Raw genomic sequence first — 57,671 nt, forward strand, 5'->3', positions numbered from 1 at the left:
ACAGTATGTGGAATTTATGAGCGGACGGAATGAAGGATAAAAGCAGAGAAAAGCGGTTATATGGAAGAAATCAAAGGATATGTAGAACACATCGTATATCGGAATGAGGATAATGGATATACGGTATTTAATCTGAATAACGAAGATGGAGATCTGACCTGCGTGGGTACATTTCTCTATATTGAAGAAGGTGAGCTGCTGAAGCTGACAGGCGAATATGTGAATCACAGCCTGTACGGACTGCAGCTTTCCGTGTCTGAATCAGAGGTCTGCGAACCGGAAGATCTGATGTCGATCGAGCGATATCTGGGCTCAGGGGCAATCCGTGGAGTCGGCGCTGCACTGGCAGGGCGGATTGTACGAAAGTTTAAAGAAGATACATTCCGAATTATAGAGGAAGAACCGGAGCGGCTGGCAGAGGTCAAAGGCATCAGTGAGCGCAAAGCAAGAGAGATCGCAGAGCAGGTAGAAGAGAAGAAGGATATGCGTCAGGCAATGATCTATCTGCAGAAATATGGCATTTCTACGACGCTGGCAGCAAAGATTTATCAGTATTATGGCAATGGGATTTATCGTGTGCTGGAAGAGAACCCTTACCAGATGGCGGATCATATCAGTGGTGTGGGATTCCGAACTGCGGATGAGATAGCGAAGAGAATCGGTATTCATACGGATTCCGATTACCGGATCCGCAGTGGAATATTTTATACATTGCTTCAGGGAGTGAATGCAGGGCATATTTTCCTGGATGAGGAACTTTTGGCACGCAGGGCAGGACAGCTGCTGGAAGTGGATCTGGAGCATATTGAAAAATATCTGATGGATCTGTCTATGGAACGCAAGGTGATTCTGAAAGAAGCAGACGGCGTGAAGCGAGTATATCCATCGAATTATTATTACATGGAAATGAATACAGCGAAGATGCTCCATGATCTAAATGTTACCTATGATGTGAGTGAAACAGGAGTATTGCACCGACTGGCACAGATTGAGGAAAATATGGATCTGCCGCTGGATGAGAAACAGCGGGAAGCGGTTGTTGAGGCGGTACGTCATGGAGTATTTGTGCTGACCGGAGGACCGGGAACAGGTAAGACAACGACAATCAATGCCATGATCCATTATTTTGAAAGTGACGGAGCGGATATTCTGCTGGCAGCACCGACCGGAAGAGCAGCAAAGCGTATGACGGAGACAACCGGATATGAAGCACAGACGGTACACCGTCTGCTGGAAGTCAGCGGTAACCCGGAGGATGAAGAACAGAAAAACGGCTTCAGCCGGAATAGGGATAACCCACTGGAAACAGATGTGATCATAGTAGATGAGATGTCGATGGTGGATCTTCCGCTGATGCATGCACTCTTATCGGCTGTGTGCGTGGAGACGAGACTCATCCTGGTGGGAGACCGGAATCAGCTTCCATCTGTGGGACCGGGAAGCGTGCTGAAGGATATTATTGCGTCCAAATGTTTCCCAGTAGTGAAACTGACGCGTATTTTCCGTCAGGCAGGCGAGAGTGATATCGTGGTAAATGCTCACAAGATCAACCGCGGAGAACCTGTGATTCTGGACAATAAGAGTCGTGACTTTTTCTTTCTGAAGAGGCAGGATGCCAACACGATCATCAGTGTGGTGCTGACATTGATCCAGAAGAAATTGCCAAAATATGTAAATGCAGAGCCATATGATATCCAGGTGTTGACACCCATGCGGAAAGGTTTGCTCGGGGTAGAAAGGTTAAATGGTATTCTGCAGGAATATCTGAATCCTCCATCACCGTCCAAAGCGGAAAAGGAATATGGTGATAAGAAGTTCCGTGAGGGCGATAAGGTCATGCAAATCCGCAATAATTACCAGATTGAGTGGGAAGTATGCACCAAATACGGTATGACGGTGGATAAAGGCCTGGGTGTGTTTAATGGTGATATGGGCATTATCCGGGAGATTAATACATATGCAGAGACTATGACGGTAGAGTTTGATGAACACAGACAGGTAAGCTATTCCTTCCAGTCGCTGGATGAACTGGAACTGGCTTATGCGATCACCATTCACAAGTCTCAGGGAAGTGAGTATCCGGCGGTAGTAATTCCGCTGCTTCAGGGACCGAGACAGTTATACAACCGCAATCTGATTTATACAGCAGTAACCAGAGCAAGAAAATGTGTGACACTGGTAGGCAGTGAACAGGTCTTTGCAGACATGATCCAGAATAATAACGAGCTGAATCGTAATTCGAGCCTGGCAGAGCAGATCAGGGAGTTCTGCCTATGAGAATACGAGCACTTATTTCTAAAACTATTTCTAATATTACAGTCTTTACAGATAAAATCATGGTATTCCTGTTTCCTAATACCTGTCCGTTTTGCGGTAAGGTATCGGAGGCGGGAATCTGTGGTGCGTGTAGAGCAAAGCTTCCTTATGTGAGGAATCCATATTGTATGCGCTGTGGTAAGCCAATTCGGCGTGAAGAAGAGGAATACTGTTACGACTGCAGCAGGCACTCGCATTATTATGAGAGCGGCAGGGCGGTCTGGCAGCATGTGTCAGTGGTGCGCCCGGCAATCTATCAATTCAAATATCATAATCGACGGATATATGGCTGTGCATTTGCCCGTGAGATGGTACGTGCATATGGCAGAACAATACGTAAATGGCAGATCGCCATCATCATCCCAATACCACTCAGCAAAAGCAGAAGACGGAAAAGAGGATATAATCAGGCAGAAATCCTGGCAAAAGAGATTGGCAGACTTATGGACATTCCGGTAGATACAGAAAGCCTTATCCGTAATAAAAATACAATTCCACAGAAAGTTATGGACGCGCGGGGACGGCGGAAAAATCTGCAGCACGCATTTGCCTGGAAGGGAATGAAACTGCAGGGAGTCAACGTGTTGCTGATCGATGACATTTACACGACAGGAAGTACAATCGACGTGGCGGCGAAGACGGTAAGACTTGCTGGCGCTGAGAAAGTGCATTTTCTGACGGTAAGCATTGGACAAGGTACATGATATTTGGTATACTGAATAATGATGTTTAGAAATAATAATAACTAAGTGTAGAGATAATGAGGTGCAGAATGTTAGATGAGAAAAAAGTCAAGCTGATGACAAGAATGGCTCTCTATGAGGAACAGCAGGGGAGAGAGGATCTGAAGGTCAGTGCTTACTATAGAAAAGACTATACCAGTCTGCATACGCTGGCGACTATTTTGTGGGTAACGATAGGATATGTATGCCTGGTCGTACTTCTGGGAATCAGTGTGTTTGATAAGTTGATGGAAAAGATGTCTGTCGGCATGATCATTGTTACAGCAATTGCGATCGTAGCAGCGTATCTGGCAATTATAATTGCATATGCAGTATATACGCATGTTACCTGCAATAACCGACACAAAGAGGCAAGGGCGAGAGTGAAGTTATATAATCATGATCTTGCCAGACTTCTCAATTTATATAAGAAGAAAGATATGAAGAAGGAGAACAGATAGTTATGGAAAGCGTATTAGAACTGAAAGGGAAATTACAGAATGTCTATGCACAGTATTCGACATACATAGATAAGGTGGTACGCTTTGTACTGGCGTTTGTGGCGTTCTTTATGATTAATCGGGAGATAGGTTATATGCATATGCTGGCGAATCCAGTAGTTGCATTGGGGCTGGCTGTGATATGCGCTTTTCTTCCGCCAATCTTCACACTGGTAGCAGGAGCGGTACTGACGATGGCACATGTCTATAGCGTATCCCTGGGCATGCTGATCGTGACAGCACTTCTGTTTGTGATCATGTATGTATTCTATCTTCGATTCGCACCAAAGACAGCGATCGTGATATTAGTAGTAGTGACAGCATATATTGCTAAGGTTCCGGCAGCTGCATTGGTGGCATTAGGTCTGCTTGGCACACCGGCATATGCAGTTCCGGCAGCACTTGGAACGATTGCGTATTATATGATTCACCAGGTGAAAAAGTCGGCAGCGGCAATTCAGGCTGCAAAGAGCAGCAGCTTTGTAAATGATATGATCAAATTTGCCAAACAGGCAGTTTCCAGCAAAGAAATGTGGCTGATGGTGATCGCCGGCATAATCTGTATTATACTGGTATATACCATTCGTCGTGCAGCGATGGCACATGCATGGAAAGCCGCAAGCGTGGCTGGGGCATTGGCGTATCTGATCGTGGCAACAGCAGGCGGTTCTGTACTGAGTGTAAAGACTTCTACAACAACACTGTTCGTAGGGGCAGTTGTAGCGGTAGTGATCGGACTGGTTCTGGAAATTATATTCTTTGCAGTAGATTACAGCAAATGCGAATCCCTGCAGTTTGAAGATGATGAGTATTATTACTATGTAAAAGCAGTTCCGAAAGTGGGAGTAACTGTTCCAGAGAAGACAGTACAGCAGATCAACAAGCGTGAAGAATATCCTTCTGAGACAGAAGTGATTGATGCAAAGGAACTGCGTAAGAAGACACAGCAGCATGCACAGAAAGATGCTGCGAAGAAGCATGTGAGAAAAGAAACTCCAAGTCATGCGGCACAGGAACCAGTCAGACATGCCAAGAAACAGCAGGCAGGACAGGAACGTAAGCAGGCAAGACCAAGAAAGACAGTGGACAGACAGCAGCCGAATCCAAAGAAGGCAGCAGTTAAGAGAAAACCGTCTCCACAGAAGAGACAGTTATCCGATGCGGATACCGAGCATCTGCTTCTGACACAGAGTCTCGAGAAAGAATTGAATCTGAATAAAGATAATAAATAAAAGATATAAAAGAAGCAGCACAGGCAGACAACAAGTTAAGAAGAATGGGGAGGTGACAGAATGGCGCAGAGAATATCGCAGTTTTTTGAACAATATGTAAAAGGCATTTATTTTCCGGAATTGCGTTTCACGGACATTCTGGAAATCCTGATCATTACATTTCTGATCTATCAGATTATGGTATGGATCAAGAATACCAAGGCGTGGATGCTGATGCGTGGCATTCTGGCACTTGCGGGATTCATACTGGTGGCAGCCATTTTACAGATGCATACGATCCTGTGGCTGGCAAAAGAAGCAGCAGCAGTTATGGCTGTGGCGGCAGTGGTCGTCTTTCAGCCCGAACTCCGACGAGGTCTGGAGAAGCTGGGCGAAAAACAGATGCTGACATCCATGCTTCCGTTTGATTCCAAAGAACGAGTGCGGTTCAGTGATGAGACAGTTGACGGTATCGTGCGTGCTGTATTTTCCATGAGCAAAGTAAAAACAGGAGCACTGATCGTAGTAGAACAGCTGATCCAGCTGACAGAATATGAGAGTACCGGTATTCAGATGGATTGTCTGATCTCCAGCCAGGTACTGGTCAATATATTTGAGCATAATACTCCGCTTCATGACGGAGCTATTATCGTGCGGAACGACAGGATCGTGGCGGCAACCTGTTACCTGCCATTGTCTGATAACATGGAACTGAGCAAGGATCTGGGAACCAGACACCGTGCGGCAGTCGGTATGAGTGAAGTCAGTGATGCCATGATTGTAGTGGTATCTGAGGAGACCGGAGGAGTATCTGTAGCACAGGGCGGCAGACTTTCCAGAAACCTGACGGAAGCAGAACTGAGAGAGCGCTTCCATGCAATCCAGCAACGGAAGCATTCTAAGAATCCGGCGAACATTCTGGTAGAAAAACTGAAGAAAGGAAGGCATGATGATGATAAAAAAGCTGAAAAATAATTTTAGCCTGAAGCTGTTAGCCTTCCTGTTTGCATTTATGCTGTGGCTGATAGTGGTCAATATTGACGATCCGGTAATGACTAAGACATTTACGAACATACCGGTTACAGTAGAACACTCCGAGATATTGACGGAACAGAATAAGACTTATCAGATTGTAGACGACACGCAGAATGTAAGCGTAGTAGTTTCAGCAAAACGTCGGACACTGAGTAAGATTAAGGCGAGTGACATTGTTGTTACAGCGGATATTAAGGAAATGTATCTGAATACACAGATTCCATTGGAAGTAACGGTAAATGGATATGAGGGCAGCTGTGAAGCAACGGCAAGTCCGCGTAATCTGCAGATACAGATCGAGGATAATGTAAGCAAGACCACATATATTACACCAGTGGCAAGCGGTCAGGTACGAAGTGGTTATGTGCTCGGCAAGCTGACAGCTGATCCGGAGACGGTAACGATCAACGGACCAAAGTCTCTGGTGGAAAAGATCAGTAAGGTAGAGGCTGAAGTTAATGTGTCCGGACTCTCAGAGAATACCGTGCTGGATTCTGCGCTGGTATTGTACGATGAGAACAATAACGTGATCGACCAGTCAAGGCTGGCAAACAACTTGGGTAATGTAGGTGTGAGTGTATCGGTAACATTGTATCGGACAACGACGGTACCTGTGAAGGCGGATACATCGGAAATTGAAGTAAAAGAAGGATATTCCATTTCCAATGTGAAGCTGGCTCCGGAAGAGATAGAGATTGCGGGACCGGAAGATGCTTTGGCAAAGGTTAAGAGTATAGATATTCCTGCGGAAGAATTCAGTGGTGAAGCCATTGATTCCCGCACAGATTATACGATAGATATTAGCAAATATCTGCCGGAAGATATCGAACTGGCAGACAGTAACGCAAGTTCGGTGATTATTACAGTAACACTGGAAAAAGACGGAACCAAGAATTTTGAGCTTCCGGTTGGATCTATTACAGTGAAAAATCTGGATGAGAACCTGCGCATGAGTTATAACAAAACGGATAATCTGGAAGTACATGTAAAAGGATCAAAGGAACAGTTGGATACTCTGAACATTGAGCAGATTGCAATCATTGATCTGGCTGAATATACAAAAGCAGGAACCTATAAAGTGCCAGTACAGTTTAAGCTGCCGGATGGATGTACGCTGACAGAAGATGTTGAAGTAGAACTCGTGCTGGAAGAGAAAGATAGCGGAGGAAATTAAAAGTATGATTACAAAAAAAGTAAAGATCACCAATCCTACGGGACTTCATATGCGTCCTGCCGGAATCTTCTGCAACAAAGCATCTGAGTTTGAATGCAGTGTCAGATTTCGTTATGACAATACGATGGCTAACGCAAAAAGTGTACTCAGTGTACTTGGTGCATGCATTAAAAGCGGAGATGAAATCGTGCTCGAGTGTGAGGGACCGGATGAAAAAGAAGCAATGGAAGCAATGGTAAAAGCAATTGAAGATGGTCTGGGAGAATAAACCAGACAGAGAGAGGTACAAATGAGTAAAGTAACACTAGTCGTCATGGCAGCAGGAATCGGAAGTCGGTTTGGCGGCGGTATCAAACAGCTGGAGGCAGTAGGACCAAACGGTGAGATCATTATGGATTATTCCATTTATGATGCACTGGAGGCGGGATTTAATAAGGTTGTATTCGTAATCCGTAAAGATCTGGAAAAGGATTTTAAAGAGATCATCGGCAGACGTATGGAGAAGCTGGTAGAAGTAGAATACGCTTATCAGGAGCTGGATGATATCCCGGAGCGTTTCCAGAAGAAGACAGAAGGAAGAAAGAAGCCGTGGGGAACCGGTCAGGCAATCCTGTGCTGTAAAGATGTGGTAGATGAGCCATTTCTGGTAATCAATGCAGACGATTATTATGGAAAGGAAGCTTACACAGAAGCATATGCATATCTGACAGGAAGAAAAGATGATAATGCGTATGAAGCGTGTATGGTAGGTTTCGTACTGAAGAATACTTTGAGCGATAATGGCGGTGTAACCCGTGGTGTATGCAAGGTAGATGAACACCGCATGCTGTCTGAGATCATAGAGACATCCAATATTGTCAAGACAGCTGAAGGTGCGGCAGTGCAGACAGAGGACGGAGCAGTGCCAATCGATGTGGAATCAGAAGTCTCTATGAACATGTGGGGATTATCACCGAAGTTCTTTGAGGTGTTGGATAAGGGGTTTGATGAATTTCTGGAGAAGTTGGATCCGGAGAATCTGAAAGGTGAATACCTTCTGCCGACGATCATCGGAGATCTGCTGAAAGAAGGCAAGATGAAAGTCGAGGTACGGAAATCTCATGATGAATGGTTCGGTGTGACCTATAAAGAAGATAAGCCGGATGTTGTGGCGGCTATTCAGAAGCTGATTAAAGACGGAGTATATCCGGAGAAGTTGTTTTAAGTGAAGAAGGAATAAGGGCTTTGACGCGGGCGTCAAAGCCTTTGTGGTACAAAAGATTATAAATTATATTATATGTCAGAGAATTTTATGTGTCACAAAATGTGAAGTAAAATATTGATGAAAATGTTGTGAATTTGATTTGATGGTAAAGAAAAATAGAATTGTGTTGCAGAAAAATTTCGAATCTGAAAGTTATAATAGTTATTTTATAAATATTATTGTGTACGGTAAGTATATGATATGCATATGCTATGCTATTATCGTGTTGTAAATGAATTAAAAGCATATAGCAATTCTATATATAATACATTGAGAGAAACACTAGCATTTAATTATAACAATAAAAATAATTATAGAGATTTTGGAGCAGTTTAGAGATATGGAAAAATCTAGAAAAATATATATCGATATAATAAAAATAGTAGCAATTTTGTTAGTTATTTTTAATCATACAGGGGAAAGTGGATTCTTAGCATATCAAAAACAAGGAAATATATATATCCAAATAATAGAAATGTGCATTACTTCATTTTGTAAAATAGCTGTACCATTATATTTTATGTGTTCAGGGGCATTGTTACTTGGAAAAAATGAGGATATAAAAGAGTTACTCAGGAAAAGGGTATTAAAATATATAATAATAATTATTATATTTACAGTTTTATATTATATCATACTATCGTTTCGTGATGGCGGTGAAATTGATATCAACTGGATTCTTAGAACAATATATACGAGTACGACCTTTAGCTTTTCGGGTGCATATTGGTTTTTATATGCGTATATTTCGTTTTTGATAATGCTTCCATTGCTAAAAATTATAGCGCAAAATATTACAGGGGAAGTACTAAAATACATACTTGGTATTTATGCTGTTTTTGGTGGGATTTTACCAATTTTTGAAAAATTTATGGGATTAGGAGGGATTGCCATATCAATCCCTATTGTATCGTATCAGACAATTTTTTATCCACTATTAGGTTATTGTATTGATCAAAATCTGATTATAGAAAATGAGACAAAGGAACAAAAAATAATAGGTCTTATGGCATTAATATCTATTATAAGTAGTGTAAGTCTAACGCTAATAAGCTTTAAACATGGAGAGGTATCAGAAACTTATTATACATTATTAGGCGGATTTGTAACAATTTTTACGTTTTTCATGATGAAAAAAATATGTGAAAAAAGGCAATACAAATTTGGAAAAAGAAAAAAAGAAACTATTAGATGGATTAGTAATTGTACATTTGGAATCTTTTTGTTACATGGATATGCATTTATGACAATAAATGAAGTTTTGAATCAGAATAGGTATTATGAGGCGTGGATTAAAGTAATATGTGTTTTTGTGATGAGTTTATTGGCTACAAGTGTATTAAAGAAAATTCCTGTTATAAATAGATTTATATGAGAAATGTCCCATGCTTTATAAAGCTATAAACAAATACAAGATAAAAGGAAATAAAAAATGCAGCAAGATAAAATGAACATAAAGAAGAATGCTATAATAATTGTGAAGAGCGTTGGTTTGTTAGTATCAACGATAGTCATACTGTTATGTTTTAGTATTAAATGGATGTTTGAGACATGGGCAAATTTAACTATGGATGAATTAATATATCACCTTAAGGCTCCATTAGAAGGAACGAATGAGGATATGATATGGGGTTACATATTGAAATGTATATTGCCTACAATTATTATCTTTATAATTGTATTCGCAATTATGAAGATGATAAATAAAAAAGGGAAAAAGAATGGTAAATTTTTAGGTGTAATATGCGTTGTTTCAATAGGTGTGATGTGTATTAGTATATACAATGTATGGACTAAACTGGATGTTGGAGAATATATTTCAGGACAGAATGAATTTTCGACATTTATTGATGATAATTATGTGGATCCCAGGAATGTTGATATTGTATTTCCGGAAAAAAAGAGAAATCTTATTTACATTTTTTTAGAGTCGATGGAAACAACCTATACAGATGAAAAAAATGGCGGAGCATTTGAAGAAAATGTAATTCCGGAACTCACAAAACTTGCACAAGAAAACGAAGATTTTTCTGGAAAAAGCAAGAAACTGAATGGAGGATATTCATTAACAGGAAGTACATGGACGATGGGGGCTATGTTTGCTCAGACATCTGGATTGCCATTAAAAATATCAATTAGTGCAAACGAAATGGATACACAGAAAAGCTTTTTTCCTGGGATTGTAACGATTGGTGATATTTTGGGCGATGCAGGATATTCGCAGACGTTAATGATAGGATCGGATGCAACTTTTGGCGGAAGACGGTTGTATTTTACAGACCATGGAAATTATGATATTTTTGATTATAACTATGTTGCGCAGCAAGGAATGTTATCTGATGAATATCCGGTATGGTGGGGATACGATGATAAAAAGTTATTTGAATTTGCAAAAGAAAAATTAAACGAATTATCAGATCAAGACGAACCTTTCAATTTGACTATGCTAACAGTTGACACGCACTTTGAAGATGGATATGTATGTGATAAATGTGATGATAAATTTGTGGATGATCAGTATGCAAACGTAATTGCATGTTCGAGTAAGCAAGTAGAGGAATTTGTTGAATGGATTAAGCAGCAAGATTTTTATGAAGATACAACAATTGTTATATCAGGAGATCATCCAACGATGGATAGTGATTTTTGTGAAAATGTGGATGAAAATTATGGACGAAGAGTGTATACGGCATATATTAATGCAAGTGATAATCCGAAGAGTTCTATGGCAAGAACCTACACAACATTTGATAATTTTCCGACAACATTGGCTGCTATAGGAGTTACAATAGAGGGAAACAGACTAGGATTGGGTACTAATTTATTTTCAAGTGAGCAAACATTGTCTGAACGCTATGGATTGGAAACTGAAGAAAAAGAAATGAAAAAGAATTCGGAATTGATGATAGAATTAGCTGATATCGATGAGAGTAGTGAAAGTCTGCTGATTAGAGAAGGAATAATACCTACTGGACAAATGACAGTAGGGGAGTATCAAATAGAAACAGGAATAATTCCTGTCCGTATAGAAAATATTACGGGAGGCGACAATATACAAGCTATTAATATAGCAGTTTGGAAAAAAGAAGATCAAAGTGATTTGCAATGGATTGAAATGCAGTATCAAGAAGATGAGAATTATGTGGCAGATATCGATATGAGTAAATTTGATTATGAACAAGGTGAGTATAATATTCATGCGTATGCAATTACCAATGATGGTGAACAGTATTTTATAGGAGGTGGAATGGGATATAAACAATAATAGTTACTTGTTAATATGAGAATGAGGAGGAAAAGATGAAAAAGAGAGTAAAAGGAATACTGTTAGCTACGTTTTTAGTATGTTTTAGTTGCTCATTTGTGTCATATGGAATGGAACAAAAAGCTGTAGAAAACATCGAAAATGAGGAATCAACCGATGGCGAGCTGAAGATTGAGAAACAGATGGATAATCAGGAAGTGATTATACCTGAAGTCGAAAATGAAACAGAAACAATGCCAACTCATGTTGGATGGTATGTAAATGAAAATGGAGATACATACTATTATAATCAGGATGGATCATTGTACTATGGATGGCGATACGAAAGTGGCAAATGGTATTATCTTGATGGAACGAATGTAGATAACCCTGGAAGCATGGCTACAGATACTATTGTTAAAGTAGGAGCACAGTATTATTGCTTTAATAAAGATGGTGTTATGCAGTCAATGGGTTGGATACTGCGCCCAGAAGGTTGGTATTATGCGAATGCAGATGGAAGTCTGGTGTTGGGATGGAGATATATTAATGGAGTGTGGTATTATTTAGACGGAAATAACACAGAACATCCAGGACTGATGGCAGACAATTGCGTAAAAAATATAGGAGGAAGTAATTTCTATTTTGCAGCCGGAGGAGCAATGCGAACAGGCTGGTTGCTATATCCGGAAGGCTGGTATTATGCGGACTCTAGTGGAGCACAGGCAATCGGATGGAGATATATTAATGGAGTATGGTATTATTTAGACGGAAATAACACAGAACATCCAGGACTGATGGTAGACAATTGCGTAAAAAATATAGGAGGAAGTAATTTCTATTTTGCAGCCGGAGGAGCAATGCGAACAGGCTGGTTGCTATATCCGGAAGGCTGGTATTATGCGGACTCTAGTGGAGCACAGGCAATTGGATGGAGATATATACATAATACATGGTATTATTTTGATGGAAATAATGAGCAGTATCCGGGATTAATGGTGGAAAACTGTGTAAAGGATATTCAGGGTTATAAATATCATTTTAGTGCTGGGGGTGCAATGCAGTTCGGCTGGTTACGTTATCCAGAGGGCTGGTACTATGCTAATACGAGTGGAGCGCAGGCAATAGGGTGGCAACGAATAGGAAATGCTTGGTACTATTTTGATGGAAATAATGAAGAATATCCGGGATTAATGGTTAGTGATTGTACGAAAGAAATAAACGGAAATGCATATATATTTAATGCAAGTGGAGCAATGCGTGAAGGTTGGTATTATGATAATGGGGATTGGTATTATTATGATCATTCTGGCTTAATTGCTTCTGGTTGGCGTGCGATTAATGGCTACTGGTATTTCATGGATCCAGATAATGATAATAAAATGGTAAATTATGGGTGGAAATTGTTTGGTAATTATTGGTACTTTTTCCATAACAGTGGAGCAATGGCAACAAACTGGCTTGCAATAGGAGGAAATTGGTATTTTCTTTCCAGTGATGGGGCAATGAAAACGGGATGGCAGAATGTTGGTGGTACTTGGTATTATATGTATACTGCAAATGATTCTCACGGTGGTTCAGAAGGTGTGATGGCGAGAAATTGTTATATAGACGGGTATTATCTTAGTGCAAATGGAGCAATGTTATCACCAGAAGCAGCTAGATTGGTGTTGCGTGCACAGCCGTATAGTAGTAGAACAGGATATCTAATACTTGTGGATCGGGCAGCATGTCGAACAACTATTTTTGCAGGAAGTGCTGGAGCATGGAATCTGCTTTATGATTGGCAGTGCGCACCGGGCAAACCATCTACTCCAACAGTAGGAGGCGAATTTACGGTGGGATCAAAGGGATATTATTTTGATTCAGGAAATGCAAGATGTTATTGGTATACGCAGTTTTATGGAGATTATCTGTTCCATAGTGTATTATATAGCAAATATAATGGTCGACTTATGGATGGTCGTGTTGGTATGCAGTTATCTCATGGTTGTGTAAGATTACCTATCGAGAAAGCTAAATGGATATATGATAATATTCCAACCGGAACAAAAGTAGTAGTGTTTTAAGTCTATATAGAAAGAGAGGTAGATGACATTGGCGATTCTGCCCCTCTTTTTTTGTTGCGAGGATTACAATAATAAAGTATAATAGCGAAGTGACGAAGCGTTTTAACAAAGGGGAGGGGACAATGAAAGGACTTAAAAGAATGGTAGCGGTGTTTTTGGCGGCAGTTATGCTTTGTTTGATGCCAGTAACGGATATGAGTGTTATGGCAGAAGAAATATCAGATACAACCGTTACAGAAAATGATAGCTATCAGATAGAGAAGAGTGAAATAGAGAAAAATGTGGAAGCGGATTCAGGTCAAGATGAATCACAGATTGAAGAAGTAGAAAGTCAAGAGGTGGTATCGAACGGACTGCTGAATTATGTAGGAATTGATAAACCATATCTGACTTCTCCTGATACGCAAAAGATTGTAGTCTCATATGGGGATGGTACAGAAGCTATATCAGAAGCAAAGATTGTATATCAAAAAGCGGATGGAACAATTTTTGAAGATACTATGTCTTCCAGACAGGAAGAATTATTTCTGTTTGAACATTCATTTTCGGGTGAGGATAAAGGAACATATACATTACTTCGATTTGTGTATGTGGAGGATGGCGTAGAGCAGACAATCGAATTGCAAGACATAGATGTGGAAGCCATGTTTGGTGTTGATGAAGAGTATCCTGGTTATAATTCAGACTCTTCCGATGTGATTTCGCAAGAAGAAATCGACACGTCTGTAGTAAGTATAGATTCGGATGAGGTGGCTACAGCGCAGGGAGAAATTGCGGATGCTATTGGTAATACAGAAGAGGAGGAAGGAATTGCTACATATAGTTCAGATGAACAGACTAAAAATGGAAATGTAATAGTGGTATTGGATCCTGGTCATGGAGGAACTGATAGCGGTGCTGTTGGTAATGGATTACAGGAGAAGGATCTCACATTAAAAATTGCAAAATATTGCAAAGAGGAATTAGAGAAGTATTCTGGTGTGGCAGTTTATATGACAAGAGAGGATGATAGATACCTTGGAAATAGAGTTGGCGATGCAGCCTCAGATCTCGCTAATCGTGTGAATAAAGCGAAGGAATGGGGAGCAGATTTGTTGGTAAGCATTCATATAAATTCTGGTGGAGGTCAGGGAGTTGAAGTATATTATCCAAACAGCAATTATAATTCGGCAATTGGACAAGAAGGCAAAGATTCTGCTCAGAAGATTTTAGATGAATTGTTGAAATTGGGATTGAAAAATCGTGGTATTAAAATCCGTTCTGCTAATTATGATACGTATCCAGATGGATCGCTGGAAGATTGGTATGGAATTATACGACGTAGCAAATATGAAGGATTTCCGGGTATTATTGTAGAACATGCATTTATAGATAATGTAAATGATGCAGAAAAACTGAAGGATGAATCTTTTTTAAAGCAATGCGGAGTTGCTGATGCAACAGGTATTGCGAATCATTTTGGATTGTCAAAAGGACATTGGGAGTTGGATGGAAGTCAGTGGAAGTATAGTAATGGAGATGGTACATACAAGACATCGCAGTGGTTATTGTTAAATGGAGTATGGTATTATTTTGATGCGAAAGGCATTATGCAGACAGGTTGGACAAAAGTAGGGGATGCCACATATTATATGGATGCCGGTGGAGCAATGCGGACAGGTTGGCTGTATTTGGATGATACATGGTACTATCTTGGAACTAGTGGCGCAAGAGTGGCTGACTGTTGGCAGTGGATTAACAATAAATGCTATTATTTTGATAATGATGGATGTATGGCTGCGAATACTTGGATAGGAGATTCTTATGTAGATACCAGTGGAGCATGGGTGCCAGGAAAACAAAAAGTTGTATCAGGTTGGAAAGTAGTATCTGGGCGATGGAAATATATGGAATCGAACGGAGAATACGTAAAATCCAGATGGCTGTTAGTGGGAAGTACATGGTATCACTTTGATGCAAATGGCTGGATGCAAACAGGATGGTTATTGACAGGGAACACATGGTATTATCTTGAATCCAGTGGTGCAATGATAGCGGGAAGATGGCAATGGGTCAATGGGAAATGCTATTATTTTGATAATAATGGATACATGATGGCAAATACATGGGTAGGAGATTCTTACGTAGATGCCAGTGGAGCATGGATACCTGGAAAACAGAAGCCGACGCCAGGCTGGAAAGTAGTATCTGGGCGATGGAAATATATGGAATCGAACGGAGAATACGTAAAATCCAGATGGCTGTTAGTGGGAAGTACATGGTATCACTTTGATGCAAATGGCTGGATGCAAACAGGATGGTTATTGACAGGGAATACATGGTATTATCTTGAATCCAGTGGCGCAATGATAGCGGGAAGATGGCAATGGATCAATGGGAAATGCTATTATTTTGATAATAATGGATGTATGGCGAGTGATACCTGGATTGGTAATTGGTATGTGGATGCGAACGGTGCATGGATTCCAGATAAACAAAAGCTAACAAATATCATGGGGACTTCTTCAGTGACAGCCTTACAATTATCAAATTTTTATAAAGCAATGAATAAAAAATATCCATCTTACTATTCGCAGAATGATAAAGAAGCTAAGACTATAGAAGACTTCTGTAAGATTTATGTCGAAGAGTGTAAGAAGGAAGGTGTAAGAGTAGAAGTTGCATTTGCGCAGGCAATGGTTGAAACAGGATATCTCTCATTTGGCGGAGATGTTGATATATCACAGTATAATTTTGCTGGCATGGGAGCTACTGGAAATGGAGTGAAAGGCAATTCGTTCAGTACAGTTCGTCTTGGTATACGTGCGCAGGTTCAGCATTTGAAATGTTATGCGTCAACAGACAAACTGAATGGAGATCGTGTTGATCCGAGATGGGGAGAGTGGCTTAGAGGTAAAGCACCGTATGTTGAATGGCTTAGTATTCCTAATAATCCATACGGAACAGGATGGGCAGGATCGGCTACATATGCTGAAGTGATAAAGGGTATCATGGAAAATATTAATAAATATAATTAGTTGTAAAGAGACGTTTCTTGCATGACGCAAAGGAATGTCTCTTTTTGATTTATAGTGGAATAGTATGGAAAATTCAAAAAGATATTGATACAATAGCAGTATAGATAATTTATAGGAGAGGAAAGGGAGAAATGATTCAAAAAGTACGAAAGATTTTCATGGGATTTCTAGTATTGACATTATGTGTTCCGATGAACACGGTGTTTGCAGAAGGAACGAATGGACACTCAAAAGAAGTTCAAAGTATATCATTACAGGAGGATTCGCAAAAAGAAGAAAAATCTGAAAATGAAAATTTACAAGTTCCAACAGAATCAGTAACAGGAGAAAATATTGACGATTCGGGAAACGTAGATTTTCCGCAAGAACCGGAGGTTCCATCATCAGAGTGGACAAGCGGATGGAATTTTTATGAAGGAAATTGGTATTATGCCAAAGAAGAGAATACATTATATTTTGGTTGGATTTATCTGAATTCAAAATGGTATTATCTTGATGGGGAAAATGCAGGAATTATGGCTTGTAATGAGATGAAAAAAATAGGCGATAGTTATTATGCATTTGATGGTAGTGGTGCAATGCAGATAGGCTGGGTGCTTCGACCGGAAGGATGGTATTATACAGATGCGAGTGGAGCGCAGGCAATTGGTTGGAGATACATTCGAGGAGTATGGTATTATCTTGATGGAGCTGATACAGAGCATCCTGGATTGATGGCAGATAATTGTACAAGAAACATAGGAGGAAGTAATTTCTACTTTGCAGCCGGCGGAGCAATGCAGACAGGGTGGGTGCTTCGACCAGAAGGCTGGTATTATGCAGATGGCAGTGGAGCACAGACTATAGGTTGGAGAAAGATTGGTAATGTATGGTATTACCTGGACGGAGATAATGCAGAGTATCCAGGATTAATGATTAGTGATTGCTCGAAAGAAATAAATGGAAATACATATACGTTCAGAGTCAGTGGAGCAATGGCAACGGGATGGTACCAGAATGGAAATGACTGGTATTATTATGATGCATCAGGTCTTGTAGCGTCTGGCTGGAGGAATATAAAAGGATATTGGTATTATTTAGATCCGGCAGAGAATAATAAGATGGCAAATAGTGGCTGGAGATTAATTGGTGATAACTGGTATTTCTTCTATGGAAGCGGTGCTATGGCGACTAATTGGCTTGCGTTGAATGGTGAGTGGTATTGGTTTTCCGGTGATGGAGCAATGAAGACAGGCTGGCAGGTTGCTGGTGGTGTCTGGTATTATATGTACACTAAGAATGATACTCATGGCGGTTCAGAAGGTGTCATGGCAAAGAATACAGTAATTGATGGATTTGTAGTACATGAAAATGGAGCGTATATTCGGGCTAAGAATAAATTGGGATGGCAGAATCCGGCTGGCTATCCGCAGGTAAGTTCATTGACTGTTATGCTCCCATCATATTGTACAGGGTATTTTACATACGTTACGCCGTCACGTATTTCAATATATGCATCACGACAGGAATGTGTTGATGCATTTATTGCAAGAGCATATGAATATCTCGGAACAAGATACATTGAGCCATGGTCAAGTTATCCGGGAGACGCAGTTGACTGTTCCGGATTTGTATTACAGTGTTTGTATGCAACTGGAATGGATCTTGGAATTTATAATCCATATAATCATAGATGGATAGCATCACAGACATATAATTCAATGAATTGGTATAATAATAATACTTTTATGCCGGTTAGTACAAATTCTTTGCAACGTGGAGATTTGGTATATTATAGAGGACACGTAGCGATATATCTTGGAAATGGGCAGATAATTGACTCATGGCCGGGACAGGGAGTGTCTGTAAAACCAATTGGAAGCAGAGGAAGAGTGATTGGTGCAGCAAGACCATATGTATAAATAGTGAAAGGAATGAGTGTGAAAGATAAAAATAAAGTATTAAAGATTATTTTAATGTTTTTTTGCATGAGCGTATTGATTGGAAAAGGAGTAACGGTTTATGCTGAAGAATTCCAATATGCCTATAATGACGTAGCCAGTTATGGTGATGTGACTTTAAAGGTGGAATGGAATGAACCTGAATTAGGACAACCTACCACTTTTCATGTTTCCGCATCTGGTGGCAGTGGGTTATATAAGTTTAATATGGAGGCTCCTAGCTATTCGAATCCAGAAGAAAATTCATATGAATCAGTTGCAGATCCTAGTCGAGGTGAGTGGACTGAATATACAGATGAATGTGATAGCCATGACTATACATTTACAATGACAGCGTCAGGTATTTATAATTTTAGATTTCATGTTATGGATTTGGTATCTGGAGTTACATATTTGCGAACGAATACATATATTCAAGTAAACGATGCAAATTATCCAAGTGTTAATGATGTTATTAATTCAGCTGTTAAACAGTGCAATGGCAAAGGAAATAATTCTGAATATGAAAAAGCGTTATGGCTACATGACTGGTTATTGGAACAGTTGGAGTATGATAATTCATTGAAATGGTCTTCGTCGGAAAGTGCATTAACCAGAGGCCTGGGGACATGTCAAAGTTATGAAAGTGCTTATTCCAAATTGTTATCTGCTATCGGTATTGAAAATTCTGAAGTAAGAGATACCTATGATGGTCATACCTGGAATGCAGTCAAACTAGATGGTGAATGGTATCAAGTGGATTGTACTTGGGATGATTCTAATGAAAACTGGTATGATTTTGATCAAAGACATTTGTATTTTGGACTTACAGATGAATTAATGGCATTGGCTCATCCGGGACACGCAAAAATATATAATGATATGAATTATGGTACGTGTTCTACAAATCTGAAAAATAATTATTTTGTCAGAAGTGGCGATGCGGCAAAATGGATAGAAACATATAGAGATAGAATTGAAACGAAGCTAAATTCTAAAGAGACAAAATTTGTTGTTGATGCGGATAATGCTAATTATCCTCCTAGCATATCAGGAATTCAGAATGGAATCATTGCATATGCGATAAATCAGACAGAATGGTCGCATGATAATACTAAGATTCAATTAACTGCTATAGGTAATGCAACTGGATTTGAGTTTGAAACGACATATGAAGAGCAAAATAATGTTAGTATAACGGGTTGGCAATATATAGGTGGTAAATGGTATTATTATGAAGAACTTGGTATGAAACATCCGGGTGTAATGGCAAAAGATTGTGTTATGACAATTGGCGATTCGGAATATTTGTTTGATGCTAATGGATGTATGCTGACTGGCTGGCAGAAACGGTCGGAAGGATGGTACTATGCAGATTCAAGTGGTCGAATAAAAAAAGGATGGCAATGTATTAATGAAGCCTGGTATTTCCTACAGACAAATGGAGTAATGGCGCAGGAGTGGCTTTGTCTAGATAATACATGGTATTATCTGGGAACAGATGGGGCCATGAGAACAGGTTGGCAATATCTTGGTGGTACCTGGTATTTTCTACAGTCAAATGGGACAATGGTACAGAATTGGCTTTATCAAAATGGTACGTGGTATTATCTGGGGATAGATGGAGCAATGAAGACCGGCTGGCAACTTGTCGGAGACACTTGGTATTTCTTGCAGTCGAGTGGAGCAATGGCACGCAATTGGATTTACCTGAATGGTACATGGTATTATCTGGGAGCAGATGGAGCAATGCAGATTGACTGGCAATATGTTGGAGGAGCTTGGTACTATCTGGAACAAGACGGGCATATGGCCATAGGATGGAAGAAAATAAATAATGTCTGGTATTATCTGAATGGCTCGGGACAAATGGTTACAGGAACGCATAGGATTAATGGAAGTAACTATTATTTTAATCAGAGTGGAGCTATGGCTGAGATGGAATTATCAGACCTGATTGCGGATGCGTTAAAACCAGTAGGAAATACATTGTATGTGTGGGGCGGTGGCTGGAATGTACCGGATAATGGCTCTGGCGAGACTGCTTTGTATATGGGTGTTTGGCCGGAATGGGAACAGTATTTTCAGAAGAATAAGCAGAATTATTCCTATCGACCGGGACGGACTGCCTGGGAAAATGGACACAGAGAATCCCGTTTTTGGGGTTTGGATTGCTCGGGCTATTTAGGGTGGCTAGTATATAATTCTGTACAGAATGGAAAAGATTACAATGGATACGTAGGTGATGCAACGAAGCTGGCTAAGTCATTAGCGGGATATGGTTTTGGAACTGTTTCCACATGCACACCTAACAGCAAGTTTTATCCTGGAGATATTGTTAGTATTAGTGGACATTGTTTCCTGAGCCTTGGACAGTGTAAAGATGGAAGTGTCCTTCTTCTGCACAGTACACCAAACGGAGGTGTGCAGATGAGTGGAACGGTAAACGGAGGCAGTAGTTCACAGGCTTCCAGACTGGCACAATCCTTCATGCAACAGTATTATCCGGATTGGTGGACATACTTTGGCAAAGAAGGAAGGCAGGCCGTAAATGCAAAGGTATACTTATACGGTACAAAACTCACATGGCAGAATACTGGAGCGGTGTACGACTCACAAGGATTGCAATGGAAAAGTGCTGATCAGATGGTAGAGTATATTAAAACAATATTATAATGATAGGGAAATGTATATGGGGTAGGCTAATTCAGCCTACCCCATTGAACTATTGACCATTCATATATTTTTTTGCATCTTTTAGAAAACTGAGAGTAATCAGTACGATGACGGCTCCGATTGGAAAGGCAGCAATGATACTTACCGATTGTAGATTACTCATGGAGCTATCTGAAAATACCAGAGCAATTGGCAACAGAATTAATAATATACACCACATGAATTCAATTAACCGATGCGGGGATTCGTTTTCTCCCAGTCTGTGATAGCTGTAGCAGGCACCTATTAAAGCAATTGAATCAAATGATGTGGCATAAAAGGCAACCATCGTGATAAAAAGCAGTGCGAGAATCAGTGGAGCACATGGAAGAGATTTTACGATAGCAATGATGATTTCATAAAGATCTCCATTCTTCTGATACATGGCCAGATAATCTGCTGCACCGGTGATCTGCTGCTTAAGTGAATAATTGCCAAGAATGATAAAACTAATGATTGTTGATCCGCAGCCAAATACGTATCCGCCTAAGATTGTCTGACGCACTGTTCTGCCTCGGGATATATTACCAATAAAGAATGGTGTTGCTACGCACCATACCATCCAGTATGCCCAATAGAAGATCGTCCAGTTTTGTGGAAATGAAGTGGTTCTCTGTGGGTCTGTAAATGTTGCCAGTTGGAAGAAGTTCTGGAACATTCGGCCTACAGAAGAAAAACCAGTTTCAATAATGTATTTGGTCTCGCCGCTAAATAAAAGAACAAATGCCAAGAGACCAAAGAATAAATAAATGCATGATTTGGCAAGAAAGCTGATTCCTTTAAATCCATGTAAAAGGGAGTATGTATACACGGCACATGTCAGTACTAATATTATAATGGTCACAACCGTTCGGTTGATCTGTATATGGAACAGTTCACCAATTACACTTGCCATTAACGGAGTAGCAAGACTGAACGTAGTAGCAGTTCCGGCTAACAGTGCAAATACTGCAAGTAAGTCGATTAACCGTCCAAGAATACCATCGGTATATTTACCAAGGATAGGACGACATGCTTCAGAATACTTCTGACGATCACGTTTGCGTACATGGAGCATAAAGCCGAATGCAACGGCAAGTACAAGATAGAATCCCCATGGAATCAGACTCCAGTGGAAAATAGGGTATGTACTGGCCCAGTCCTGTATGCTTCCTAATTCTGCAATATGCGGATCAGAAGCGTAAAGAATCCATTCTGAAAAAGAATAGAATAAAATGTCAGCGGCTAATCCGGCAGTAAACATCATAGACCCCCAGGCAAAGAAAGAAAATTTAGGCTTTTCATTCGGGGCACCAAGTACGATGTTACCGTATTTGGAACATGCAACATAGATAGAAAGGAGAAAAATACCCAGTCCAATAATTAAGTAATACACACCAAATGTGTCTCCAAGCAGAAATCGTATATTGCTTAGAACGGTATTGGATTGCGTTGGGAAAGAAAAGAATAATACACATAAACCAATAATCATGATTAATGGTAAAAGTGTGATCATCCAGTCGATATTGTGTGGATTTGCGGATTGTTTCTTGTTATTCATTTGTGTTTCCTCCATTCAGATAACGTTCGTATTTGGAATCGATAGCGGCTAATTCCTGCAGGTTGTCAATTTCTATGATGTCATTCTCATGCATTGTCTGGATACCAAGCTGGTAATCATTCGGATGACAAAACAGTGCGACATCATCCCAGTATATTTGAGTGTTCTTTTTTTCTTTAAATTCCAGTTCCAGATGTTTTTTTAGTTTGCGCCCGTCCTCTTTATTCCATCGGGAAATGCTGTATAATTGCCAGCCATGTGATCCACCGGTTCGGCTACAGGAAGTAACAATATTATCGGATAAAGTGAGCAACCATTCATCGGTTGGGGTATCTGTCCAAATACAGTTATATCCTGATCTTTCGAATTTCGGATGTAAGATCTGTGGATTATATATGATCTGATCACCATCTAATATGATGACATCCTCCAGATGCTCGCGGGCAACATACAAGGATGAAATATTATTGCAGGTATCATAATAAGGATTTTCTAAGATTTTTACTCCAGGATATTGTTCTTCCAGTATATAAAACTGTTCTTTTAAATATCCAACAACGATATATATTTCATAGATTCCGTTTTGGTGCAATCCTTCTATAACAGTGTCAATCATACGTGTTCCGTTTACAGATACCAGTGGCTTAGGTGTGGTTAAAGTTACTGGCTGCATTCGTTTGCCGAGTCCGGCAGCCATAATGATGGATCTTTTTACTTTATACATGGTGTATTCTCCTTATAATAAATTTCTATCGATGCATTCTTTTTTTGCCAGTCGTGAATATTCTTTGGCGTAGCGATATTGCTTTAATGAATACTCGCCAAAATCAACACCAAGATTACGTTTGTATTCACACCAGTTACTCCAAAGAAGACCGGCTACCGCAACATAGCAGTATATTTTAATACGAGTCGTATCCGGGCAGTTCCCATTAAAGTAAATATCAATTAACTGATCAATCTGTTCCCTGGTATAGAATGCGTAGATACTGAACATTGCTATATCGACATGTGGATCCTGCATTCCGGCATATTCCCAATCTATCAGACGAATGTCTTCATTCCCGGATGAATCTGTGCAGAATAAAAAGTTATCAGGTACAGCATCGATATGTGTCAATACTTCATCAGCAGCGTATTTGTCAATGTAGTTTTTGAGTGCAAATACTTCTGCCTTTGTTTTCTGATAGTCTCTATAAACAGAAGCTTTTCCTTCCCATAGTGTTTCGTAGAAATCTATTTGTCCGAATAAATCAAAACGATGGTTTACTTTTAATTTTAAATCATGGAAAGATCGCAACTTATTCATGCATTTGGTTATATCTTCGGTTGATAATGGATCACAAACACGGGCATTATCTAAGAAGCGCGTGAGTTTATATCCATTTTCAGGATTGATATATTCAATATCATCGCAGATATGTTTATCTTGAATTGTTTGATAAACGGCTGCTTCATTTCTTCGGTTGATCAACTGATCGGTTCCTTCGCCAGGAATACGCATGATATGTTTGATCCCCTGATAGTCAAAGAGGAAAGATCGATTGGTCATTCCTTTTTTCAAGACTGTAATGTTACAGATGTCTTCCTGGTTTCCGTTAAGAGCATCTGCAGCTATCTGCAAGATGTCCGATTGTAAATGATTAGAATGCTCATCAAGTTCTCGTAATTGTTCGTAAGTATTTATTTCTACTGCGTTTGAACCAGGTATGATTCTGGCTGGAATCACCATTCTGTTATGATTGTATAATGCCTCTTCCCAAAAGCATCCATCATATCGGGCGTCATTATCTAAAGAAGATAATCGCTGCTGAATATATGAAGAATCATTTTCAGAAAGATATGAAATACCGATCATCGCATTGCCGATAGCCGTTTTAGAAATAGCGGTTAACTCCATTTTTCGATTAACACGAACAGAACTTTCGTTAGTTTGTGTATCACTCACCATATACCATGAATACAGCTCGTGTGTGTGGAATGGATTGTCTTTGCACCAGATATCACAAGGAATGATATAGGAATTCTTCAAATATTCTGATGCAAGATTGAGAGAATGCAGATTGTTTTTTGATGCATAGTCTGCATTTACAATCAATGTAACATCATATTCATCGATCAGGTATTCATACTGTTCTTTCATGAATCCTACTACAATGTAGATATTATGAATATTGGCTTCGTGCAGTTGCCTGATAATACGTTCGATTAAAGCTTCACCGTGTATTTCCAGCAATCCTTTTGGCGTTTCCGTGTTAATTGGAACCATTCTCATTCCAAAACCCGCAGCGAGTATAATGGCATTCTGCGGAACAGAATGCTTATACAATGCGATTGCTCTATCCGTAGGCTGCATGGTAGTGGTGAGATAGCCATCAGATGTAAGCTTTTTGATGGAACGATTCACAATACCAAGAGAATGACCGGAGCAATCAGCTAGTGAACGTTGTGTTGCATTTGTTGTAGTAAAAATTGCGTTCAAAATATCATATTCTTGAATGTTCATGTACTTAGCACCTCCGAATTATATGAACAACTATATGATATATATATATTAAGGAAATGTCAAGGGAGAAAACTATAGATTTATCATATGATTGAAAGAAATATTAGGAAATGCTACAATTTTATGATATATGTTGCACAAAAAGTTTGTGAAAGACAAAGTGAGGATAAGGTATGAGAAGAAAAAGATTAATCGCGTTACTTGGCGCAGGAATTATGGCTGCGAATCTGATTGCGCCGGGTAGTATATCGGTGGTACAGGCATCGGAAGTGGAGACAGAACAGACTGAGGATGCCGGACAGAATACGGATGTAGAAGAATCAGAAGAGGTTGGGGAAAAACCAATTGAAGAGGAAACAGTTACAGAGAAACCTGAGCAGGAAGAAGCTGTCGATGCAATTGGACAGTCCGAAAGTAACGACAGCACAGATTTATCTGTAGACACACAGGCAGAACAAGGAGTAATTAAAGATAGTGGAGCGTGTGGAGCAACAGAAAATGATGATGTAACATGGACTGTGTATGATACGGACTTTGATGGGAAGGGCGATAAGCTTGTGATAAGCGGAGAAGGGGATATGATGAGCCCTGCTTATTCCGGTGCTTATCCCTGGAAAGCAAATGCATATGAAAAAATATAAAGACATTAGAGATCCAGGAAGGCGTGATAAGTATTGGAAGTCATGCGTTTGATACTCTAACAGGACTGTCTGGGAATCTTGTGTTGCCAGAAGGGCTGAGAACTATCGGAAAACAGGCATTCAATGGTCGTAGCGGATTTACAGGAGAGCTGGTTATTCCGGATAGCGTGATCGAAATAGGTGAATGGGCATTTAGAGAATGTAGTGGATTTACAGGAAAGTTAGTTATTCCAGACAGTGTAACTACAATCGATAATTATGCATTTGATGGTTGTAGTGGATTTACAGGGGAGTTAGTTATTCCGGAGAGTATAACTGAAATAGCAGACTCCGCATTTGGGGGCTGTAGTGGATTTGATAGCCTGAAACTTCCGAAAGGGTTGAAAAGTATTGATGGTGGTGCGTTTGCCGGCTGCAGAGGGTTCATGGGAGAGTTGGTTGTCCCGAATAGTGTAACTGAGATCGGTAATTCGGCATTTGCAAACTGTAAGGGGTTTACAGGAGATTTAAATATTCCGGATAGTGTAACTAAGATCGGTAATTCGGCATTTCTTAGATGTGATGGATTTACAGGTGGGTTAAATATTCCGGATAGTGTAACTACAATCGGAGAATGGGCATTTAGAGAGTGTACTGGCTTCGCAGGAGATTTAGTTATTCCGGGTAGTGTAACTGAAATTGGAAATATGGCGTTTTGGTGCTGCAGTGGATTTTCGGGAAGCCTGGAGTTATCAGAAGGATTAAAAAGTATCGGTGATACTGCATTTGGAGGCTGTAGTGGATTTGATAGCCTGAAGCTTCCGAAAGGGTTGAAAAGTATTGAAGGTGGTGCATTTGCCGATTGTAAAGGGTTCAAAGGCGAGCTGGTTATTCCGGATAGCGTGACAACAATAGGTAAGGGGGCATTTTCTGGTTGTACTGGCTTCACAGGGGATTTGGTTCTCCCGGATAAGTTGACATATTTGGAAGAGTATGCATTTTCTGGTTGTACTGGCTTCACAGGGGATTTGGTTCTCCCGGATAAGTTGACATATTTGGAAGAGTATGCATTTTCTGGTTGTACTGGCTTCACAGGGGATTTGGTTCTCCCGGATAAGTTGACATATTTGGAAGAGTATGCATTTTCTGGTTGTACTGGCTTTACAGGAGATTTGGTTATTCCAGGTAGTCTGACTAAAGTAGGTGATCATGCATTTGAAAATTGCAACGGTTTCACGGGAAAGCTAGTTATCTCAGATGGTGTGGATGAAATCGGGGTTAGTACATTTGAAAATTGCAACAGTTTTAAGGGAAAGTTGATTCTTGCGGATAGTGTAACTAAAATAGGAGATTATGCGTTTAATGATTGTAGTGGTTTTACAGGAAATTTGATTCTTCCGGATAGCATGACTAAAATAGGGGATAGTGCATTTAAGGATTGTACTGGTTTCACGGGAGAGTTAAATATTCCAGATGGCGTAACTACACTTTATTTTACATTTTCGGGGTGTACTGGTTTCGTGGGAAAGTTGGATATTCCAGATAGTGTAACCGCACTTGTCGGAACGTTTTCAGGCTGTAGTGGTCTTACAGGAAAAGTGGTTCTTCCAGATGGCGTAACTGAAATAGGATATGAAACATTTAAGAATTGTACTGGATTAACGGGAGATGTGAATATTCCGGATAGTGTAACTGAAATAGGAGATTACGCCTTTTACGGTTGTAGTGGATTTGATGGAAAACTGAAATTATCGAGAAAGATTTCAACGATAGGTTGGTCTGCATTTGAGGGATGCGAAGGATTTGTCGGGGATATTATTATTCCGCGAAGTGTTGAGAAAATTGACGTTCATGCGTTCAGAGGAATAAAAGGAATTTCATCTGTGACTGTACTTAATCCAAAATGTGAATGGAATATGTCTTATGGAAGTACTATAGATTGTGATCAGATTTGTGGTTATGAAGGTTCGACCGCACAAGCTTACGCCGAAGGCTACAATAAAAAGTTTAGCGTGTTTGAGTGTGAACATACTTGGGATAATTACTACACGGTTGATCAGGCACCAACGTGTACAGAAGACGGAAGTGAAAGTATTCATTGCAGCGTGTGTGATGAGATTAAAGAAAATAGTGAAAAAGTATTACCAGCAGTGAAACATAATTGGGATGATGGTGAGATAACAACAGAAGCAACCTGTACAGAAAAGGGAAAGAAAGTATATCATTGTACGAGAAAAGGCTGTACGGAAGAAAAGCAAGAAGAAATTGCAGCGTTAGGTCATGATGTGTCTGATCAGTGGATTGTAGAAACGGAAGCAACCTGTACAGAAGATGGAAGTAAATATCATCAGTGCAGCAGATGTGACGAGAAGCTGGATATAACCGAAATCAAAGCAACAGGGCATAAGTGGAATACATATTATACGATAGATGTTGAACCGGGACTCTGGACATGGGGGTGGAAAAGTATCCATTGTTCTGTGTGTGACGAAATACAGGAAGAATCAGAAGTGGCAATCCCGTATCTTATTCCTGCTCCAACCGGCACCTGGAAACAGGATTCCAAAGGCTGGTGGTATCAGTATTCTGATAACACATATGCAAAGAATGAGATTCTTACCATTAATGGAGTAGAATATGCATTTGGTGCTAATGGTTATGTCGTTAATGGTTGGTACTTGGATAATGGTGCATATTACTATTCAACCACATCCGGACTTAAGCGTGGCTGGATAAAGAGCGGAACATCCTGGTATTACATGGATCCGTCCACAGGAAGGATGGTAACTGGCTGGCAGACAATTGGAGGAAGTAAGTATTACTTCATGCCATCCGGAGCGATGTCTGTGGGTTGGAGAAGCGTTAACGGAACGTATTATTATTTCGCTTCATCCGGAGCGATCATGACAGGCTGGGTGCAGAGTGGATCGTATTGGTATTACATGGATCCGTCCACAGGTAAGATGGCAACTGGCTTTGTGGCTATAAAAGGAACAACATATTATATGAATGCATCCGGTGCAATGGTTACAGGCTGGTTCCAGCTTGGCGGCAAATGGTATTATGTGGCAGCTTCCGGAGCAGTTGCTAAAAAAGGATGGATCGGCAACTATTATATGGATAAAGATGGTGTGATGGTAACCTATGCCTATGTAAAGAATGGTGCAAAGTATTATTGGATTAATTCTTCAGGAGTTTATACGCAGACATATACAGAGAAGGACACCGTAGGATACACAATTTATGACCAGACAACTGGAACGAAGATGGATTAATAGAATGGGAATCGGCGTTGGCCGGTTCCCGTTTCTACATTCATGGTGAGCTACCATAAAAGGAATAGTTGGGGAATTCTTTACCTAACTAGAAAATTGTGATATACTAAAACAATCTATGAGATAAAAAGAGTTGTTGTTTCAGATAGAAAGAGATAAAAATGAAAAAAATAGTTAGAAACCAAGAGTATGATCCAAAAGTATTAAAAAAACTTCATGATTTGCAGCTTGAAATGCTGCAGGACTTAGAAAAGATATGTGATAAATATAATTTAAAATATTTTGCAGTCTTTGGAACAGCATTAGGAGCTGTAAGGCATAATGGATTTATTCCGTGGGATGATGATATTGATGTTGGAATGCTTAGAAAAGATTATGAGATATTTACACGAGTTGTTGAAAAAGAAATGGGTGATAAATATCAGATTATGACACCGGAAATTGATGAAAATTATGCTTGTTGTGTAACTAAGTTTCAGAGAAAAGGAACAAAGTTTGTTTCATATTTAAGTGATAAATTGAACTGTGATCAATGTATTTTTATAGATGTATTTCCGTTTGATTATATTGCGCCTACAAAGAGGAAAGAAACAGCACAACAGCTCAAAACTGTTTTTTTAGATCGATTGATTTATTTATGCGGATCAGCTCATCCGATTATTCCGTATACGGGAATAAAAAAGTGTGTTGCAACAGCTATATGTGTGGCAGTACATTATGGCTTGAAAGTTTTGCATATTTCTCCTAAATGTATATACAAGGCATTCGTAAAAGAATGTACAAAGTATAATTGTGGAAATTCAAAAAGAGTAACTTCATTTGGAGATGGAGCCTCTTTGCAGTATCAATCAAGGGTTGGAGAGATTTTCCCGTTGAAAACATTGGAGTTTGAAAATATTACGATTCAAGTGATGAAGGATGTGGATACACATTTGAAGAGAACGTATGGAGATTATATGAAAATACCTTCAAAAGAGCAACAAATCAATCATGCCCCATATATTATAGAGTTTGGAAAAGAATAAAATATAATGTTGAGAATTATGTGAAAAGTTATTGGTGAATTGGTTTGTTTAATAGGAGAAATGAATGAAATATAGTGTGATTATTCCGGTGTATAATTCGGAAAAATATTTAAGAAAATGTATTGATAGTATATTGGCTCAAAAATATAAGGATTTTGAAATAATTTTAGTTGATGATGAATCAAAAGATCTTTCGGCAAAAATTTGTGATGATTATGCGCAAAAAGATAATCGTGTAAAAGTAATCCACAAAACTAATGGAGGAACAGCAGATAGTAGAAATGTTGGAATAAGAGCTGCTTCTGGGGATTACATTATGTTTGTGGATAATGATGATTACTGGAAAAGGAAAAATACATTGGAAGATATTGACTGTCAACTGAATGAATCGCATGCAGATGTACTTATGTACGATACAATGGAATACTGGGAAAATGAAAATAGATTTACACAGTCGGGGAAAACATGCAAGAGACAAGAGATTGTTAACCAGCCAAAAGAATATGCACTTAAAACAGTTATAGAGCAAGGAATTCTTTATAGAGCGGTATGGGCGAAAGTTGTCAAGCGTCAATTGATAGTTGATCATAATCTTTTATTTGAAAAGGGTATTCGAAACGAAGATACAGAATGGACGGCTAAAATGTTATTATGTGCAGAAAGCTATGATTGGTATGAAAAAGTGTTTTATGTATATCGGAAGGGGACTGGCGAAGCACAAACAGACAAAAGAGTAACTTTTAAAGAAGTGAATGATTTGAAAAATATTTTGGACAAATATATTACTCTTGCGGATACAATAGAGAACTCTGATTTTCAAAAAGTCTTCAAATCATATTTGGCTTTTCCGTATGCAGTATTGATGGGACAAGTACAGGTGTTAAATAATGAAGAAAAAAAGAAAATCGGAATGTCTACAATAAAAAGATATTCGACAATATTAAATTATGATATGGATCCTACAGTTAAGAAAGTTGCATGGGCAAAAAAGATATTGGGATATCATATGACAGCATTTCTTTTGAAACTATATTTTATGAAATAAATATAATTTCAAAAGAAAGTTTTGATTATATTGCAAATTAGGATAGGATAAATATGGAGATAGTAAAAAAACAGCCATCTGAGAAAGAAATATATATATGGAACATAACAGGAAGTATGGCGAATGCCATGTTTTCAGTAGTTGCTTTGATGTTTGTAACGAGGGTGCTGAGTAACGATAAAACAGATATTTTTAGTATAGCATGGTCTATTAGTCAATTGATGGCTACAATTGGGACATATCAAATCAGAACTCTTCAAGCGACAGATGTGAAAGAAAGGTTCGGATTTAAACAATATTTTTCATTTCGAATCCTGACAATAGTAGTCATGATGTTATGTAGTGTTGCTTACGTTATGGTTAAACATTATGAGGTGTATAAGTCGGTTATAGTAATAATAGTTTGTGCTTATAGAGCTGTGGAGTCTTTGACAGATGTTTATGAAGGATGGCTGCAGCAAAAGGAACGTCTAGATTTAGTTGGCAAAGCAATTTCTTACAGAATTTTTTTGACAGTTATTGCATGCGGGATTAGTTTGATTCTTACACATAGTTTGATGGCTTTTAGTGTTATGTTATTGTTGAGTGGTATATTCGGATTGTTTTTTTGGGATATACGATATTATATGACATTATGGAAGACGGAAAATACACAAATAAGTTGTGATGAAAAGTCATGGTTGACCCAATTATTTGTTGCAGGAACCCCACTTTTTATCAATGCATTTTTAATGATGAATATAACTAATACACCTAAAATGGAAATTGATTCAGCTATAATGGACAAATTAATGATTAGCGGTTCTCAAACAATATTCAATATTCTGTTTATGCCGGCATCGGTCTTGACTTTGGTATATATAGTATTTAGACCATTATTGACTAAAATGGCTATTGAATGGATGAATGGTCATAAAAGAAAATTTATAATCATAATTGGTAAGATTATGGGATGCTTAGCTGGGATAGGTGTAATAGTTGTTATTGCAAGTTATATATTGGGAATTCCAGTTTTGTCTATACTTTATGCATTGGATTTATCAAAATATAAAACAGAATTATTAATAATAATAGTTGGAGGATGCTTCTGTACGTTTTCATATGTGTTGGATAATGCGCTTGTTGTAATTCGAAAACAGTATTTACTTGTATGTGCATATGGTGTTTCGTGGATATATGTGAAGATTTTTGCACCTTTTGCGGTTGTGAAATGGAATTTGCGAGGAGCTGCATTAGCATATATGGCAAGTATGATAATTTTTTTTGTTGCGACACTGGTAATATTTATCGTTTGTATGGAGAGAGAAAGAAAACATGAATAAAAAATATTGCATTTTTGCGGCTCAATTTTTACCACATATGGGAGGAATTGAAAATTATACGTATAATATTTCAAAGGAATTGATTAAACGAGGAAATGAAGTTATTATCATTACAAATAATACTACCGGGAGTCCACTGCAGGAGAAAATAGATGGAATCAGAGTGTTAAGATTTCCGTGTTATAATTTGATCAATGGTCGTTTCCCTGTTATGAAATTGAATAAAGACTTTTGGAAAATTCATCGATATTTGAAGAAACAAAAGTATGATATTGTTGTAATCAATGCCCGTTTTTATTTTCATTCCATATATGCTGCTTTATATGCTAAAAAGAGGCGGACAAAAAGTATATGTATAGAACATGGGACAAGCCATTTGTCTGTGCATAATAGTTTGTTGGATTTTATTGGCGGTATGTATGAGCATTTTCATACAATGATTCTGAAAAGAATATGTAAAGATTACTATGGTGTTTCGGAAGCATGCTGTGAATGGTCGGCACATTTTGGAATCCGTTCAAAAGGAGTACTGTATAATGCCGTAGATTTGGATAAGATTGAACATTTAAAAGAGTTGAAGCAACGTGATTTCAGAAAGGAATATTCGATTGCAGGCGATGCATTGATAATTGTATTTACGGGAAGATTACTAAAAGAAAAAGGTATTTATGAATTGATCGAAGCGGTTGAACGATATAATAAGAATCATGAAGCAATTTATTTGATGCTTGCAGGTGAAGGGGAAGAAAAAGCATATGTTGAATCACATAGATCTGAATATATTATTCCATTAGGAAGATTGCAATTTGAGGATGTGATTGCGGTGTTAAATCAAGCAGATATTTTCTGTCTTCCTTCTGTATCAGAAGGTTTTGCAACGTCCGCATTAGAAGCAGCTGCGTGCAAATGTTATATCATCACAACTGAAAGAGGCGGAACGAAGGAACTGGTGCTTGATGAAAGTTATGGAACCATAATGAAAGATAATTCAGTAGACAATATATATAGAGCAATAGAAGAAGTGGTTGCTAATACTGGATTAAGAAAAGAAGGACAAGAATTGTGTTATAAGAGATTGGAAGACAATTTCACATGGAAGCATACGACAGATAATTTAGAGAGGATTATAGAAAAGTAATTATGAAAAAATTGATTATTATTCCTGCGTATAATGAAGAAAGTAATATAGAAAAAACTGTTACAGCTATACAGGAAAATGCACAAGGTTTTGATTATGTGATTATAAATGATTGTTCGACAGATCATACACGTCAGATATGTGAAGATAAAGGATATAATATAGTAAATTTGCCTATCAATTTAGGAATAGGCGGAGCCGTTCAAACTGGGTACAAGTATGCATTGAGACACGACTATGATGTGGCTGTACAGGTTGACGGTGACGGACAGCATGATCCAGAATTTCTTAGTGTTATGGCAGAACATTTATTTAATAATGATTTGGATATGGTAATAGGATCAAGATTTATTGAAAAAGAAGGATTTCAGTCATCACAATTGAGGAGAGTTGGAATTGTATTTTTTTCAAAATTGATTACAATTCTTACCGGTACAAAAATTACAGATCCAACATCAGGACTTCGCATGATTGGACGTAACGTGATGGCATTATTTGCTACTGATTATCCGAGAGATTATCCGGAACCGGAAAGTGTTGTTGCTGTATTGAGAAGGAAAATGAAAGTCGAAGAAATACCTGTCATCATGAAAGAAAGGACAGGTGGAGTATCTTCTATTTCTATGAAGAAGTCAGTGTACTATATGATTAAAGTAACGCTTGCAATTTTAATTGAACGAATCAGAAAGTATTAGAAGGTGAATGAGATGAATGTAAGAATTCAGATAATAATAGGAATAGCTGTTATATTAGCATTATGCGTAATAATAAATATGATTAGAAACAAGAAATTGGAACTTCGATATGCACTGGCATGGCTGATTGTAGGAGTAGGTATTTTTGTGTTAGATTGCTTCCCACAATTGATTACCTGGTTGGCACATAAACTGGGAATAGTGAGTCCGATTAATATGCTGTTTTTCTTGGGATTTTGTTTTTCGTTGATGATCATTTTTGTTTTGACTGTTGCGGTTTCAAGATCATCAATTAGGATAAAAGAATTGGCACAGGAATTAGCGTTGTATGAAAAAGAACAGAAGTAGTTTAGATGGATAATAGCGTGTTATTATATGGAAAGGTAAAGAAATATGGAGTGTAAGGGGAAAAGCAAAGAGATAATGGTTACCTTTTTGATTTTGATAATGGGATTGATGATGGCATTCATGGTACCTACTTGGGAGACGCCAGATGAATACACTCATTTGTGGATGATTGGTGATTCGATTGGGGTGGATGGTTTTGCTGATAAAATAACAGATAGTATAGAACTTCAGCAGGAAAGAATAGAATTTCATCCTGAAGAAAAGGTTGATATAAAAGAACAGAAAGATTCAATGGTAGAATCTCCCAAATATGTCAGATCGGAAATGTTGCCTAAGGCAATTCATATATCGGTTATTAAACATTTGCCGGCGACATTAGGCATTATATTAGGAATTCTTTTAGGGGTGCCTGCATATTGGGTAATGCAATTTGGTGAGATTTTCTCGTTGATTTTTTATGTTTATATATGCTATTTGTCATTGAAACTTATGCCGATAAAAAAAGAAGTAATGGCATTGCTTATGCTTTTTCCGATGGCAATACAACAAGCAAGCAGTATAAACTATGATGCAGTGCTTTTGCCTATGTGCTATTTGTTTATTGCTTTTATCTTCTATTTAAAATTTGAAAAAGAAGAAATTGGAATTAGACAGTTCGTAATTGCAATGTTGATATGGTGTGTTATTACCTACATAAAAATGCCATATGGTCTTTTGGGAATGCTGGTATTTATTATTCCGTTGAAAAAAATAAAGATCAATCTGCATATAGTGGTTGTGGACGAGAATCTCATAAGAAAATGTAGAATTCCGGTTGGAATATTGATGGCGGTAGGATTTGTTGGAGCTGTATATGTATTTAGGAACAATCAATATATCCAGGTGGTCTATGGATTTGTGCGTGAATGGAAAAGAGGAATTTATCTTTTGACGGCAACAGGAAGTACATGGACGGATTTTTTAATGACATCGACAGTGGGGAATTTCGGATGGTTAGATACGCCAATGTTATTCAGCGTGGTAATTGTTATATTTGTAGTTCTTGCTTTTGTATCTTTGTTGAGGAGTGATAGGAATGTAGAATATAAGCTGGATAGGAAAGATAGAATCGTAGTATTAATGACCTTTATCTTACTTTGTATTTTAATCACAATGTCATTGGCGAATCATACAATTAAAGTTATTTTGTTTGGCAGTGAACAATCCAGTATGACATATGAAATACGAGAGGCACTGTATCAGATCCCGTATATAGGCGGATTACAGGGAAGATATTATTTACCGTTTGTTTCGCTTTTGTTTATAGCAATACCGGAATGTGTTAAAGTTGATGAAAGAAAAAAACGATTAGTTTTAGGGGCATTGGAGATTGTGATGTATATTTATGTGTTTGGATTATTAGTTAATCGTTTTTGGATTGCTTAGACTAATTGAATCTGTATGATAATGAAAGAGAGGATAAAAATGTTCGATAAGATACAAAGAAAGAGTTTGGGAATAAAATGTGCGATAGACATATGCCAATATGAAAACGGCGTTTTTTGCGTAAAAGGATGGATGTTTTCTGGTAAGCAGAAAATGCAGAGAATGCAACTGGTTGTAGAAGTCGGTCGTGTGAAGTATCCTGTTGATATTTCGAGTCATTTGAAACGTTCGGATGTATACCGGGAATTTCAGATGGAAAACGCAAAAAAAAGTGGATTCTATGGGGAAGTACGGATTGAAAATGTAGAGTCATTCAGCGTAAATCTGGTATCTGAATTCAACGGTCAGAAAAATGTATGGAAATTAGGAAAATATAAATCGGATGAGAAAGTAGATCCACAGAAACAGCCTAATATTGAAGGGATTGATATCGGAGATAAAGAAATTGAAGTGATGGGACTTATTGCATCGGACAAGCTGCGGGAAGTGTATTACCCTAACGATTATAAGTCGGAACTTATAGATGTTATTGTGCCGGTTTATAATGGATATCAATACTTTGATGCATTGTTTTCGTCTATTGAAAAAACAGAGATGAAATACAGATTGATTATTCTTAACGATTGCAGTCCGGATGAACGTGTACTTCCTTATTTAAAAGAATATGCGGGAAAGCATTCAGAAGTGATATTGATAGAAAATGAAACGAACCTTGGATTTGTTAAGAATGTTAATAAGGCATTGGAATTGGCAAAAGGACATCATGTGGCTCTTGTGAACTCAGATGTGGAACTGCCGGAGCTCTGGCTGGAAAGACTTATGCTTCCTATTTTGGAGAGTGATGATGTGGCATCGTCTACTCCATATACAAATTGCGGAACGTTAGTAAGTTTTCCTAAAATGGGAGAGGATAACAGTCTGTTCAAAGATTTCACATTAGCTGAGATCGATGAGGAATTTCAGAAGATCGTACCGCGTTACGCATCACTGCCTACCGGCGTCGGTTTTTGCATGGGCATGAGTAAAAATGCAATTGAAAAAATAGGAGTGCTAGATGCAGACAGTTTTGGCATGGGATACGGTGAGGAGAATGACTGGTGTCAACGTGCAATTCTGGCAGGTTACAGAAATGTACAGGTAGAGAATCTGTTTGTATATCACAAACATGGTGGAAGCTTTTTGAGTGAAGATAAAAAAAGATATCTGGAAGAACATGCGAAGATTTTAAGTAAAAAACATCCAACTTATAATAAACAGGTTGCACACTTTTTTGCTGTTGATCCTAATAAGGATATCAGAAAGCTTGTAAAATACAGATTGTTGAAAAAGAGTGAAAGTGAAAAAGTGATTGTTGCATTTGATCACGATATTGGAGGCGGTGCAACTTCATACTTAAACAACAAGCAAAGAGAATATCTTGACAAGGGATATGTTTTTTATGTAGTTCGTTATAATTATGTTCAGGATTACTATCAGATTTTCATGCACGCTGACAAGGATAAATATGAGTTTTATGTTAAAACGCAGGAAGAGCTGATGAAAGCTTTGCAGTTCTTTGGCGCAAAAGAGTTATGGATCAATGAGCTTGTGACATATCCGACCTTGTATAAGCTGTTAGAACGTATAGAAGAATACAGAGCTCAGAATGAAGTGAAGCTCATTATGCTTTTACATGACTATTTTGCTATATGCCCGACGATCAATCTCGTTAATTCTGATAAGAAATATTGCGCAATTCCAGAATGTACACAAGCTTGTAAGCATTGCTTTGCAAATGTACATCCGGATTATGTGAGAGATTATCAGTCGATGGAAGAGTGGAGAAATCGCTGGGGACATTTTTTGAAGCGATGTGACGCGATTTTAGTTTTTTCAAATGATTCAGATCGCTTATTGAAAAAAGCATATGGAAAACTGGACAATGTGAAGGTGATGCCACATCAGATCGGTTTTATGCCGAAGTTAGATAAAAAGTATAAAACAACAGATACTTTTAACATTGGCTTGCTTGGTATATTGAATTATCATAAAGGCGCTGAAATTGTTAAAGAGTTATTGAAAGAGATTGAGCGCAGAGGCATGAATGCCAGAGTTGTATTAATCGGATACAGTGCAGAACCGATAAACAGCCCGCTATTCAGTGAGACAGGAAGATACGCTCCGGACAGTATCCCGGCACTTACATTAAAGCATGATATAGATATGTTCTTGATTCCATCTATCTGGCCGGAAACATTTTGCTATACAGCAGAAGAAATCATGAAGATGAATATGCCGATCATGTGCTTTAATATCGGTGCGCCTGTAGAGAGAGTAGTTAACTACGAAAAGGGCATGATTGTGGATGAAATGTCAGGAGTGGCAGTTGTCGATGCGATAGAGGCGAGTGAAGTGATGGCTCGATCTAAGCAAATGGAGCGGAAAGAGAAATCGGTTTTATTTATAGCCGGAGAAGAGTCATTTGCTTCCAGATATCGTGTAAGTCATTTGCGTGAGCAATTATTAATGCAGGGAATTTCATCGAAATGCATTATGCTTGACAAATTTAAGAGGTGCATGTTTAAACCATACCAGAGTGTTGTCTTATATCGAGTTGCCGACCAGAAAGTGGTAAACAAGATTATTAAACAGGCACATAGAGCTGGTAAAGAAGTATATTATGATATCGATGATTATATTTTTAATTACGAGAATATAAAACATTTATCATTTTTGAAAGGGAAAGAATATAAGAATTTTGAGGCATATTCAAAAGATATTAAAGAGATTATGGCTTCATGCGACGGATATATTGTTTCAACAAATACTTTGAAGGATGCGATCTTAAAAGATTTCCCGGGAAAACCGGTATGTATTAACCGTAATGTATCGAGTCTGGCAATGCAGATCTGCTCGTTGAGAAGAACATTGGAAAAGAAAAATGACAAGGTATATCTTGGATATTTCAGTGGCACGAAGACACACAATGCTGATTTTGAAAAGATAAAGCAGCCATTACTGAATCTGATGCAAAAAAATGAAAATGTATGTCTGTTAGTCGGCGGTCAGATTACTTTGCCGGAAGAATTTAATGTTTATAAGGATCGGATTGAAAGATTCAAGCTTATAATATGGAAAAAGCTTCCTGCGTTAATTGCCAAAGCAGACATCAATCTTATGCCTCTGGAAGATACATTTTTCCATGCTTGCAAATCTGAAAATAAATGGATGGAGGCTGCACTGGTGCATGTCCCGACGGTTGCATCCTGGAATCAGGAACTGCAGAGGGCAATTGAGAACGGTGTAGACGGATATTTATGCAAGTCTGAGGCAGAGTGGGAAGAAACTCTGGAACAGCTTGTTGAATCCGAGATGCTCCGGAAGCAAATCGCGGATGCGGCATTCCGTAAAGTTATGGATAAATATACAACATTTCATGTTGAAAAGGATGTTGTTGATATGCTTACAAAGTAAAATGCTAGTATTATGATAGGTGAAAAATGAGCAGTAAAATAGATATAATTAAAAAGTGTTCGAAACATATGAACCGGCGGGCAGCGAAAGAGGTGCTTTCCTATGTTCAATCACATGGTGTAAAAGGCTTAAAAGGTTATATTGTAAACCGGGTTATGACTGCAGGAAGACCATATGAATTATGGTTTGAAGATCATAAAGCATCGGAAAGTGAACTGCAGGAACAACGTCGAATGAAGTTTGCCTGGGAACCGAAGATAAGTATTATTGTGCCTGTATATCAGACACCGATAGAGTATCTTGAAAATATGGTGGAGTCGGTCCTGGCACAGTCTTATGAGAACTGGGAATTATGCATTGCAGATGGCAGTGGCGGTAATCAGCTGATCATTGACCGGATGCAGCAATATTGTGCCGGTGAATCTCGCATTAAGTACAGAGTTTTGGAGGATAACGAAGGTATATCGATCAACACAAATAAAGCTTTGGAATTGGCGTCAGGAGAGTATATAGGACTGCTTGATCATGATGATATGCTTGCGCCAAATGCGCTATATGAAGTGGTGGCTCAATTGCAGGAAAAACCATGGGACGTATTGTATTCGGATGAAGATATGGTGTGCGATGGAAAACATTGTAATCCGGCATTTAAACCTGATTTTAGCATTGATCTTTTACGCTCGCATAATTATATTACCCATTTCTTTGTTGTAAAAAAGAGCATTGTGGACTGTGTGGGAGGATTTAATAAAAGTTATGACGGATCACAGGATTATGATTTTGTCTTTCGCTGTATAGAAAAAGCAGAATCAATTTGTCATATACCTTCTATACTGTACCATTGGAGAATTCATGATCAGTCCGTTGCAGGTAATCCGGAAAGCAAACTTTATGCATATGACGCCGGAAAACGGGCGATTGAAGCACACTTGGAACGCTGTGGCATATCTGCACATGTTGAAATGATGAGTCTGTGGGGAATGTATCATGTGGTGTATGAAACGCCGGGAGACCCATTGGTTTCAATTGTTATTCCGAATAAAGATCATATTGATGATCTGAAACGATGTATTTCATCTATTGTGGAGAAATCTGCCTATACAAATTATGAGATTATCATCGTAGAGAATAATAGTGAAGAAGAGAATACATTCCGGTATTATCAGGAATTGCAAGAGCAGTATCCTGTGATTAAAGTCGTTGAATGGAAAAAAGCATTTAATTATTCTGCAATTAATAACTATGGTGTATCTTTTACCGAGGGAGAGTATTTCTTGTTTTTAAATAATGATACCGAACTGATCTCGCCGGGAGCAATACAGGAAATGCTTGGACATTGCATGCGTGAGGAAGTGGGCGCAGTAGGCGCTAAACTGCTGTATGCAGATGATACGGTTCAGCATGCCGGGGTTGTGATCGGTTTTGGCAATTATGCAGGTCATGTAAATAGTAATATCAAAAAAGATGAATGCGGATACATGAACAGAGCGGTAATCAATTGTGATTACAGTGCAGTTACTGCAGCATGTATGATGACGAAAAGAAGCTTGTTTGAACAGGTGGAAGGCTTTGATGAACAGTTTGTAGTAGCTTGCAATGACGTGGATTATTGCCTGAAGCTGAGAGAATTAAATAAGCTGATCGTATATAATGCATTTGCGGAGTGGTATCATTATGAGTCGAAATCAAGAGGTTATGAAGATACGAAAGAAAAACAGGAAAGATTCAGAAAAGAGATCGAGCATTTTGGTGTAAAATGGAAGAAATATTTAGATCATGGAGATCCATTTTATAATAAGAATTTTTCAGTACTTTTGGAACCTTTTCGATTGGGAAGCTAGCAATTGTTGACAGTAATTAGTCGGTTAAGTATAATATAGTAGATTAGGCTTTGTTCCTAATCTACTATTATTTTTCGGAGGAAGCGAAGTGTCGACCTATATACAGAATTTTAAAAAGTTTCAACCATTATTAAATGAATTGATAATGCGCGATATTAAGACGAAATATAGAAAATCTATACTGGGTGTTTTCTGGACGATTTTAAATCCATTATTTATGATGGTGGTATTGTCAGTAGTATTTTCTAATATGTTTAAATTTGATGTGGAATACTTTCCAGTGTATCTGCTCAGTGGTCAGTTGATTTTTAATTTTTTTAATGAAGCAACCACAAATGCTATGGGAGCAATTGTCGCGAATGGACCATTGATTAAAAAGATATATGTTCCTAAATATATGTTTGTACTGTCGCGTATTTTTTCTAGCTCAATTAATCTGTTGGCATCTTTTACAGCGATGATTTTTGTAATGCTTGCTATGCGGGTGGAACTTCATTATACAGTGCTCTTAGCGCCAATACCATTGATTTTTATTGTGTTCTTTTCTTTAGGCGTCGGGCTGATTCTATCAGCGATTACAGTTAAATTCCGAGATATTATGCATCTGTATTCGGTATTCGTTACAGCGTTGATGTATCTGACACCGGTTATTTACCCGATGTCAATTTTGCCAGAATGGTTGAAGAAGATTGTGTTATTGAATCCGATCACCAATATTCTGATGATGTTTAGAGATGTTATGCTGAATAATATGTTGCCAAGTATTGGCTCGATTTTGTTGGCAGCAGTTGAAACAGCAATGGTAATGGTAATTGGATTGTATGTATTCTACAAACGTCAGGATACATTTATCTTGGATATATAGGAGAAAAGAAGAATGGATAATACAGACATTATCAGTGTGGATCAGGTGTCTATGCGTTTTGCACTTGCATCTGAAAAAGTGGACAGTTTAAAAGAATATTTTATCAAAACACTGAAAAGCCAGATTTCTACCAATGAATTTTGGGCGTTGAAAGATGTGTCTTTTAGTATTAAGCGAGGAGATGCACTGGGGCTGATCGGATTGAACGGTAGTGGTAAAAGTACGATGCTGAAGATTATTGCGGGTGTGCTGAAGCCGACCAAAGGTTCTGTGGCTGTACGTGGTGAGGTTGCACCGTTGATTGAACTTGGAGCTGGATTTGATTTTGATTTGACTGCAGGTGAAAATATTTTCCTTAATGGAGCTCTTATGGGTAGATCCCATGAGGAAATGGAAGCGCATTACGAAGAAATTATAGAATTTTCAGAATTACGTGATTTCATCGATGTTCCGGTTAAAAATTTCTCTTCTGGTATGGTTTCAAGACTGGCATTTGCGATTGCAACAATAGGTACACCGGATATTCTGATTTGTGATGAAGTTCTTTCAGTTGGAGATTTTCGTTTCCAGGAAAAATGTCAGAGAAGGATTCAGGAGATGTTGGACAAGGGAACTACATTGCTTTTTGTATCTCACAGTATTGATCAGGTCGAAGAATTATGCAATAAAGTTGTTTGGCTGGAAAAAGGTAATGTGCGAATGTTTGGCGATTGTAAAAAAATTGCTGAGATATACAGAACGTCATATTAGAATATAAGGAGCGCAGGAAATGAAGAAGAAATTAGGCTGGATTATTTTTGCGGTTGTTCTGATAGCCTTTACATGTGTGTATGCTATTGTGGATAAGAATAATGCCATATATGATAGAACAGTGGATACCAGTAAGTATGTTGCACTTGGACTGGAACAGGGTGAGACGGTATCTCAGAGTTTTACTTCGAAAGAGGATAGGCTAGATGGTATCAATATAAAAATGTCTGTATCAGGGCAGGCAAATGAAAAGAAAATTAGTTATCTTCTGAAAGATGAAGATGATAAAAAAGTAGCATCCGGAAGTGTATCATTAGAAAAGATCAAAGCAGGCAAATTTTTTACACTGAAGTTTGATGAACTTACAGGATGTAAAGGAAAGACATATACATTTGAACTGACGGCCGAACAGTGCGAAAAGGATGCACAGATAATCGTGTATGCGGTTCCAGGAGCGGATAAAGAAGTACCTCTTGAGGTAAAAGGAGAAAAAGCAGAAGGTGTGATGGTATTGCGAACTATAACACATCGATTTGATATAGAGACTTTTGTCGTTACAGCAATATTCATTCTTTATGTGATTTTATTTATCAGATGGTTGAGTAAAGTGTTTAAGTAATTATTGGGGGCTAAAGATACTTCCCGGTTTTCTGTTTTAGAAAACCGGGAATTGTTATATAATGAAAAAAAGAATGTACGCTGTATGGGAGGTGCATTATGCCGAAAGTGAGTGTATTGTTATCTAATTATAATGGTGATAAGCATTTGGACGAATCTATTTCCAGTGTGTTAAGCCAAACTTATAAAGACTTTGAATTTATTATAGTTGATGATGCATCAACAGATTCATCGAGGAAAGTTATTGAAAATTATCATGATAAAAGAATAAAGAAATATTATGCAGAGAAAAACCGAAATATTGCGTATTCGTTAAATTTAGCGCTTTCAATGGCGTCCGGAGAATATATTGCAAGGATTGACAGTGATGATGTTTGGGAGTTAAATAAATTGGAAATCCAAGTGCAGTACATGGAAAACCATTCTGAATGCGGGGCATGCTTTACGAAAGTTAATATTATTGATGAATATTCAAATATAGCAAATGATATGTATGATGAATATTTTCAGTTGTTTAACAGTGCGGAGAATAAATCACAGAGAGAATGGTTGCGCTTTTTCTTTTATCAAGGGAATTGTTTGTGTCATCCATCAGTAGTGATTCGAAGAAATGTTTTAGAACATGTGGGTGGATACTATCATTTGGCATATGTTCCGGCAGAGGACTATGAATTGTGGACAAGAATCGTGATGAAGTATCCGATTCATATATTGGAAGAAAAGCTCGTGCGATACAGATGGGAAGAAACGGTAAACAAAATTAGTGGGAAAACTGATGGGAGAATATACGCATTCCCTAATATAATGATGCTGACAAGAAAAAGAATTATGGAGAATATCGACAATGAAGATCTTGTCAGATATTTTAAAGAAGACTTCATAAATCCTGAATCAGAAAGTCAGGAAGAACTCGAGTGTGAGAAGGCTCATATATTACTTCGATGTTCAGGAGATAATGCAAATTTTCTTGGGTTGGAAAAGTATGAGGAACTTTTGGACAATGAAAAAATGTTAAAGGTATTGGAAGAAAAAATGGAATTTTCCCTGTCGGAGTACTACAAAGAATATCGTACAAGAAATTTTGATTTATTAGGGGAACTGGAAAAAGCGAAGGGTGATATCAGGCATTTAAAAGCTGACGTGGAAGAAAAGCAAAAAGCAATAGAAAATAAACAGAGAGAAGTAGAGCAGTTACAATTTCTTGTCGATGAAGTGATGTCTTCGACATCGTGGAAAGTAACCAGTCCACTGAGGAGAGTTACGAGAACATTAAAAAGAAGAAAATAGTGTTGGATTGTATTCCCGTTTTTTTGTTGTGGAAAGCCGGGAGATATTTTATAATAAAATATATGTGCAGTGTGGAGGTGAAAAGTGATGCAGTATAATATCCCAATTGGAATTTCAGAATTTGAAAAAATCAGGAAAAATGACTATTACTATGTGGATAAGACAGATCTGATTCAGACGTTACTGAAGACAGAACCTGCAGAGATTACACTTTTTACAAGACCTCGCAGATTTGGAAAGACGCTTGTGATGAGTATGTTGGCATCTTTCTTTGACATTCGAAGAGAAAACAGAGATTTGTTTAAAGGCTTGAAGGTTGCAAAGGATCAGAAGTTGTGTCAAGGATGGATGAATCAATGGCCTGTGATTTTTCTGAGTTTTAAGGACGTAGGCGGAGAATGCTTCGAAGACGCGTATGGATTGTTGCAGTCTGTTATTTCGCAGCTGTATGTGGAACATACATACTTGGAAGAGAGTATGGAAATTGATGAATCCTATAAAGACATCTTTGGTAGATTGAAACGCAGACAGGGGAATAAAACAGATGTGCAGATCTCCCTTCGGGTATTGATGCGTATGATGCAGATATATTACGGAAAACAGGTGATTCTGCTTATTGATGAATATGATGTGCCGATGGCAAAAGCAGGAAACAAGGCGTATTACAATGAGATGCTGGACGTGATCGGCACTATGATGAGTCAGGCGCTGAAGGATAATACAGCACTTAAATTTTCTGTAATCACAGGATGTCTGCGTATTTCTAAAGAAAGTATTTTCACGGGTACTAATAATTTTGTGGCAGATACAATTGCGGATGAAAGATTCAGTAATTATTTTGGATTTACCAATGAAGAGGTACAAAGGCTTCTGGAGGATACCGGGAATATTAAGTATCAGGGTCAGATTAAAAAGTGGTATGATGGATACTGTTTTGGAAAGACGGAGATTTACTGTCCGTGGGATGTGTTGTGTTATCTGAATAAACTGGCATTTGAATCAGAAAGTGAACCGGAGAATTTCTGGGAAAATACGAGTCATAATGATATTATTCGTACATTTTTGTCTTGCGAAGGCATGGATGTGACGGATTCTTTTGAGAGACTTCTTGCTGGTGAAACAATAGAAGTTGAGATTACAGATAATCTGACATATGAAAATCTGACGGATTCGGAAGAAAATCTGTGGAGCGTATTATATCTGACCGGATATCTGACCAAGGACATCAGACAGCCATTGCAGGGAAAGACGAAAGCTTTTTTGAAAATCCCGAATGCAGAAATTATGGATATTTTCAGAAAAAGTGTAGTGCGTTGGTTTGATGAGCAGATAGCAGTTCGGGACAGAAGTAGCTTGTTTATAGCTTTGTGGAATGAAGATGTCAGTAGCTTATCAGAACTGATATCAGATCTTTTGTTTGAAACGATCAGTTATCATGATTACGCAGAAAGTTTCTATCATGCATTTTTAGCAGGATTATTTACAAATGCAGGATATATAGTAGAGTCTAATTATGAAAGTGGTCTGGGTAGACCGGATCTGGTAATAAAAAATAAGAAAAAACGCCAGGCAGTTATTATAGAAATTAAGATTGCTGATAGTATGCAGAGTTTGCAGAAGTCGGCAGAAAAGGCAATGGATCAGATAGACGATATGCGGTATGCAGATGGTATCTCTGCGCAGGGATATCAGAAGGTGATAAAATACGGAGCATCATTTTATCAAAAGAACTGTCTGATCAGCAAAAGTGAAGTATAAAGGTGACAATGAAAAAACCAGGTTATTATTCTTCTGGGGAGTTTGCTCGCATGGCGGGTGTAACGCTTCGGACAATACGATATTATGATAAACAGAATATATTAAAGCCATCTTTGGTAAGTGAGGCAGGAGCCAGGTTTTATACGGAAGAGGACTTTGCAAGGCTTCAGCAGATATTGCTTCTTAAGTACCTGGGATTCTCATTGTATGATATTCGAGAAATGACGATTGACGATGTGGATTATCATTTCCTTCTGAATTCACTGGGGATTCAGTTAAAGCTTGTGAAGGACAGGCTGGAACAGATGCAGCTGGTTGAGCAGGCAATTCAGGATACGATGGATGTGATCCAGACGGAACGGACGGTAGACTGGAGCAATATGTTGAATTTGATCCATCTAACCGGTATGGAGAAAAGTTTGAAGAACCAGTATCAGGATGCATCGAATATTTCGGCAAGAATTAATCTTCACAGTCTTTATTCGCAGAACACGCAGGGATGGTTTCCGTGGATCTATGAGCAGTTAGATCTGAAGTCTAATATGAAAGTGCTGGAACTTGGCTGCGGTGATGGTGAACTGTGGAAAGAAAATAAGGAGAAGCTGCCAAAACAGATAGAATTGCATCTGACAGATATTTCGGAAGGAATGCTCAGAGATGCCAGACGAGAAATCGGTGTGAGAGATAAACGGTTTTATTTTCAAACGGCGGATGCGTGTAAGATTCCGTATGAGGATGATATGTTCGATGTTGTGACGGCGAATCATGTGTTGTTTTACTGTGAAGATATCGGACGGGTTTGTAGTGAAATACGCCGGGTATTAAAACCGGGCGGGATATTTGTGTGTGGAGCTTATGGCAGCAGTCATATGAAAGAGGTAAGCCAGTTGGTGCAGAAGTTCGATGAGCATATCATATTATCTGCAGAGCATCTGTATGAAAGATTTGGCAAAGAGAATGGGCGTGATATTCTGGATCCTTACTTTGAGCAGATTGAATGGAGACAGTATGAAGATTATCTGGTTGTACCGGAACCGGAGCCGTTGATAGCATATGTGCTTTCTTGTCATGGTAATCAGGGACAGTATCTGCCGAACCGGTACAGCGAATTTCGCAATTATGTGCGGAAGAAGACGAAAGATGGATTTAAGATAACCAAAGATGCAGGAGTGTTTGTGTGTGAGATTAAAAAATAAATCTTAATATTTTCTAAAAAGACTTGAAGGTGACCTAAGGTCACCTTTTATAATGCAATCATAAGATGACAAAAGACTGGGATGTTTGTATCCCACGATCGAAGCATGTAATATGCAGGAGGTTCAAATGAAAGGAATTATTTTGGCAGGAGGATCTGGAACAAGACTTTATCCTCTGACGATGGTTACATCCAAACAGTTATTACCGATTTATGACAAACCGATGATCTATTATCCGATGTCTGTTCTGATGAATGCAGGTATCCGTGATATTTTAATTATTTCTACACCACAGGATACACCGAGATTCAAAGAACTGTTGGGAGACGGACATCAGTTTGGAGTGAAGCTGTCTTATGCAGTACAGCCAAGCCCGGATGGACTGGCTCAGGCATTCATCATTGGAGAGGAATTCATTGGTGATGATACCGTTGCGATGGTATTGGGAGATAATATTTTCGCAGGACACGGTATGAAGAAACGTCTGACAACAGCAGTGGAGAATGCAGAGTCGGGTAAGGGTGCTACCGTATTTGGATACTATGTAGATGATCCGGAGAGATTCGGTATCGTAGAGTTTGATCAGAATGGCAAGGCCGTTTCTATTGAAGAGAAGCCAGAGCATCCGAAGAGCAATTATTGTGTAACGGGGCTGTACTTCTATGATAATAAGGTCGTAGAGTATGCGAAGAACCTGAAGCCAAGTGCCAGAGGAGAGTTGGAGATTACCGACCTGAACCGTATTTATCTGGAGGAAGGCAATCTGAATGTAGAACTTCTCGGACAGGGATTCACATGGTTGGATACCGGTACACATGAGAGTCTGGTAGATGCTACAAACTTTGTGAAGACAGTAGAGACACATCAGCATCGTAAGATTGCGTGTCTGGAAGAGATTGGATATCTGAATGGCTGGATTTCCAAAGAGGAAGTGCTGAAGGTATATGAGGTACTGAAGAAGAATCAGTATGGTCAGTATTTGAAAGACGTATTAGATGGTAAATATCAGGAAAACCTGTACTAAACGAGTGATTGCCCAAAACCATTACTCACATGTAAAGCTGATGCGTCATGCTTGCATGTAAGCGGTCGCTTTACATGTGAGCAAATAATAAAATAACAACAGAAGGAGAAGTATTATTATGACTATTATTGTAACCGGAGGAGCCGGATTTATTGGAAGTAACTTTATATTTCACATGTTGAATAAGTACCCGGATTACAGAATCGTATGCCTGGACTGCCTGACATACGCAGGTAATCTGTCTACACTGGAGCCTGTAATGGATAACCCGAATTTCCGTTTTGTAAAGGCAAGCATTACAGATCGTGAAGCTGTATACAAATTGTTTGAGGAAGAAAAGCCGGATATGGTAGTGAACTTCGCAGCAGAAAGTCACGTAGACCGTTCTATCGAGAATCCGGAAGTATTCCTGGATACCAATATCAAAGGTACAGCAGTGCTGATGGATGCCTGCAGAAAATACGGTATCAAGCGTTATCATCAGGTATCTACGGATGAAGTATACGGAGATCTGCCGTTAGACAGACCGGATCTGTTCTTTACAGAGGAGACACCAATCCACACCAGCAGCCCGTACAGCTCATCAAAGGCCGGTGCAGACCTTTTGGTACTTGCATATCATAGAACATATGGACTGCCTGTGACTATCAGCAGATGCTCAAATAACTACGGACCATATCATTTCCCGGAGAAACTGATTCCGCTGATGATTGCAAATGCACTGAATGACAAACCGCTTCCGGTATACGGAAAAGGTGAAAATGTCCGTGACTGGCTGTATGTAGAGGATCATTGTAAAGCAATCGATCTGATTATTCATAACGGACGTGTTGGCGAGGTATACAACATCGGTGGTCACAACGAAATGAAGAATATTGATATCGTAAAGATTATCTGCAAAGAACTTGGCAAACCGGAAAGCCTGATCACATATGTAGAGGATCGTAAGGGACACGATATGCGTTATGCAATCGACCCTACCAAGATTCACAATGAACTTGGATGGCTGCCAGAGACCATGTTTAAAGATGGAATCAAGAAGACAATCCAGTGGTATCTGGATAACAAAGAGTGGTGGGAGACCATTATCTCAGGTGAATACCAGAATTATTATGAGAAAATGTATGCACACCGTCAGGAGGTTAAATAAATGAAGGTATTAGTAACAGGAGTAGGCGGACAGCTTGGACATGATGTGATGAATGAGCTGGCACAGCGCGGCTATGAAGGTGTAGGTTCAGACATCAAGGAAGAATACAGCGGTATTCAGGACGGAACTCCGGTAACCACAATGCCATATGTTCCGATGGATATTACAGATGCTGCATCTGTAGAAAAGGTAATGCGCGAAGTGAATCCGGATGTTATGGTTCACTGTGCAGCATGGACAGCAGTAGATAATGCAGAGGATGAAGATAAACAGGCAATCGTACATGCGATTAATGCAGGCGGTACCGAAAATATTGCAAAGATGTGTAAAGAACTGAATTGCAAGATGGTATATATCAGTACGGATTATGTGTTTGATGGACAGGGCACAGAGCCATGGGAGCCAGATTGCAAGGATTACGCACCTCTGAATGTATATGGACAGACAAAGCTGGATGGAGAGCTTGCTGTATCCGGTAATCTGGACAAATATTTTATCGTACGTATCGCATGGGTATTTGGCAAGAATGGCAAGAACTTTATTAAGACGATGCTGAATGTCGGTAAGACACACGATAAGCTTACAGTTGTAAATGACCAGATTGGTACACCGACGTATACATTTGATCTTGCACGTCTTCTGGTAGATATGATAGAGACAGAAAAATATGGATATTATCATGCAACTAACGAAGGCGGCTATATCAGCTGGTATGATTTTACCAAGGAAATCTTTCGTCAGGCAGTTGCTATGGGACATGAAGAATATTCGGAAGACCGGTTGAGTGTTGCACCGGTAACAACAGAAGAATATGGCGTGTCAAAGGCTGCAAGACCATTTAACAGCCGTCTGGATAAGAGTAAGCTTGTGGAAAATGGATTCAAACCATTGCCGACATGGCAGGATGCATTATCCAGATATCTGAAAGAAATCGAGTTTTAATTTTAATAAGTAAACAATAGAATCTGCCTGGTATAATCAACCGGGCAGATTTGGTGTATATAACTGGAGGAAGATAAAATGGGACAGATTAAAGTAGAGAAGAATGCAGGCGGTATTGAAGGACTGTGCGTAATCGAACCGGCAGTTCACGGAGATGCCAGAGGATATTTCATGGAGACTTATAATCAGAGAGATATGGAAGAAGAAGGACTGAATATGGTGTTTGTACAGGATAATCAGTCTAGTTCGACAAAGGGTGTGCTGAGAGGTCTTCATTTCCAGAAAGAATTTCCACAGGGCAAGCTTGTAAGAGTGGTGAAGGGGTCTGTGTTTGATGTGGCAGTAGACTTAAGAAGTGGAAGCGAGACTTATGGAAAATGGTTTGGTGTAGAGCTGACAGAAGAGAATAAGAAGCAGTTCTATATTCCAGAGGGATTTGCACATGGCTTCCTTGTGTTGAGTGATATTGCTGAGTTCTGTTATAAGTGTACAGACTTTTATCATCCGGGTGATGAAGGTGGACTTGCATGGAATGATCCGGAGATCGGTATTACATGGCCGGAGCTTCAGGGTGAATACAACGGAACTCCGTCAGCAGAAGGATATCATCTTGCAGACGGAACAGCATTGAATCTGAGTGACAAAGACCAGAAATGGGCAGTATTAAAGGATACGTTTAAGTTCTAAGGTGCAGAGAATGAAGAAAATAGATAGTACTTTTATCAGATTTGCAATGGTAGGAGTTGCAAATACTATATTTGGTACTGCAATTATGTTCCTGTTTTATAATGTGTTCCATCTGAGTTACTGGGTATCTTCTGCAAGCAATTATATTTTTGGAAGTATTTTGAGTTATTTCCTGAATAAGAATTTTACGTTTCAGAATAAAGAACGCTCATGGCAGGTGGTATTTCGGTTTGTGATTAATATCAGTATATGTTATGCTATAGCATATGGCATTGCCAAACCGCTGGTGCGCATGCTCCTGTCTGGACAGTCTGTCAAGATTCAGGATAATGGCGCGATGCTGGTAGGCATGGTACTGTTTGTAGTGATTAATTATCTGGGACAGAGACTTTTTGTGTTTAAGAAAGAAGCAGCAGGAGAGTAGTATGGATACGTATAAGATAGACTGGTTGAAAATTGCAAAAAGATTATCACCATATAACATAAAAAAAGGTCTGCTTTATATGAAGCACTTTGGACCGAAGGAGTTCTGGATTCGCTTGACAGAGCGTTTTCAGGCGGACGATGTGGATTATGAAGAATGGTATAAGAACCACAAGCCGACAATGGAAGAATTACAAAGGCAGCGTGATACAGAATTTGAATACGAACCGTTGATCAGTATTCTGGTGCCTGTATACAATACGCCGGAAGAGTTTCTGAAGCAGATGATCCAGTCGGTGAGAAAGCAGACATACGACAATTGGGAACTGTGTATTGCTAATGCCAATCCTGCCAATGAAACAGTGGCAGAAATCTTACGCATCTCATCTACGAAAGATGAAAGAATTAAGGTAAAAGATGTTCCGGAAAATGAAGGAATTGCACAGAACACGAATGCCGCACTGGCGATTGCAACAGGAGATTATATCGGACTGTTGGATCATGATGATCTGCTGACACCGGATGCACTGTATGAAGTGGTAAAAATGATCAATGAAAATGACAGACCGCAGGTATTGTATTCGGATGAAGACAAGATAACCATGGATCTGTCGGAACATTTTCAGCCACATATGAAACCGGATTATAATAAAGATCTGCTCCGGTCCAATAATTATATTACTCATTTTTTTGTGGCAGAACGTATGCTGGTAGAAGAAGTTGGCGGAGAAGATGGCGAATATAATGGGGCACAGGATTATGATCTGATTCTTAAGTGTACGGAACGGGCAAAGGGAATTGCTCATATTCCAAGAATCTTGTATCACTGGCGAGTACACAAAGCATCAACAGCTGACAATCCGGCAAGCAAGATGTATGCATTTGATGCCGGAAAGAGAGCAATTGAAGATCATCTGAAACGGTGTGGTGAGATTGGTAAAGTGAGCCACGAGAAAGATCTGGGATTTTACCGGGTAAAATATCAGGTGCAGGGCAGTCCATTAATTTCAATCATTATCCCGAACAAGGATCAGGTGGAATCACTGGACAAATGTCTGCGGTCCATTGAAAAGTCTTCTTATAAGAATTATGAGATTATTATTGTAGAGAACAACAGTACAGAGGACGAAACCTTTGCATATTATAAGAAGATTGAGTCTGACAAGATCCGTATTGTATACTGGTCGGATGAATTTAATTATTCTGCAATTAATAATTTTGGCGTAAAACATGCCAGGGGTGACTATCTGCTTCTGCTGAATAACGATGTAGAAGTAATCACGACAGACTGGTTAGAAGAACTTACAGCCAATTGCCAGCGTAAAGATGTGGGGATAGTAGGCGCAAGGCTGTATTATCCGGATGATACGATCCAGCATGCCGGTATTGTGATTGGTATCGGAGGCGTGGCTGGAGCATTGTTTGTAGGAATGCCAAGGATGTTTACCGGATATCTCCACAAAGCATCCATCCAGCAGGATCTGAGCGCAGTGACTGCGGCGTGTATGATGGTGAAGCGATCTGTGTATGAGGAACTTGGTGGCTTGGAAGAAGAGTTGAAGGTTGCGTTTAATGATGTAGACTTCTGCCTGCGGGCAAGAGAAAAGGGATATCTTGTAGTGTATGATCCAAATGTGGAATTATACCATTTTGAATCGAAATCCAGAGGAACGGAAGATTCCAAAGAAAAGATACGCAGATTCCAGAATGAGATCGAATATATGCGGAGTCATTGGCTGGAACTTCTGAAGAAGGGCGATCCAATGTACAATCCGAATCTGACATTAACCAAATGGGATTACAGTCTTCGCAATAATCAAAAAGAATAATCAAAATGATAAAAGCCACAGTGTTTTTCTTAAGTATCAGTTAAGAAAAACACTGTGGCTTGCTCTTTATGTGAAAATATAGTATTATGAGAAATGAAAAATAATGGAAGTTGGTGACCCCTTGATTAAGAATAATCAGCAATTATTAAATAGAATTCACGTAGTGCTGGATGCGGTTGTAATGGTGATAGCATATATGCTTGCCTGGTTTTTTAGATTCCGCTCCGGCTTTTTTGCATTAGATGCCTGGTATCTGTCATTGCAGGCATATATGCGTGCACTCATTTTTGTGGTGCCGGGATATCTGATCTTATATTATGCATTTCAGCTATATACTCCGAAACGTGTGCAGGGAAGAAGACTGGAAGCCTGGCATGTAGTACAGGCCAATGTAACAGGTATCGCATGTTTTATTATGATTTTGTATCTGCGCCATCAGACCGATTATTCCAGAAAGATGTTGTTTGTGTTCTTATGTATTAATATCTTTCTGGATGTACTGATGCGTAATGTTATTCGGATATTTCTGCGGAAGATTCGGAAGAATGGATTGAATCAGAAGCAGATCCTGTTGATCGGTTACAGCCGTGCAGCGGAAGAGTATATTGATCGCATTATCCAGAATCCGGAATGGGGATATACGGTACGAGGCATTTTGGCTGACAATATGCCGAGAGGCACCATGTACCGGGGGTATAAAGTAATCGGAAGAATCGATAATTTATCCATTATCTTACCGGAAAATCGCCTGGATGAGATTGTGATCACACTTGGACTGGCAGAATATCACAAGCTGGAACGGATTGTAGGCATGTGCGAGAAATCCGGTGTGCATACGAAATTTATTCCTGATTATAATAATGTCATACCGACGAAGCCTTATACGGAAGATATTCAGGGACTTCCCGTGATCAACATCCGCCGGGTTCCGCTTCATGATCCGTTGAATCGATTCATGAAGCGTGGGGTGGATATCTTTGGCGCAACAGTGGCATTGATATTATTCTCGCCTGTGATGATTGGAACGATGATCGCGATTAAGGTGAGTTCGCCCGGACCTCTGATATTCAAGCAGGAGAGAGTAGGGCTTAAGAATAAACCGTTTATGATGTACAAGTTCCGTTCGATGGTAGTACAGACAGAGGAAGAAGAAAAGAAAGGATGGACAACCAAGAACGATCCACGAGTGACCAGGGTTGGCAAATTCATCCGTAAGACAAGTATTGACGAGCTTCCACAGCTGTTTAATGTGTTCAAGGGAGATATGAGTCTGATTGGACCAAGACCGGAGCGGACACAGTTTGTAGAGCAGTTCAAAGAAGAGATACCGAGATATATGGTGAAACACCAGGTTCGTCCGGGACTGACCGGATGGGCACAGGTGAATGGGTACAGGGGAGATACATCCATTCGTAAGAGAATTGACTGTGATCTGTATTATGTAGAGAACTGGACATTAGGATTGGACTTTAAGATACTGATCATGACATTTTTTAAGGGATTTGTAAATAAAAACGCATATTGATCGAAGGGGAGACAGAGATATGGGACAGAGAGACGACCGGAGACTGGCAAGAAAAAAACAGGAGATGCGCAGACAAAAGAGAAGAAAGAAGCGCAGAAGACGGATCGTGTTTCTGGTAGCAGAGATATTGATATTATGCATTCTTAGCGTAATCGCTTATGGAATGTTTAAATTAGATAAGCTGAATGTGAATCCGTTGAAAAATCTGACGAATAATGGAATCAGCCAGGACGGCTATATGAATGTGGCGATATTTGGTGATGACAGGCGACCGGAGGACACAGGTAATGCGCGCAGTGACTGCATTATCATAGCAAGCATTAATAATGACACAAAAGAAGTGAAGCTGGTGTCTGTATATCGGGATACGCTCCTGAATACAGAAGATGATACGTATGATAAAGCTAATTCAGCATATGCCGTTGGCGGGGCAGAAGCTGCGGTTAATATGTTGAATCGCAATCTGGATCTGAATATTCAGGATTATGTCAGCGTGAATTTTCTGGCAGTTGCAGATGTAGTAGATCTGCTGGGTGGTATAGATCTGGATCTTACGGATGAAGAAGTGGTACACATGAATAACTATTGTGTAGAGACTTCTGAAATTACAGGTAAAAAATACAAGAAGATTGAGCCTGAAGTGGCAGGAACCTATCATTTAAATGGAGTACAGGCGGTATCTTACAGTCGTATTCGTTATACAGAAGGTGGAGATTTCCAGAGGACATCCAGACAGCGCCTTGTGATTGAGAAGATTGCAGAGAAAGCAAAAAAGGCAGACTTAAGTACCATCAATAAGATTATCGATGCGGTCTTTCCTGAGATTACGACCAGTTTTACCTCGGGGGAGATTGTGAAAATGAGTGCCGGTCTTCTGCAGTATTCCATTGGTGACAATGAAGGATTTCCAATGGATAATGAGACACCGGATTCGATACCGGGATATCAGGGGTCCTATGTTGTACCGAAGGGATTAGAAGAAAATGTAATCAAGCTTCATAAGTTTCTGTTCCCTGATGAGGATTATACACCAACGGATACAGTGAAAGAGATCAGTGATCACATTAAGGATGTGACGGGTATTTATCCTGATGATTCAGAAGATAGTACAGAGGATAATGGAGAATAAGGAGCAGTGCATGTGTAAAGTAACGGTAGTAATACCGAATTATAATGGTGAAAAATATCTGGTGCCGTGTCTTGCGTCTTTGTATGAAGAGACCAGGGCTGAGATAAAAGTAATTGTAGTGGACAATGGCTCAAAGGATGACAGTCTGAACAGAGCTATAAAGTTGTATCCACAGACCAGAATAATACGATTGGATCGCAATTATGGATTTTGCCGGGCAGTGAATGAAGGCATTACAGCTTCGGATACGGAATATGTATTGTTACTGAATAATGATACGTTGGTGAGAGAAGGCTTTGTAGAAGCCCTTCTTCGCAGAATAGAACGGAGTGAAAAGATCTTTTCGGTAGAAGCGAAGATGCTTCAGTATCAGGATGAAGCCAGAATTGACAGTGCGGGCACGTATTATAATGCGCTTGGATGGGCATTTGCCAGAGGAAAAGATCAGTCAGCAAAGAAGTATAATTACTGTGTGAAGACATTTGCAGCATGTGGTGGTGCAGCAATATACCGCAGGAAAGTATTTGACGAGATCGGACTATTTGATGAACGCCATTTTGCATATCTGGAGGATATTGATATCGGATATCGTGCAAGATTATATGGATATGTGAATGTATATGAGCCAAAGGCTGAGGTCGTTCATGTGGGAAGTGCATCCAGCGGTTCCAGATATAATGAATTTAAAGTACAGCATTCGTCTAAGAATAATATTTATCTGATTTATAAAAATATGCCAACATGGCAGATTATATTAAACCTTCCGTTCCTGACAGCAGGATTTGGAGCTAAGGCTGCCTTTTTTATAAAGAAGGGATTAGGAGTTACATATCTGAAAGGTCTGGCAGAGGGGGCTCGGATGTGTGATAAGAAATATAAAGTACATACAGAAAAAGCGGACTGGCGACAATGCCTCAGGATTCAATGGGAATTATGGATGAATGTGATCCGCAGGTTTTCTGATATGGGTGAAGAGGAATAGGATAATTATGAAGAGAGTACTGTTGATTGCTCCGGTATTTTTTGGATATTATAAGGATATGATACTGGAGGCAGAAGAACTGGGATATCATGTGGATTATCTGTGCGA

Annotated in this window: 45 protein-coding genes (2 of these 45 running past the window's edge); 42 read left to right on the plus strand and 3 right to left on the minus strand. The window is 39.0% G+C overall.

Translation table 11 applies throughout. The annotated features are described in order from the left end of the window. From DWZ93_RS00505 to DWZ93_RS00575, 15 genes are all read left to right on the plus strand, one after another. Positions 1-40, plus strand: the final stretch of a protein-coding gene (locus tag DWZ93_RS00505) for a rod shape-determining protein (protein ID WP_118451667.1). 950 nt of this gene lie to the left of the window's left edge; 40 of the gene's 990 nt are visible here — the last part of the coding sequence; its start codon lies off the left edge, out of view; it ends in the stop codon at positions 38-40. Positions 41-60: 20 nt separating this feature from the next. Then, entirely contained in the window at positions 61-2,277 is a 2,217-nt protein-coding gene (recD2, locus tag DWZ93_RS00510; RefSeq protein ID WP_118451668.1) for an SF1B family DNA helicase RecD2, read from the plus strand. Continuing rightward, positions 2,274-3,020 carry a ComF family protein gene (locus DWZ93_RS00515; RefSeq protein WP_243061038.1) on the plus strand — a complete coding sequence of 249 codons (747 nt, stop codon included), beginning with the start codon at positions 2,274-2,276 and terminating at the stop codon, positions 3,018-3,020. The genes recD2 and DWZ93_RS00515 overlap by 4 nt, the downstream gene beginning before the upstream one ends. 68 nt (positions 3,021-3,088) lie before the next feature. Further along, the gene (locus tag DWZ93_RS00520) at positions 3,089-3,499 is read left to right on the plus strand and encodes a hypothetical protein (protein WP_118451669.1); all 411 of its coding nucleotides are present in this window, start codon (positions 3,089-3,091) and stop codon (positions 3,497-3,499) included. Positions 3,500-3,501: 2 nt separating this feature from the next. After that, on the plus strand, positions 3,502-4,770 hold the full coding sequence (locus DWZ93_RS00525; RefSeq protein WP_118451670.1) for a hypothetical protein: 1,269 nt from the start codon (positions 3,502-3,504) through the stop codon (positions 4,768-4,770). 60 nt (positions 4,771-4,830) lie between these two features. Further along, entirely contained in the window at positions 4,831-5,724 is an 894-nt protein-coding gene (gene cdaA / locus DWZ93_RS00530) for a diadenylate cyclase CdaA (protein ID WP_118451671.1), read from the plus strand. Beyond that, on the plus strand, positions 5,696-6,958 hold the full coding sequence (locus tag DWZ93_RS00535; protein ID WP_243007143.1) for a CdaR family protein: 1,263 nt from the start codon (positions 5,696-5,698) through the stop codon (positions 6,956-6,958). The genes cdaA and DWZ93_RS00535 overlap by 29 nt, the downstream gene beginning before the upstream one ends. Positions 6,959-6,962: 4 nt before the next feature. After that, on the plus strand, positions 6,963-7,226 hold the full coding sequence (locus DWZ93_RS00540) for an HPr family phosphocarrier protein (protein ID WP_118384412.1): 264 nt from the start codon (positions 6,963-6,965) through the stop codon (positions 7,224-7,226). A gap of 21 nt (positions 7,227-7,247) precedes the next feature. Next, positions 7,248-8,162, plus strand: coding sequence for a nucleotidyltransferase family protein (locus DWZ93_RS00545; RefSeq protein WP_118451672.1), 915 nt, complete (start codon positions 7,248-7,250; stop codon positions 8,160-8,162). 379 nt (positions 8,163-8,541) lie between these two features. Further along, positions 8,542-9,576: an acyltransferase gene (locus tag DWZ93_RS00550; RefSeq protein ID WP_118451673.1), complete on the plus strand. Its 1,035-nt coding sequence runs from the start codon at positions 8,542-8,544 to the stop codon at positions 9,574-9,576. A 57-nt stretch (positions 9,577-9,633) separates the two neighbouring features. Further along, positions 9,634-11,466: a GBS Bsp-like repeat-containing protein gene (locus tag DWZ93_RS00555; RefSeq protein WP_243061040.1), complete on the plus strand. Its 1,833-nt coding sequence runs from the start codon at positions 9,634-9,636 to the stop codon at positions 11,464-11,466. Between the two features lie 35 nt (positions 11,467-11,501). Then, positions 11,502-13,514 (plus strand): L,D-transpeptidase family protein, encoded by a 2,013-nt coding sequence (locus DWZ93_RS00560; RefSeq protein WP_118451674.1) that lies wholly within the window; start codon positions 11,502-11,504, stop codon positions 13,512-13,514. A gap of 122 nt (positions 13,515-13,636) precedes the next feature. After that, positions 13,637-16,531 carry an N-acetylmuramoyl-L-alanine amidase gene (locus DWZ93_RS00565; RefSeq protein ID WP_118451675.1) on the plus strand — a complete coding sequence of 965 codons (2,895 nt, stop codon included), beginning with the start codon at positions 13,637-13,639 and terminating at the stop codon, positions 16,529-16,531. Between the two features lie 131 nt (positions 16,532-16,662). Next, positions 16,663-18,432, plus strand: coding sequence for an NlpC/P60 family protein (locus DWZ93_RS00570; protein ID WP_158574265.1), 1,770 nt, complete (start codon positions 16,663-16,665; stop codon positions 18,430-18,432). 18 nt (positions 18,433-18,450) lie between these two features. Continuing rightward, positions 18,451-21,126: a transglutaminase domain-containing protein gene (locus DWZ93_RS00575; protein WP_147364645.1), complete on the plus strand. Its 2,676-nt coding sequence runs from the start codon at positions 18,451-18,453 to the stop codon at positions 21,124-21,126. Between the two features lie 49 nt (positions 21,127-21,175). Here the strand turns inward: DWZ93_RS00575 and DWZ93_RS00580 are convergent, their stop codons facing one another. Genes DWZ93_RS00580 through DWZ93_RS00590 form a run of 3 tightly spaced genes read right to left on the minus strand, consistent with a single transcriptional unit; the run spans position 21,176 to position 25,211 of the window. Continuing rightward, on the minus strand, positions 21,176-22,705 hold the full coding sequence (locus tag DWZ93_RS00580; protein WP_118451677.1) for a BCCT family transporter: 1,530 nt from the start codon (positions 22,703-22,705) through the stop codon (positions 21,176-21,178). Then, complete coding sequence (locus DWZ93_RS00585; RefSeq protein WP_118451678.1) at positions 22,698-23,429, minus strand: NTP transferase domain-containing protein; 732 nt, start codon at positions 23,427-23,429, stop codon at positions 22,698-22,700. Before DWZ93_RS00585 ends, DWZ93_RS00580 begins: the two co-directional genes overlap by 8 nt. Before the next feature lie 12 nt (positions 23,430-23,441). Beyond that, on the minus strand, positions 23,442-25,211 hold the full coding sequence (locus DWZ93_RS00590) for an NTP transferase domain-containing protein (RefSeq protein WP_118451679.1): 1,770 nt from the start codon (positions 25,209-25,211) through the stop codon (positions 23,442-23,444). Between the two features lie 173 nt (positions 25,212-25,384). Here DWZ93_RS00590 and DWZ93_RS00595 point away from each other — a divergent pair, with 173 nt between their 5' ends. The 27 genes from DWZ93_RS00595 to DWZ93_RS00725 all read left to right on the plus strand — a co-directional run. Beyond that, complete coding sequence (locus tag DWZ93_RS00595) at positions 25,385-25,852, plus strand: hypothetical protein (RefSeq protein WP_118451680.1); 468 nt, start codon at positions 25,385-25,387, stop codon at positions 25,850-25,852. A 23-nt stretch (positions 25,853-25,875) separates the two neighbouring features. Then, complete coding sequence (locus tag DWZ93_RS00600; RefSeq protein WP_118451681.1) at positions 25,876-29,106, plus strand: leucine-rich repeat protein; 3,231 nt, start codon at positions 25,876-25,878, stop codon at positions 29,104-29,106. A 161-nt stretch (positions 29,107-29,267) separates the two neighbouring features. Beyond that, positions 29,268-30,131: a LicD family protein gene (locus DWZ93_RS00605; RefSeq protein WP_118451682.1), complete on the plus strand. Its 864-nt coding sequence runs from the start codon at positions 29,268-29,270 to the stop codon at positions 30,129-30,131. A 64-nt stretch (positions 30,132-30,195) separates the two neighbouring features. Next, the gene (locus DWZ93_RS00610) at positions 30,196-31,176 is read left to right on the plus strand and encodes a glycosyltransferase (protein WP_118451683.1); all 981 of its coding nucleotides are present in this window, start codon (positions 30,196-30,198) and stop codon (positions 31,174-31,176) included. A 53-nt stretch (positions 31,177-31,229) separates the two neighbouring features. Beyond that, positions 31,230-32,498 (plus strand): lipopolysaccharide biosynthesis protein, encoded by a 1,269-nt coding sequence (locus DWZ93_RS00615; RefSeq protein WP_118451684.1) that lies wholly within the window; start codon positions 31,230-31,232, stop codon positions 32,496-32,498. Next, positions 32,491-33,636: a glycosyltransferase family 4 protein gene (locus DWZ93_RS00620; protein WP_118451685.1), complete on the plus strand. Its 1,146-nt coding sequence runs from the start codon at positions 32,491-32,493 to the stop codon at positions 33,634-33,636. Before DWZ93_RS00615 ends, DWZ93_RS00620 begins: the two co-directional genes overlap by 8 nt. A 2-nt stretch (positions 33,637-33,638) precedes the next feature. Continuing rightward, on the plus strand, positions 33,639-34,331 hold the full coding sequence (locus DWZ93_RS00625) for a glycosyltransferase family 2 protein (RefSeq protein WP_118451686.1): 693 nt from the start codon (positions 33,639-33,641) through the stop codon (positions 34,329-34,331). A gap of 12 nt (positions 34,332-34,343) precedes the next feature. Then, positions 34,344-34,679 (plus strand): DUF2304 domain-containing protein, encoded by a 336-nt coding sequence (locus DWZ93_RS00630; RefSeq protein WP_118451687.1) that lies wholly within the window; start codon positions 34,344-34,346, stop codon positions 34,677-34,679. 45 nt (positions 34,680-34,724) lie between these two features. Further along, positions 34,725-36,104 carry a DUF2142 domain-containing protein gene (locus tag DWZ93_RS00635; RefSeq protein WP_118451688.1) on the plus strand — a complete coding sequence of 460 codons (1,380 nt, stop codon included), beginning with the start codon at positions 34,725-34,727 and terminating at the stop codon, positions 36,102-36,104. A 153-nt stretch (positions 36,105-36,257) separates the two neighbouring features. Then, the gene (locus DWZ93_RS00640; RefSeq protein WP_158574266.1) at positions 36,258-39,557 is read left to right on the plus strand and encodes a glycosyltransferase; all 3,300 of its coding nucleotides are present in this window, start codon (positions 36,258-36,260) and stop codon (positions 39,555-39,557) included. Between the two features lie 68 nt (positions 39,558-39,625). Further along, positions 39,626-41,398 (plus strand): glycosyltransferase family 2 protein, encoded by a 1,773-nt coding sequence (locus DWZ93_RS00645; RefSeq protein ID WP_243061042.1) that lies wholly within the window; start codon positions 39,626-39,628, stop codon positions 41,396-41,398. A gap of 88 nt (positions 41,399-41,486) precedes the next feature. Further along, positions 41,487-42,263 carry an ABC transporter permease gene (locus DWZ93_RS00650; protein ID WP_118384435.1) on the plus strand — a complete coding sequence of 259 codons (777 nt, stop codon included), beginning with the start codon at positions 41,487-41,489 and terminating at the stop codon, positions 42,261-42,263. A gap of 12 nt (positions 42,264-42,275) precedes the next feature. Further along, positions 42,276-43,013, plus strand: coding sequence for an ABC transporter ATP-binding protein (locus DWZ93_RS00655; protein ID WP_118384436.1), 738 nt, complete (start codon positions 42,276-42,278; stop codon positions 43,011-43,013). Positions 43,014-43,032: 19 nt separating this feature from the next. Beyond that, positions 43,033-43,632, plus strand: a complete 600-nt coding sequence (locus tag DWZ93_RS00660; RefSeq protein WP_118451691.1) for a hypothetical protein — start codon at positions 43,033-43,035, stop codon at positions 43,630-43,632. A gap of 98 nt (positions 43,633-43,730) precedes the next feature. After that, entirely contained in the window at positions 43,731-44,918 is a 1,188-nt protein-coding gene (locus DWZ93_RS00665) for a glycosyltransferase (protein WP_118384438.1), read from the plus strand. Positions 44,919-45,005: 87 nt separating this feature from the next. After that, a complete protein-coding gene (locus DWZ93_RS00670; protein WP_243061085.1) occupies positions 45,006-46,676 on the plus strand; it encodes an AAA family ATPase in 1,671 nt (556 codons plus the stop codon). Between the two features lie 8 nt (positions 46,677-46,684). Continuing rightward, a complete protein-coding gene (locus DWZ93_RS00675) occupies positions 46,685-47,872 on the plus strand; it encodes a MerR family transcriptional regulator (RefSeq protein WP_118451693.1) in 1,188 nt (395 codons plus the stop codon). 127 nt (positions 47,873-47,999) lie between these two features. After that, on the plus strand, positions 48,000-48,896 hold the full coding sequence (gene rfbA / locus DWZ93_RS00680; RefSeq protein ID WP_118384441.1) for a glucose-1-phosphate thymidylyltransferase RfbA: 897 nt from the start codon (positions 48,000-48,002) through the stop codon (positions 48,894-48,896). Positions 48,897-49,014: 118 nt separating this feature from the next. Next, positions 49,015-50,046 (plus strand): dTDP-glucose 4,6-dehydratase, encoded by a 1,032-nt coding sequence (rfbB, locus tag DWZ93_RS00685; protein ID WP_118384442.1) that lies wholly within the window; start codon positions 49,015-49,017, stop codon positions 50,044-50,046. Further along, the gene (gene rfbD / locus DWZ93_RS00690) at positions 50,047-50,988 is read left to right on the plus strand and encodes a dTDP-4-dehydrorhamnose reductase (RefSeq protein WP_118451694.1); all 942 of its coding nucleotides are present in this window, start codon (positions 50,047-50,049) and stop codon (positions 50,986-50,988) included. A gap of 78 nt (positions 50,989-51,066) precedes the next feature. Beyond that, on the plus strand, positions 51,067-51,675 hold the full coding sequence (rfbC, locus tag DWZ93_RS00695; protein WP_118384444.1) for a dTDP-4-dehydrorhamnose 3,5-epimerase: 609 nt from the start codon (positions 51,067-51,069) through the stop codon (positions 51,673-51,675). Between the two features lie 10 nt (positions 51,676-51,685). Further along, complete coding sequence (locus tag DWZ93_RS00700) at positions 51,686-52,099, plus strand: GtrA family protein (RefSeq protein ID WP_118384445.1); 414 nt, start codon at positions 51,686-51,688, stop codon at positions 52,097-52,099. A gap of 1 nt (position 52,100) precedes the next feature. Further along, the gene (locus tag DWZ93_RS00705; RefSeq protein ID WP_118451695.1) at positions 52,101-53,927 is read left to right on the plus strand and encodes a glycosyltransferase family 2 protein; all 1,827 of its coding nucleotides are present in this window, start codon (positions 52,101-52,103) and stop codon (positions 53,925-53,927) included. Positions 53,928-54,048: 121 nt separating this feature from the next. Further along, entirely contained in the window at positions 54,049-55,452 is a 1,404-nt protein-coding gene (locus DWZ93_RS00710) for an undecaprenyl-phosphate glucose phosphotransferase (RefSeq protein ID WP_118383352.1), read from the plus strand. 19 nt (positions 55,453-55,471) lie between these two features. Next, positions 55,472-56,581, plus strand: a complete 1,110-nt coding sequence (locus DWZ93_RS00715; protein ID WP_118383274.1) for an LCP family protein — start codon at positions 55,472-55,474, stop codon at positions 56,579-56,581. Positions 56,582-56,591: 10 nt separating this feature from the next. Then, the gene (locus DWZ93_RS00720; protein WP_118383353.1) at positions 56,592-57,563 is read left to right on the plus strand and encodes a glycosyltransferase family 2 protein; all 972 of its coding nucleotides are present in this window, start codon (positions 56,592-56,594) and stop codon (positions 57,561-57,563) included. Between the two features lie 7 nt (positions 57,564-57,570). Further along, positions 57,571-57,671, plus strand: the beginning of a protein-coding gene (locus DWZ93_RS00725; protein WP_118451696.1) for a hypothetical protein. The gene runs 901 nt beyond the window's last position; 101 of the gene's 1,002 nt are visible here — the first part of the coding sequence; it begins with the start codon at positions 57,571-57,573; its stop codon lies off the right edge, out of view.

The sequence above is a fragment of the Dorea sp. AF36-15AT genome (genome assembly GCF_003477705.1).
Taxonomy (GTDB): Bacteria; Bacillota; Clostridia; order Lachnospirales; family Lachnospiraceae; genus Claveliimonas; species Claveliimonas ammoniilytica.

Bases quoted from the DNA above. Each gene is read 5' to 3' on its own strand.
- recD2 (WP_118451668.1), top strand. From the start codon at position 61: ATGGAAGAAATCAAAGGATATGTAGAACACATCGTATATCGGAATGAG.
- DWZ93_RS00515 (WP_243061038.1), top strand. From the start codon at position 2,274: ATGAGAATACGAGCACTTATTTCTAAAACTATTTCTAATATTACAGTC.
- DWZ93_RS00520 (WP_118451669.1), top strand. From the start codon at position 3,089: ATGTTAGATGAGAAAAAAGTCAAGCTGATGACAAGAATGGCTCTCTAT.
- DWZ93_RS00525 (WP_118451670.1), top strand. From the start codon at position 3,502: ATGGAAAGCGTATTAGAACTGAAAGGGAAATTACAGAATGTCTATGCA.
- cdaA (WP_118451671.1), top strand. From the start codon at position 4,831: ATGGCGCAGAGAATATCGCAGTTTTTTGAACAATATGTAAAAGGCATT.
- DWZ93_RS00535 (WP_243007143.1), top strand. From the start codon at position 5,696: ATGATGATGATAAAAAAGCTGAAAAATAATTTTAGCCTGAAGCTGTTA.
- DWZ93_RS00540 (WP_118384412.1), top strand. From the start codon at position 6,963: ATGATTACAAAAAAAGTAAAGATCACCAATCCTACGGGACTTCATATG.
- DWZ93_RS00545 (WP_118451672.1), top strand. From the start codon at position 7,248: ATGAGTAAAGTAACACTAGTCGTCATGGCAGCAGGAATCGGAAGTCGG.
- DWZ93_RS00550 (WP_118451673.1), top strand. From the start codon at position 8,542: ATGGAAAAATCTAGAAAAATATATATCGATATAATAAAAATAGTAGCA.
- DWZ93_RS00555 (WP_243061040.1), top strand. From the start codon at position 9,634: ATGCAGCAAGATAAAATGAACATAAAGAAGAATGCTATAATAATTGTG.
- DWZ93_RS00560 (WP_118451674.1), top strand. From the start codon at position 11,502: ATGAAAAAGAGAGTAAAAGGAATACTGTTAGCTACGTTTTTAGTATGT.
- DWZ93_RS00565 (WP_118451675.1), top strand. From the start codon at position 13,637: ATGAAAGGACTTAAAAGAATGGTAGCGGTGTTTTTGGCGGCAGTTATG.
- DWZ93_RS00570 (WP_158574265.1), top strand. From the start codon at position 16,663: ATGATTCAAAAAGTACGAAAGATTTTCATGGGATTTCTAGTATTGACA.
- DWZ93_RS00580 (WP_118451677.1), bottom strand. From the start codon at position 22,705: ATGAATAACAAGAAACAATCCGCAAATCCACACAATATCGACTGGATG.
- DWZ93_RS00585 (WP_118451678.1), bottom strand. From the start codon at position 23,429: ATGTATAAAGTAAAAAGATCCATCATTATGGCTGCCGGACTCGGCAAA.
- DWZ93_RS00590 (WP_118451679.1), bottom strand. From the start codon at position 25,211: ATGAACATTCAAGAATATGATATTTTGAACGCAATTTTTACTACAACA.
- DWZ93_RS00595 (WP_118451680.1), top strand. From the start codon at position 25,385: ATGAGAAGAAAAAGATTAATCGCGTTACTTGGCGCAGGAATTATGGCT.
- DWZ93_RS00605 (WP_118451682.1), top strand. From the start codon at position 29,268: ATGAAAAAAATAGTTAGAAACCAAGAGTATGATCCAAAAGTATTAAAA.
- DWZ93_RS00610 (WP_118451683.1), top strand. From the start codon at position 30,196: ATGAAATATAGTGTGATTATTCCGGTGTATAATTCGGAAAAATATTTA.
- DWZ93_RS00615 (WP_118451684.1), top strand. From the start codon at position 31,230: ATGGAGATAGTAAAAAAACAGCCATCTGAGAAAGAAATATATATATGG.
- DWZ93_RS00620 (WP_118451685.1), top strand. From the start codon at position 32,491: ATGAATAAAAAATATTGCATTTTTGCGGCTCAATTTTTACCACATATG.
- DWZ93_RS00625 (WP_118451686.1), top strand. From the start codon at position 33,639: ATGAAAAAATTGATTATTATTCCTGCGTATAATGAAGAAAGTAATATA.
- DWZ93_RS00630 (WP_118451687.1), top strand. From the start codon at position 34,344: ATGAATGTAAGAATTCAGATAATAATAGGAATAGCTGTTATATTAGCA.
- DWZ93_RS00635 (WP_118451688.1), top strand. From the start codon at position 34,725: ATGGAGTGTAAGGGGAAAAGCAAAGAGATAATGGTTACCTTTTTGATT.
- DWZ93_RS00640 (WP_158574266.1), top strand. From the start codon at position 36,258: ATGCAGAGAATGCAACTGGTTGTAGAAGTCGGTCGTGTGAAGTATCCT.
- DWZ93_RS00645 (WP_243061042.1), top strand. From the start codon at position 39,626: ATGAACCGGCGGGCAGCGAAAGAGGTGCTTTCCTATGTTCAATCACAT.
- DWZ93_RS00655 (WP_118384436.1), top strand. From the start codon at position 42,276: ATGGATAATACAGACATTATCAGTGTGGATCAGGTGTCTATGCGTTTT.
- DWZ93_RS00660 (WP_118451691.1), top strand. From the start codon at position 43,033: ATGAAGAAGAAATTAGGCTGGATTATTTTTGCGGTTGTTCTGATAGCC.
- DWZ93_RS00665 (WP_118384438.1), top strand. From the start codon at position 43,731: ATGCCGAAAGTGAGTGTATTGTTATCTAATTATAATGGTGATAAGCAT.
- DWZ93_RS00670 (WP_243061085.1), top strand. From the start codon at position 45,006: ATGCAGTATAATATCCCAATTGGAATTTCAGAATTTGAAAAAATCAGG.
- DWZ93_RS00675 (WP_118451693.1), top strand. From the start codon at position 46,685: ATGAAAAAACCAGGTTATTATTCTTCTGGGGAGTTTGCTCGCATGGCG.
- rfbA (WP_118384441.1), top strand. From the start codon at position 48,000: ATGAAAGGAATTATTTTGGCAGGAGGATCTGGAACAAGACTTTATCCT.
- rfbB (WP_118384442.1), top strand. From the start codon at position 49,015: ATGACTATTATTGTAACCGGAGGAGCCGGATTTATTGGAAGTAACTTT.
- rfbD (WP_118451694.1), top strand. From the start codon at position 50,047: ATGAAGGTATTAGTAACAGGAGTAGGCGGACAGCTTGGACATGATGTG.
- rfbC (WP_118384444.1), top strand. From the start codon at position 51,067: ATGGGACAGATTAAAGTAGAGAAGAATGCAGGCGGTATTGAAGGACTG.
- DWZ93_RS00700 (WP_118384445.1), top strand. From the start codon at position 51,686: ATGAAGAAAATAGATAGTACTTTTATCAGATTTGCAATGGTAGGAGTT.
- DWZ93_RS00705 (WP_118451695.1), top strand. From the start codon at position 52,101: ATGGATACGTATAAGATAGACTGGTTGAAAATTGCAAAAAGATTATCA.
- DWZ93_RS00715 (WP_118383274.1), top strand. From the start codon at position 55,472: ATGGGACAGAGAGACGACCGGAGACTGGCAAGAAAAAAACAGGAGATG.
- DWZ93_RS00720 (WP_118383353.1), top strand. From the start codon at position 56,592: ATGTGTAAAGTAACGGTAGTAATACCGAATTATAATGGTGAAAAATAT.